Origin of the sequence: Pseudomonas sp. HOU2, from assembly GCF_040729435.1 — a bacterium.
In the GTDB taxonomy this organism is placed as follows: Bacteria; Pseudomonadota; Gammaproteobacteria; order Pseudomonadales; family Pseudomonadaceae; genus Aquipseudomonas.
Window position 1 is genome coordinate 1,265,634 of sequence record NZ_CP160398.1, and the last position, 56,093, is coordinate 1,321,726.

Below are 56,093 nucleotides of genomic sequence, written 5' to 3' on the forward strand. Positions count from 1 at the left end.
TGCTGGTGGATGTGGCGCAGAAACCCGAGCTGCTCAATCAGCCATCGCGCTTCACCCCGGCCGACGAGCCGATGTCCGACGTGGTCAGCCTCGGCCTGCGCCGCCTCGCCCGTCAGGACCCGGACAAGGCCATGGCCCTGCTCGACGGTTATGCCAGCAGCATGCATTTCTCCCGTGACGAGAAAGTCGCGATTGCCCGGGAAATCGGCCTGACCCTGGCCCGGCGTTTCGACAGCCGCGCGCTGGACGTGATGACCAAATACGATCCGGAACTGCGTGACAACACCGTGTCCGAATGGCGCCTGCGTCTGCTGCTGCGCCTGGCACGCTGGGACGATGCCTATCAGCTGACTCGTCGCCTGCCACAGGATCTGGCGACCACCAACCGCTGGCGCTACTGGCAGGCCCGCAGCCTGGAACTGGCGCAACCGCAGAACCCGGAAGCGCAAAGCCTGTACAAGAACCTGGCGAAGGAACGCGATTTCTACGGTTTCCTCGCCGCCGACCGCTCGCAGCTACCCTACTCGCTGATGAACAAGCCGCTGGTGCTTAGCCAGGCGACCATCAACAAGGTGCGTAACACTCCCGGCGTGCGGCGTGCGCTGGAATTTCATGCGCGCGGGCAGATCGTCGACGGTCGCCGCGAGTGGTATCACGTCAGCCGTCATTTCAATCGGGACGAAATGGTCGCCCAGGCCAAACTGGCCTACGACCTGAAATGGTATTTCCCGGCGATCCGCACCATCAGTCAGGCGCAATACTGGGACGATCTGGATATCCGCTTCCCGATGGCCCACCGCGACACTCTGGTGCGTGAGGCCAAGGTTCGTGGCCTGCATTCGAGCTGGGTGTTTGCCATCACCCGTCAGGAAAGTGCGTTCATGGACGACGCCCGCTCCGGGGTCGGTGCCAGCGGCCTGATGCAATTGATGCCCGGCACCGCCAAGGAAACCGCACGCAAGTTCAGCATTCCGCTGGCCTCGCCGCAGCAAGTGCTCGATCCGGACAAGAACATCCAGCTCGGCGCCGCCTACCTGAGCCAGGTGCACAGCCAGTTCAACGGCAACCGCGTGCTCGCCTCCGCCGCCTACAACGCCGGCCCCGGCCGTGTGCGCCAGTGGCTGCGCGGTGCCGATCACCTGAGCTTCGATGTCTGGGTGGAAAGCATCCCGTTCGACGAAACCCGCCAGTACGTGCAGAACGTGCTGTCGTACTCGGTGATCTACGGCCAGAAGCTCAACTCGCCGCAGCCGCTGGTGGATTGGCATGAGCGGTATTTCGACGACCAATGACAGGTGCTGATTGCCTGATATGAAAAATGCCCGCATCAATCGATGCGGGCATTTTTTTGTCTTCAGCAAAGGCCTGAGGCAGTTCTACACCGCCACCGCATGCCCATCATTGAACTGCAGCGCCGCCAGCCGCGCATACAGCGGATTGCTTACGATCAGCTCCTGATGGGTACCGATGGCCACCAGGCTGCCCTGATCCATCACCGCGATCCGGTCGGCGTTTTTCACCGTGGCCAAGCGATGCGCGATCACCAGTGTGGTGCGGTTTTGCATCAGGCTTGGCAGCGCTTCCTGAATCAAGTGCTCGCTCTGGGCATCGAGGGCACTGGTGGCTTCGTCCAGCAGCAGAATCGGCGCATCCACCAGCAAAGCGCGAGCGATCGCCAGGCGTTGACGCTGGCCGCCGGAAAGTCCAAGGCCGGCGTCACCCAAGTGGGTCTGATAGCCGTTGGGCATCTTCTCGATGAAGTCATGGGCGTGAGCAATTCTTGCCGCTTCCTTAACCTGTTCCAGCGTCGCGCCCGCGTTGCCGTAACGAATATTCTCTTCGACGCTGCCGAAAAACAGTGCAGGCGATTGCGAGACCAGGGCGAAATTGCGCCGCAGGTCCAGCGGGTCGAGGCTGGTCAGCGGCACACCGTCGATCAGGATCCGCCCTTCAATCGGGTCGTAGAAGCGCAACAGCAAGTCATACACCGTGGATTTACCGGCCCCGGATGGCCCGACAAGGGCCAGGGTCTCGCCAGCCCTGATGGTCAGGCTCAGGCCGTTGACGGCGTAGCTGTCCGGACGCGACGGATAGGAAAAACGTACATTCTGCAACTGCAGTTCGCCCTTGATCCGCTCAGGCAACGTCACCAGCCCGAGGGTCGGCGGCTGGATGATGTTCTGCGAACTGAGGAGTTCGGCGATGCGTTCAGCGGCACCCGCAGCACGCTGCAACTCGCCGATGACTTCGCTCAACGTGCCGATCGCACTGCCGACAATCAGGCTGTAGAAGACGAAAGCCGCCAGTTCACCACCGGTGATGCGTCCGGCAATCACGTCCATGCCGCCGACCCACAACATCACCGCAACCGCACCGAGCACCAGCACGATCACCACGGTGATCATCCACGAGCGCTGAAAGATGCGCTTGCGTGCAGTGTCGAACGCGTCCTCGACGGTCGTGGCGAAACGTCGCTCGTCCTGCACCTGATGGTTGTACGCCTGCACGGTCTTGATCTGGCCAAGCGTTTCGGAAACATAGCTGCCGATATCGGCGACCCGATCCTGACTCAACCGCGACAGATTGCGCACGCGCCGACCGAAAATCAGAATCGGCGCGACCACGAACGGCAAGGCAATCACCACGATGCTGGTGAGTTTCGGGTTGGTGATAAACAGCAGAACCACCCCGCCGATCACCATCAACAGGTTGCGCAAAAACATCGACAGTGAAGAGCCGATCACCGATTGCAGCAACGTGGTGTCGGCGGTCAACCGTGACTGGATCTCCGAACTGCGGTTGTTCTCGTAAAACCCGGGGTGCAGATAGACCAGATGGTTGAACACTTCGCGCCGGATATCCGCCACACAACGCTCGCCGATCCACGACACCCAGTAAAAACGCGCGAACGTGCCGACTGCCAGGCCCAGCACCATCAGCATGAAGATGCCGATGCTCTGGTTCAGTTGGTGCGGCGATTGAGTCATGAAGCCCCGATCGACCAGCAATTTGATCCCCTGCCCCATCGACAAAGTGACGGCCGCGGTGACGATCAACGCCAGCAGCGCAGCAGCAACTTGCCAGCGATAAGGCGCCAGAAATCGGCTGGTCAGACTCAGCGCTCGACGGTGCCGGGAAGAAAGCTTCGAGATCATTCAGGTACACATCCGTGTTGATGAAAGGGCTAGCCTAAACCTTCTATGGGGCGGAACTCTGTAAATCACAATGAGTCAGGTTAAATATGCCCCCAAAGACTAGGCCATAGTTGCTATTGGTCTAATGTCCCGGTTGAGACGAGCGGTCATTTCTGTTGGACTGGAGGTGCCGCTTTTGACAGACCCAAGGGTGTTGTCACAGCCTGGTCACGTGGCGGTTTTAATCTACGTGCACAACCTGATGAGGAGACAGGCCATGTCCTTGCAACACAGCAGCGAAGACAAGATTCAAGTGATCCGCACCAAGCCCGGCCAACCTCTGGGTTGCTCGATTATTGATAAGGATGGGCGTGAAGTACCGATCACTGAAGACATGATCCAGGACGCATGCCGCGAACTGGACAAGCGATTGGTCAAGCCTGCCGAACAAAAGTGATATAGCCACCGTCTTCCTGACCCGGCCCCTTTTTGGCCGGGTTTTTTCTGCCCACAAATTGACGATTGTGGTGCAACCATCGCGGGCAAGCCCGCTCCCACAGGTCCAGTGGTCAGCTCGGATCTTGCGTAACACGGAGAACCTGTGGGAGCTGGCTTGCCAGCGATAAAGCCAATTTTATTTCTAGACAGCCACCGCCCCCAGCGCCGCCACAATCTGCTGCAACTGCGGCGAGTCGCCTTCAACCCGCACCTTCAGTCCTTCGATTTCACGCCGCACCGGATACTGCTTGCGCAGTACATCAAACGCCGCGCGCTGTTCGGCGACATTGCCAACGAGACTGCGGCGAAAATCCGCATCATCGCGGCGCGGGTCGTACACCCCACGGCACAACATCGCCAGCGCCCAGGCCGGATCGCTATCGGCGTGCAGGGTCACTTCTGACAGCCAGGGTGCCGGCAGCAGGTCACAGAGCTGGATGCTCGCAGGCTGACCGATAAATTCGCAATAGGCCTGATAAATCTGCGCCGTCCCGCGTTGCTTGCCATCGAGGCTGTAGCCGGCAATGTGTGGTGTGGCCAGCACGCAGAGTTCGGCAAGGGCAACATCGACCTCAGGCTCGGCTTCCCAAACATCGAGCACCGCTTGCAGGTCTTCGCGCTCCAGCAGCACTTCGCGCAACGCGGCGTTATCCACCACCGGACCACGGGCAGCGTTGATCAGCCAGGTGCCGGGTTTGAGCTGGAGCAAACGCTGCTCATCGAACAGGTGCCAGGTCGCGCCTTCCCCGGTACGGGTCAGCGGTGTGTGCAGGCTGATCACGTCGCACTGCTCGATGATCTGCTCGAGGCTGACGTAATCGCCGCCCTCGGCTGCCTGACGCGGCGGATCGCAGACTTTGACATTCCAGCCCAGGCCCTTGAGGACCTTGATCAACCGCCCGCCGACTTCACCGGCACCGATGACGCCGTACGTACGTTGCGGCAAATCAACGCCTTCGATTTCCGCCAGAGTCATCAGGCTACCAAGCACGTAATCGACCACGCCCCGCGCATTGCACCCGGGGGCGCTGGACCAGGTGATGCCGGCCTCATTGAAATAATCGAGATCGAGGTGATCGGTTCCGATGGTGCAAGTGCCGACGAAACGCACCGTGCTGCCTTCGAGCAACGCGCGATTGACGTTGGTCACCGAGCGCACCAGCAACACATCGGCCTGCTCGACCTTCGCACGGTCGATGGAACGGCCCGGCACCCGGCGGATCTCGCCGAAACCGGCAAAAAAAGCATCGAGCAGCGGGATATTTTCGTCGGCAACAATCAGCATGGCGGGCTCCTAGAGGGGATCGGCAGTTTAGGTGCAGATCCACCGTTGAGCCAGCGCAGACTGCACTTTGGCGAGGGAGCTTGCTCCCGCTCGATTGCGCAGCAGGCGGAAAGTCTGCAATCGGGATTTTCCTGATACACCACGCCGGATGGTTTGGGGTCGCTTCGCACCCCAGCGGGAGCCAGCTCCCTCGTCACAGTGGATGGCATTGATGATTACAAATGCGCAACAGAGGATTTTTCCTGACTGTCACGTCAGCGGCGTAGAATGCGGCGCCTTGCGCATCAACACCTGTGGACGCTTTGCCTGTGAATTCTGTTACTGATCAACCTCTCGCTGCCTCACTCACCCGCCCCGCGCGAATTCGCCTGGAGTTCAGGAACCTGCTCGCCCTGGCGTTGCCGATCATCATCGCGCAACTGGCGACCACCGCCATGGGCTTCGTCGATGCCGTGATGGCCGGCCGCGTCGGGCCGCGCGATCTGGCGGCGGTAGCGCTGGGCAACTCGATCTGGGTTCCGGTGTTTCTGCTGATGACCGGCACCCTGCTGGCCACCACGCCGAAAGTCGCCCAGCGTTTCGGCGCCGGCACCCACAGCGAGATCGGCCCGATCGTGCGTCAGGCGCTGTGGCTGGCGCTGGTGGTCGGCCTGATCGCGACTTGCATGCTGGTCGCCGCCGAACCGGTACTGCACCTGATGAAGGTCGATCCCGAGCTGATCGGCCCGTGCATGCAATACCTGCACGGCATTGCCAGCGGCCTGCCGGCGGTGGCGTTCTATCACGTGCTGCGCTGCACCAGTGACGGCATCGGCCGCACCCGCCCGGCGATGGTGCTGGGTCTATGCGGTCTGGCGCTGAACATTCCGCTGAACTACATCTTCATCTATGGCCACTTCGGCGTGCCGGCCATGGGCGGCGTGGGTTGCGGTTGGGCCACGGCCATTGTGATGTGGGTCATGGCGCTGGGGCTGGCCGGTTACGAGCGCTGGGCGCCGGCCTATCGTTCGAGCGAGATCTTCAGCCGTTTCGACTGGCCACAATGGGCGGTGATCAAGCGTCTGCTGGCAATCGGTCTGCCGATTGGCATCGCGGTGTTTGCCGAGTCGAGCATCTTCGCCGTGATCGCCCTGCTGATCGGCAGCCTCGGCGCCACCGTGGTCGCCGGGCATCAGATCGCGCTGAACGTCAGCTCGCTGGTGTTCATGATTCCGTATTCGCTCGGCATGGCGGTGACCGTACGTGTCGGGCAGGCGCTGGGACGAGAAGAGCCGCGTGAAGCACGTTTTGCCGCCGGTGTCGGCATGGGTACCGCACTGGCCTACGCCTGTATTTCGGCGAGCATGATGCTGTTGCTGCGCGAACCGATTGCCTCGATCTATACCGCCGATCCGACGGTGATCCACATCGCGGCGATGCTGATTGTGTACTCGGCACTGTTTCAGTTCTCCGACGCGATCCAGGTCACCGCCGCCGGCGCGCTGCGCGGTTATCAGGACACCCGGGTGACGATGATCCTGACCCTGTTCGCCTATTGGGGCATCGGCTTGCCAGTGGGTTACGCCCTCGGCCTGACCGACTGGCTCGGCGAACCGCGTGGCCCGAGCGGCTTGTGGCAGGGTTTGATCGTCGGTTTGAGCTGCGCGGCATTCATGCTCTCGATCCGCCTGACCCGCAGTGCGCGCAAGCGTATCCGGATCAGTCGTTCGGTGGGCTGATCAGCCATAAAAAAAGACCTGCACATGCAGGTCTTTTTTTTGCCCGAATTCAATTGGACTTCTTGCGGATCCAGTACAGATAAGTACCGGCCTCTTCGTGCTGGCCCACCAGTTCGTGGTCGAGAAACACGCAGAACTTGGGAATGTCGCGACGGGTCGAGGGATCGGTGGCGATCACCTTGAGCAGGCCGCCAGGCACCAGGTCACGAATGTGCTGGTGCAGCATCATCACCGGCTCCGGGCAATTGAGACCGGTGGCGTCGAGGGTGCCGTCGACCGGGGTATCGATCATTTCACTCATGATTCACTCCTGAAACTGGCCGGCATTGTCGCGCATTGCCGGGGGCTCAGTCATCTGTAGCGAGGGGATTTACCCCCGATGGGTCGCGAAGCGGCCCCAAAGACTGGGGATGCGCTAAATCCCATCGGGGAGAAATCCCCTCACCACAGAGATCATTCCCACAGGGTTTAGTGGTGACTTAGCGGGATTTGGCTTTCTTGATGTCATGCCGACGCAGATGGCAGGTCACTTCCTCGCGGTCGTGATACAGCTGCTTGCAACCAATATCGACCTTGATCCCGCGCGCCTTGAAGCCATCGGCGATGCGTTCGAGCAAGCGCTTCACTTCGGCGTAACGCTGCTTCATCGGCAGCTTGAGGTTGACCACCGCTTCGCGGCAATGGCCCTCGCCGATCCACTCTTCCAGCATCGCCGCGTTGCGCGCGGGTTTCTCGACGATGTCGCAGACCATCCAGTCCACCGGCTGCTTGGGCTTGAAGGTGAAGCCGTCAGCCATCAAGTGCTGCACCAGGCCGGTGTCCATCAGGCTTTCGGCCATCGGGCCGTTGTCGATGGCGGTCACCAGCATGCCGCGGTTAACCAGCTGCCAGGTCCAGCCGCCCGGTGCCGCGCCGAGATCGACGCCGGTCATGTCGCTGTGCAGGCGTTCGTCCCACTGGTCACGCGGGATGAAATGGTGCCAGGCCTCTTCCAGTTTCAACGTTGAACGGCTTGGCGCCTCGCGCGGAAACTTCAGACGCGGAATGCCCATCGGCCACATCGCCGAGTTGCCGGCATCGGCCATACCGAGGAACACTTCACGACCACTTTTGAAGGTCAGCAGCAGGCGCGGTTTGCTGGCGTCGTCCACCAGCTTCCCGGCGCCGGTCAGCGCCTTGCGCAGCGGGCCTTCGAATTTTTTGCAGAAGTTCGACAGTTCTTTGCCGTCGTTGGTGTCGACCACTTCCAGCCACAGGCTGCCGCAGACCGGGAAGTCCGCCATGTGCTCGAGGATCACGCTGATACGGTCGGTTTCCGGCAGATTGATGAAAACGCCCCGCGCCCATTGCCGCGGGAAAATCAGCTCGGCGAAGCGCTGGCCGCGCATCAGGCGTTCGGCGCCGTCTGCTTCGGTGCAGACAAACTCGGCGTACGCGGTGGCCGGTTTGGCCTTGGCGTAGCCGGCCACGTTGAGTTGGGCGGCGAGGTCGGAAATCTCCGAACAGACTTCGCCTTCGAAGCCTGGCCGGCAATGCATGAATAGGGTGTTCATTCTTACTCCTGGGCAGAGGGCGGACATTCGGCCCCTGCACGCTGCTCAAGCCTTGCGGTGAAGCAAAGCCTGTCACGAAAACCGGCGCATGATAGCCGATGTCGGAACCTTGGACTTGCCCATAGAGTCCAGTTATTAGCCAGCTACTGAAAACAGGGCTACGTTGATAGCTCTGCCCGTCCCCTCAGTCCGTAGCCGTGCGGACTCAAAGGAGTGATCGTAATGCCGTCCCTCGATAGTCTGAAGACCCTCAAAACTCTACTAATCGACGATAAGACCTACCACTATTTCAGCCTGCCCGATGCCGCCAAGAGCCTTGGCAATATCGACCAGCTACCGATGTCGCTGAAAGTCCTGCTGGAAAACCTGCTGCGCTGGGAAGATGAAAAAACTGTCACCGGCGCCGACCTCAAAGCCATCGCTGCCTGGCTCAAGGAGCGTCGCTCCGACCGGGAAATCCAGTACCGCCCGGCTCGGGTATTGATGCAAGATTTTACCGGTGTCCCTGCCGTGGTCGACCTCGCCGCGATGCGCGCCGCCATGGCCAAGGCCGGCGGTGATCCGCAGCGAATCAACCCGCTGTCGCCGGTGGATCTGGTGATCGACCACTCGGTGATGGTCGACAAATTCGCCACCCCGAGCGCCTTCGAACAGAACGTCGACATCGAAATGCAGCGCAACGGCGAGCGCTACGCGTTCCTGCGCTGGGGTCAGAGCGCCTTCGACAACTTCAGCGTGGTGCCGCCGGGCACCGGGATCTGCCACCAGGTCAACCTCGAATACCTCGGGCGCACGGTGTGGACCAAGGATGAGGACGGCCGCACCTACGCCTTCCCCGACACCCTGGTCGGCACCGACTCCCACACCACCATGATCAACGGCCTCGGCGTACTCGGCTGGGGCGTCGGCGGGATCGAGGCGGAAGCGGCGATGCTCGGCCAACCGGTGTCGATGCTGATTCCGGAAGTGATCGGTTTCAAACTCACCGGCAAGCTCAAGGAAGGCATCACCGCCACCGACCTGGTGCTGACAGTCACGCAGATGCTGCGCAAGAAAGGTGTGGTCGGCAAATTCGTCGAATTCTACGGCGACGGGCTAGCCGATCTGCCGCTGGCCGACCGCGCGACCATCGCCAACATGGCCCCGGAATACGGCGCGACCTGCGGCTTCTTTCCGGTCGATGACGTAACCCTCGAATACCTGCGCCTGTCCGGTCGCCCGGCCGAAGTGGTGAAACTGGTGGAGGCCTACTCCAAGGCACAGGGCCTGTGGCGCCTGCCCGGTCAGGAACCGGTGTTTACCGACAGCCTGGCGCTGGACATGGGCAGCGTCGAAGCCAGCCTGGCCGGGCCAAAGCGCCCGCAGGATCGGGTTTCGCTGCCGAACGTGGCACAGGCTTTCAGTGATTTCATGGACCTGCAATTCAAGCCCACCAGCAAGGAAGAAGGCCGTCTGGAAAGCGAGGGCGGCGGTGGCGTGGCCGTGGGTAACGCCGATCTGGTCGGCGAAACCGAGTACGAATACGAAGGCCACACCTATCGCCTGAAAAACGGTGCGGTGGTGATCGCCGCGATCACCTCCTGTACCAACACCTCCAACCCGAGCGTGATGATGGCGGCCGGTCTGCTGGCGAAAAAAGCCGTGGAGAAAGGCCTGACCCGCAAGCCATGGGTCAAGAGTTCGCTGGCGCCCGGCTCGAAAGTGGTCACCGACTACTACAAGGCGGCGGGGCTTACGCAATACCTCGATCAACTGGGCTTTTCGTTGGTCGGCTATGGCTGCACCACGTGCATCGGCAACTCCGGGCCATTGCCGGAGCCGATCGAAAAAGCCATTCAGAAAGCTGACCTCACGGTCGCCTCGGTGCTGTCCGGCAACCGCAACTTCGAAGGCCGGGTGCATCCGCTGGTCAAGACCAACTGGCTGGCCTCGCCACCGCTGGTGGTCGCCTACGCCTTGGCCGGCAGCGTGCGCACCGACATCAGCACTGAGCCACTGGGCAATGACCAACAAGGCCATCCGGTGTACCTGCGCGATATCTGGCCGAGCAGCAGGGAAATCGCCGACGCGGTGAATCAGGTCAACACTGCGATGTTCCACAAGGAATACGCCGAGGTGTTTGCCGGTGACGAACAATGGCAAGCGATCCAAGTACCGCAAGCCGCCACCTATGTGTGGCAGGACGACTCGACCTATATCCAGCATCCACCGTTCTTCGACGATATTTCCGGCCCGTTGCCTGTGATCACCGACGTCAAAGGGGCGCGGGTTCTGGCGCTGTTGGGCGATTCGGTAACCACTGACCACATCTCCCCCGCTGGCAACATCAAGGCTGACAGCCCGGCCGGGCGCTATCTGCGCGAAAAAGGCGTGGAGCCGCGGGACTTCAACTCCTACGGCTCACGGCGTGGCAACCACGAAGTGATGATGCGCGGCACATTCGCCAACATCCGCATTCGTAACGAGATGCTCGGCGGCGAAGAAGGTGGCAACACGATCTACATCCCGAGCGGCGAGAAAATGCCGATTTACGATGCCGCCATGCTGTACCAGGCCTCGGGCACGCCGCTGGTGGTGATCGCCGGTCAGGAATACGGCACCGGCTCCAGCCGTGACTGGGCGGCCAAAGGCACCAACCTGCTGGGCGTCAAAGCGGTGATCGCCGAAAGCTTCGAGCGTATTCACCGTTCCAACCTGGTAGGCATGGGCGTGTTGCCGCTGCAGTTCAAGCTCGATCAGAACCGCAAGAGCCTGAACCTCACCGGCAAGGAAACCCTGGATATTCAGGGCCTGACCGGTGTCGAGCTGACGCCGCGCATGAACCTGACGCTGGTGATCACCCGTGAAGACGGGCGCCAGGAAAAAATCGAGGTGCTGTGCCGCATCGATACGTTGAATGAGGTGGAGTACTTCAAGTCCGGCGGGATTCTGCATTACGTCCTGCGCCAACTGATTGCTTCCTGAAAACACGTTTCCCTGTAGGAGCTGCCGCAGGCTGCGATCTTTTGATTTTGGCTTTCATGAAGCAAGATCAAAAGATCGCAGCCTGCGGCAGCTCCTACAGGGTGGTGCACTTTTCTACAGGCGAAAAAAAAACCCGCCGAAGCGGGTTTTTCCCAAGACCATTATCGACTCCCTGTCGGCAGCGATCCTTGCTATGGTCGATCATCCGTGATCCTGAAACACTCCCTGTGTCTCAGTTGATGGGTGTAGATTACGCCGTGGATCCAATCGGCAATAGTCGAAAAAGCTAGCACCGCGTGTAAGACATTCGCTATACCAGCCCTTCCGAAAACCCTTAGCCCTCTCAGTTATCCAGCAGGCAAGCGGCGATTTGCGCGACCTGCAGCTGTTCGGCAGCCTGTTGCTGCGCATCGTCCTCCAGGAACCAGGCGGCCGACAATCCGGCAAACGCCAACACCCATTGCAGCAAGCGTCGGCGATCAAGCCCGGACGCCTCGACGATCACCTCGACCTGCCGGCGCAATCGCTGTGAATCGCCAGCCGTCGGCAAGTCCGGGTTGCAGATCAGGTTGGCGTAGTCATAACCGCGCTCGCCGCGTACTCGTTTGGGATCAATAGCGAGCCAGCCGTGTGCAGAGAAATCGAGAACATTGTCGTGGTGCATGTCACCGTGCAGCACCACCACGTCCTGCGGATCTGCGAGCAAGGCTTCAGCCGTTTGCAGGCTCAAGGCATAGGTCCCACCATGTTCGGCCGCGGCCACGCGCAGCGAGACGAACCACGGTGCCAGCTCCACCAGCGGCGGTGGCGGCGTCGGGCGCGGCGCATGCAAGCGCGCTAGTGTCGTGCACATGATCTGCGTGGCTTCGTCGTCTTCACCGTTGAGCGCCATGTGCATCAAAGAACGCCGGCCCATGGCCCGTTCCAGCAACAAACCTTCCTCGTGATGGGCAAGCACCCGCGCTGCGCCCTCACCGTCCCACCAAGTCATCAGTCGATTGCCGAATTGCTCGTCGGTATCCAGCGCAACCTTGAGCATGGCCGGCGTGTCGCCAAAACGCACCGGCAACAGGCGGCTGCCGGGGGTGATGATCGGCTCACCGTCCGGCACCAGCGCCCAGCGTTGCAACCAGGATTCGAAGATTGCGCAGTCAGTCACCGTCACGCTCGCGGGTCTTGGCGCTTTCGGCGAGAAACTGTTCAAGTCGACTCAGCTGTTCCTCCCAGCCACGGCTGTCCATGTAATACGCCTCCTTCTGCCGCACGTCGGGAATGTGCGCGAAGCCGGACTCGGACACTTTGAGCAAAGTGCCGCCCTCGTAATCCTGCAGTTCGAACTTGACCAGCGTCGTTGGCTCCTGGGAATAATCGATCGTCGGATTGACCGCGTACGGGTGCCAGCGAAACGAAAACAATTGCTGCGGTTCGACCCGCTCGACCAGCACGTTCCACAACACGTGTTCATAACCGGGATAGGTGACCTGCCCCTGCGTCCATTCTCCGGCGATGAATCGCCTGCCCTCCAGCGCCACACCAAACCACTGGCCAAACGCCTCGGCATCGACCAATGCGCGCCAGACATAAGAACGCGGCGCCTTCAGCGTGATTTTGCGTTCGAAACTATTGGGTACCGGTTTCATAAGTCACCTCCTGTTCTGAACAGTAGGCTTGTATGACCACATGTCCAACCTGAAGTTGTATCAAAGCCGTTCACCTGCGCAGCACCAGGGAAACATTCGGCGGCATTTCCGATCGTTGAATCGAGCGCCCTCATCCGATGAACCTGTTACCTTTTCCTGCGAAATGGACACGGACAAGGACGAAGCATGCAGCCATCTCTATCCGAACGTTATCGCGGCGCCCTGCTCGGCCTCGCCTGTGGTGATGCTGTGGGCACCACGGTGGAGTTCAAGCCACGGGGCTCATTCCAGCCACTGACCGACATGGTCGGTGGCGGCCCCTTCCACTTGAAGCCAGGGCAATGGACGGATGACACCTCGATGGCGCTTTGCCTGGCGGAAAGTCTGCTGAGCAAAAACAGATTTGATGCGGCAGACCAGATGGGGCGCTATCTCAACTGGTGGAAATGGGGCTATCTCAGTTCCACGGGTGAGTGTTTCGATATCGGCATGACGGTCAGCCAGGCGCTGTCGCAGTATCAGCAAACCGGCCAGCCCTTCGCGGGGTCCACCGACGCGTTCACCGCCGGCAACGGCTCGCTGATGCGTCTGGCACCCGTGGTGCTGTTTTACTTCCCTGATGCCCGTCAGATCCACCAGTTCGCCAGCGACAGTTCGCGGACAACCCACGCAGCGCCCGAGGCCATCGAATGCTGTCAGTTGCTTGCCGAGGTGATCAACAAAGCCTTGCTTGGCGCGTCCAAGTCAGAATTGCGCAAACTGTCAGACTCAACCTTCGTTCAAGCAAAAGTCGCAGCCATCGCCCGGGGTGATTACCTCACAAAGTCGGCGGACGAAATCCGTGGTAGCGGCTACTGCGTCGAGTCTCTGGAAGCGGCACTGTGGTGTTTTCATCACACCGACAGTTTCGCCGCAGCGATTCTGCAAGCGGCCAACCTGGGCGATGACGCCGACACCACGGCCGCTATCGTGGGACAAGTGGCCGGCGCCTATTACGGCGTTCGGGCGATTCCTGCCCACTGGCTGGAAATGCTCCATGACGGCGAGGAGATAGCAGCCACTGCGGATCGCCTGCTCGAAGCCTCCCGACTGCGCGTTCCTGAATAGAAACACCATATAGCCGGTAAACTGCTCTGCACCTTCATCCGACACAGTGAGATTAACCATGCTCCCACGCCTGCTCCTGGCCCTGACACCCGTCCTGTTCACGCCTCTCGCCCACGCCGCCGTCGACTGTGCCAACGCCAGCGATCAGGCCACCATGAATCAGTGTGCCGGGCAGGAATTCAAGGCAGCGGACAAGGAATTGAACGCGGTGTATCAACAGATCACCGGTCGTTTGAAGGACAACCCTGACAGCAAGAAGCTGCTAATGGGTGCGCAGCGAGCATGGATCGGGTTTCGCGATGCCGAGTGCAAGTTTTCCGCATCCGGGGTCGAAGGCGGAAGTGTTTATCCGTTGATCTACAGCAATTGCCTGACCGGTGTGACCAAGGTGCGGGTCGAGGCGCTGAAGCAATATTTGAAGTGTCAGGAGGGTGACATGAGTTGCCCGGTACCCGGGGCCTGATTTTGTAGTGGTTTCGGTCTTGCCGATAGTTTGTTGATTTCACACTTGGAGCACCTTCGGCGCGCTCGCCAGCAAGCCGACTCCCCGCACCATTACGAGTAATTGCTCGGAGCCGCAGCAGAGGAGGATGCCGCAGCAAGCGAATCAAAATTAATTATTGTAATCAGATAATTTTTAATCGAGAATTCGCTACCAAATTGCAACAACCAGGAATTTTCATGAGTACTCACATCAACGGATTGGCGCCGCAGCGCATGCATTGGATCGGGCTGCTGGCAGCAATTCTCGTCTGGGTTCTGGGTGTGACGGAGGTCGGCGGCAACGCGACGGTCTGGTTCTTCAAAAAGGATGAAATGCTGGCGGGCCTGCTCTATGCCTTTGCAGAAGGCTCGCCACAACTGCTCGACCCGTTTGTCGAAGGCGCGCTGCTTGATCCCGACACCTGGCTGTCGTCAATGGTCACTGCGCTGATCGTTTTTCTGGATTTTCTGCCCGTTGTCCTGTCGGCTTACGCGTTATGGCTGACCGGGTTGTTTTTCTTGCGCTTGTCACGCGGCGAAACCTGGACCGATCGCAATATCGGCGTCCTGTGGCGAGTGGGGGTGCTGTGCATCGTTTCTCCGGCGGCTTACCCGCTGGTAGAGACTTTGCAAGGTCTGGCTTTATCGATCGATCTGCCGCCGGGGGATCGCATTTTTCAGTTCACGATCGGCCTGTCTTCCTCTTCTGCCTACGAGATAATCAAAGGCGTATTGCTCTGTTCGTTTTCAATTATCATGCGCGATGCAAAAGTACTCAGCGATGAGCAAAGTCAATACATATAGAACAACATAATGACCATTATCGTCCGCCTTGACGTTGTCATGGCCACGCAAAAAATTCGCTCGAAAGAGTTGGCCGCCCTGCTCGGGATCACCGAGGCCAATCTGTCATTGCTGAAAAACGGCAAAGTCAAAGGTGTGAAGATGGCAACTCTGGACAAGCTCTGCGCTGCGCTCGATTGCCAACCGGGCGATCTGCTGGAATACCAGAAAGACTGAGACTTCCCCCCTGACGGCGAGTTGTTTATCGCAAGTCCCAATCGTTTAACTCTTATTCAATCCTTAGTTTCAAGGCGGCTTTGTCATGTCCCGTTATTTGTTATGCGCGCTGTTATTGCTGACAGCATCACTCAGCGGCTGCGCCACACAATTTGACGTAGCGCTCAATGCAATACCTGATCCGGACTATCAGTTCGACCGAAAGGCAACCGTGCTGGTGACCTCGACCAACAGCGCCGATGAGAACGCACTGAATGCCCGCTATTATCTTCGCGACATGGTCAACGCACTGAAAGACAGAGGCTTTCAGGAGGTTTATACCGACGCCAGCCTGCCCAGGAATCATGCACCGATCAAAATGACCATCAGTCTCGATATCGGCAGCCGGCAAGTGTCTTACCGCTACACCGCCACCGACTATGGGCAAGTTCCAACCAGCACTACCACCGTGTGCAAAAACGCCAAGAAGAAAGATGACCGACTGACCTGCACCAGTAAGCCCAATACGACCTATGGCCCGGTGGGTACTTCAGAGCGGATCGGCTATACCACCCTGAGTACTTTCATTGCCACCGCCCGGGATGAGGCGAGTAAGCGCACGGTATATCTGCTGCGGGCATCGTCTTATAACGAGGACTGTCAGGCCGCCAAAGTCGAAGCGTTTCTGGTCGAGCAAGGCCTGCAGAACCTGAACTTCCAGGACCGCATGCAACGCAACTACAGCGTCACGATGCCCGAGGGTTACAGCTGCAAATAGTCAGTTGCCCAAACGTCTGTCTCGACCGCTTCACAGCGCAGCCAGCGTGAGCCGGCGCTGTGAAGCTGATCCAGGTTACACGTGCGGATCACCCGGCGGCTTGGCCGGCGCCGCGTATTGCGGCTTGAGGTGGCCGTCCTGATCCAGTAGCCAGGCGTCCATGATCTGCCGCACCACGGGACCGGCAACCCGACCACCGGCCTCGCCATTTTCGATCATCACCGAGATGGCGATCTTCGGGTGCTCCGCCGGAGCGAAACCGACAAACAAGGCGTTGTCGCGATGGCGTTCCAGGGTTTTTTCACGGTTGTAGCGCTCGCCCTGCTTGATCGCCACCACCTGCGCCGTACCACTCTTGCCGGCGATGCGGTACTGCGCACCGGCCGCTGCGGCGCGCGCGATACCTCGGGCATCGTGCATCACCATCTGCATCCCGTGGTTGACCTGATCCCAGTCACGCGGATTCTTCAGCAGAATGTTCGGCATCGGATGCTCGTCGACCGGCGCCACGCCATCCACCGTCTTCGCCAGGTGCGGACGGTTCCATACGCCCTTGTTGGCGATCAGTGCGGTGGCCTGAGCCAGTTGTAACGGCGTAACCTGCATGTAGCCCTGCCCAATCCCGAGGATCACCGTTTCCCCTGGGAACCAGGCCTGACGGCGCGTGGCGCGTTTCCAGGCTTGAGATGGCATCAAACCGGGCGACTCTTCGAACATGTCCAGCGAAACTTTTTCGCCGAGGCCGAACATCGCCATGTAATCGTGCAGGCGATCGATGCCGAGCTTGTGTGCCAGGTCGTAGAAGTAGGTGTCGTTGGAGCGCATGATTGCCGCGTCCATGTCCACCCAGCCATCGCCACTGTGGTTCCAGTTGCGGTACTTGTGATCGAAATCCGGGAGTTGGTAGTAGCCTGGGTCAAAGACGCGGGTCTGCGGCGTCACGACACCCGCATCGAGGCCGGCAATCGCCACTTCTGGCTTGATGGTCGAGCCCGGCGCGTACAGGCCGCGCAGCACACGGTTGAACAGCGGCCGGTCGATGGAATCGCGTAGCGCCGAGTATTCCTTGGAGCTGATGCCAGTGACGAACAGGTTCGGGTCGAAACTCGGATTGCTGACCATGGCCAGCACTTCGCCGGTGGACGGGTCGAGAGCCACCACCGAGCCACGACGGTCGCCCAGTGCGGCTTCCGCAGCCTCCTGCAGTTTGACGTCGAGACTTAGAACGATGTTTTTGCCAGGCACCGGATCGGTGTGCTTGAGCACCCGTAATACTCGGCCCTGAGCGTTGGTCTCAACTTCTTCATAGCCAACATGACCGTGCAGTTGCGCTTCGTAGAAGCGTTCGATACCGGTTTTACCGATGGACTGCGTGCCACGGTACTCCACCGAATCGAGGGTCTTGGACTCTTTTTCATTAATCCGGCCAACGTAGCCGATCGAATGCGCGAAATGCGTACCCAGCGGGTAGTGACGAACGAATTGTGGCTCCACATCCAGGCCCGGCAAACGGAATTCGTTGACCGCTAAAACGGCGATCTGTTCTTCGGTCAGTTCATAGAACAGCGTCACTGGAGTAAATGGATGACGAGACTGCTTCATGGCCTTGTCGAAAACCGTGCGATCTTCGACGGGCAAATGCAGCAGATTGATCACCTCGTCCAGCTCCTGATTGACATCAGTGGCGCGTTCACGAGTGATGATCAGATTGTAACTGGGACGGTTATCGGCGAGCAGCACGCCATTGCGGTCATAAATCAGGCCTCTTGTCGGCGGGATCGGCAAGACGTGGACGCGGTTATTTTCAGAAATGGTCGAGTGGTAGTCGTATTCAACTACTTGCAGGATGTACAGACGTACCACCAGCGCGCAGCTGATAGCAAAGACGAACAGAGCACAGGCGATCAACCGCTTGTTGACCAGGCGCGTCTCTTTTTCGTGATCCTTGATCGGGATGGGTTCAGGCATTTCTACAGCAACTCTTTGGCATAATTTGAGTGCCGATCCGTGGGCATGACATCAGTCCGTTAAAAACGAGCTGCACCATACCAAAAACCGAGTGGTCACTTCAGAAGGATTTTCCCCAATGGCAGTCCCTGCGACGGTTGGAACTCTCGTGTCGTCTGATTCTGACGAGAGAAGCACTTTCCTGCGGGCAAAACAAAACCCCAACTGCTTTCGCAATTGGGGTTTCGGAATTTAATCTTGACGATGACCTACTCTCACATGGGGAAACCCCACACTACCATCGGCGATGCATCGTTTCACTTCTGAGTTCGGGATGGGATCAGGTGGTTCCAACGCTCTATGGTCGTCAAGAAATTCGGGGACTGACTCGCGGCCGGTTGGCCTCGCTTCAGTAAATCGGGTATGTGATACAGGTGTTTGTGAGCAGCGCGAACTTTCGGTTCATTGCGTCTTCACACACCGCAATCTGGTCTCTTTCGAGCATGCAGATTGCTTGGGTGTTATATGGTCAAGCCTCACGGGCAATTAGTATTGGTTAGCTCAACGCCTCACAGCGCTTACACACCCAACCTATCAACGTCGTAGTCTTCGACGGCCCTTCAGGGAACTCAAGGTTCCAGTGAGATCTCATCTTGAGGCAAGTTTCCCGCTTAGATGCTTTCAGCGGTTATCTTTCCCGAACATAGCTACCCGGCAATGCCACTGGCGTGACAACCGGAACACCAGAGGTTCGTCCACTCCGGTCCTCTCGTACTAGGAGCAGCCCCTCTCAAATCTCAAACGTCCACGGCAGATAGGGACCGAACTGTCTCACGACGTTCTAAACCCAGCTCGCGTACCACTTTAAATGGCGAACAGCCATACCCTTGGGACCGGCTTCAGCCCCAGGATGTGATGAGCCGACATCGAGGTGCCAAACACCGCCGTCGATATGAACTCTTGGGCGGTATCAGCCTGTTATCCCCGGAGTACCTTTTATCCGTTGAGCGATGGCCCTTCCATACAGAACCACCGGATCACTAAGACCTACTTTCGTACCTGCTCGACGTGTCTGTCTCGCAGTCAAGCGCGCTTTTGCCTTTATACTCTACGACCGATTTCCGACCGGTCTGAGCGCACCTTCGTACTCCTCCGTTACTCTTTAGGAGGAGACCGCCCCAGTCAAACTACCCACCATACACTGTCCTCGATCCGGATAACGGACCTGAGTTAGAACCTCAAAGTTGCCAGGGTGGTATTTCAAGGATGGCTCCACGCGAACTGGCGTCCACGCTTCAAAGCCTCCCACCTATCCTACACAAGCAAATTCAAAGTCCAGTGCAAAGCTATAGTAAAGGTTCACGGGGTCTTTCCGTCTAGCCGCGGATACACTGCATCTTCACAGCGATTTCAATTTCACTGAGTCTCGGGTGGAGACAGCGCCGCCATCGTTACGCCATTCGTGCAGGTCGGAACTTACCCGACAAGGAATTTCGCTACCTTAGGACCGTTATAGTTACGGCCGCCGTTTACCGGGGCTTCGATCAAGAGCTTCGCGTTAGCTAACCCCATCAATTAACCTTCCGGCACCGGGCAGGCGTCACACCCTATACGTCCACTTTCGTGTTTGCAGAGTGCTGTGTTTTTAATAAACAGTCGCAGCGGCCTGGTATCTTCGACCGGCATGAGCTTACGGAGCAAGTCCTTCACCCTCACCGGCGCACCTTCTCCCGAAGTTACGGTGCCATTTTGCCTAGTTCCTTCACCCGAGTTCTCTCAAGCGCCTTGGTATTCTCTACCCAACCACCTGTGTCGGTTTGGGGTACGGTTCCTGGTTATCTGAAGCTTAGAAGCTTTTCTTGGAAGCATGGCATCAACCACTTCGTCACCCAAAGGGTAACTCGTCATCAGCTCTCGGCCTTAAGATCCCGGATTTACCTAAGATCTCAGCCTACCACCTTAAACTTGGACAACCAACGCCAAGCTGGCCTAGCCTTCTCCGTCCCTCCATCGCAATAACCAGAAGTACAGGAATATTAACCTGTTTTCCATCGACTACGCTTTTCAGCCTCGCCTTAGGGACCGACTAACCCTGCGTCGATTAACGTTGCGCAGGAAACCTTGGTCTTTCGGCGTGGGTGTTTTTCACACCCATTGTCGTTACTCATGTCAGCATTCGCACTTCTGATACCTCCAGCAAGCTTCTCAACTCACCTTCACAGGCTTACAGAACGCTCCTCTACCGCATCACTTGCGTGATACCCGTAGCTTCGGTGTATGGTTTGAGCCCCGTTACATCTTCCGCGCAGGCCGACTCGACTAGTGAGCTATTACGCTTTCTTTAAAGGGTGGCTGCTTCTAAGCCAACCTCCTAGCTGTCTAAGCCTTCCCACATCGTTTCCCACTTAACCATAACTTTGGGACCTTAGCTGACGGTCTGGGTTGTTTCCCTTTTCACGACGGACGTTAGCACCCGCCGTGTGTCTCCCATGCTCGGCACTTGTAGGTATTCGGAGTTTGCATCGGTTTGGTAAGTCGGGATGACCCCCTAGCCGAAACAGTGCTCTACCCCCTACAGTGATACATGAGGCGCTACCTAAATAGCTTTCGAGGAGAACCAGCTATCTCCGAGCTTGATTAGCCTTTCACTCCGATCCACAGGTCATCCGCTAACTTTTCAACGGTAGTCGGTTCGGTCCTCCAGTCAGTGTTACCTAACCTTCAACCTGCCCATGGATAGATCGCCCGGTTTCGGGTCTATTCCCAGCGACTAGACGCCCTATTAAGACTCGCTTTCGCTACGCCTCCCCTATTCGGTTAAGCTCGCCACTGAAAATAAGTCGCTGACCCATTATACAAAAGGTACGCAGTCACCCAACAAAGTGGGCTCCCACTGCTTGTACGCATACGGTTTCAGGATCTATTTCACTCCCCTCTCCGGGGTTCTTTTCGCCTTTCCCTCACGGTACTAGTTCACTATCGGTCAGTCAGTAGTATTTAGCCTTGGAGGATGGTCCCCCCATATTCAGACAAAGTTTCTCGTGCTCCGTCCTACTCGATTTCATGACTAAGAGACTTTCGCGTACAGGGCTATCACCCACTATGGCCGCACTTTCCAGAGCGTTCCGCTAATCTCAAAGCCACTTAAGGGCTAGTCCCCGTTCGCTCGCCACTACTAAGGGAATCTCGGTTGATTTCTTTTCCTCAGGGTACTTAGATGTTTCAGTTCCCCTGGTTCGCCTCTTGCACCTATGTATTCAGTACAAGATAACCATCTTATGATGGCTGGGTTCCCCCATTCAGACATCTCCGGATCAAAGTCTGTTTGCCGACTCCCCGAAGCTTTTCGCAGGCTACCACGTCTTTCATCGCCTCTGACTGCCAAGGCATCCACCGTATGCGCTTCTTCACTTGACCATATAACCCCAAGCAATCTGGTTATACTGTGAAGACGACATTCGCCGAAAATTCGCAAAACTCTTAAGAGTCACTCACAAATTTTACCTTAGCCTGATCCGTTACCAGTGAAAGTAACGTTCAGTCTATCTTTCTATCACATACCCAAATTTTTAAAGAACGATCTAATCAAAAGACTAGAAATCAGCATTCACCATCACAGCGATGGAATGCTCATTTCTAAGCTTTCAAACTTCAGAAGCAGTGGTGGTGGAGCCAAGCGGGATCGAACCGCTGACCTCCTGCGTGCAAGGCAGGCGCTCTCCCAGCTGAGCTATGGCCCCGTATTTCTACAGGTTTCCCACACAAAAATTGGTGGGTCTGGGCAGATTCGAACTGCCGACCTCACCCTTATCAGGGGTGCGCTCTAACCAACTGAGCTACAGACCCAATTTCGGGCTGCTTCTATCGTCTTCTTCAATGAATCAAGCAATTCGTGTGGGAACTTATGGAGCAGCTGATGTCGTCGATTAAGGAGGTGATCCAGCCGCAGGTTCCCCTACGGCTACCTTGTTACGACTTCACCCCAGTCATGAATCACACCGTGGTAACCGTCCTCCCGAAGGTTAGACTAGCTACTTCTGGTGCAACCCACTCCCATGGTGTGACGGGCGGTGTGTACAAGGCCCGGGAACGTATTCACCGCGACATTCTGATTCGCGATTACTAGCGATTCCGACTTCACGCAGTCGAGTTGCAGACTGCGATCCGGACTACGATCGGTTTTGTGGGATTAGCTCCACCTCGCGGCTTGGCAACCCTCTGTACCGACCATTGTAGCACGTGTGTAGCCCAGGCCGTAAGGGCCATGATGACTTGACGTCATCCCCACCTTCCTCCGGTTTGTCACCGGCAGTCTCCTTAGAGTGCCCACCATAACGTGCTGGTAACTAAGGACAAGGGTTGCGCTCGTTACGGGACTTAACCCAACATCTCACGACACGAGCTGACGACAGCCATGCAGCACCTGTCTCAATGTTCCCGAAGGCACCAATCCATCTCTGGAAAGTTCATTGGATGTCAAGGCCTGGTAAGGTTCTTCGCGTTGCTTCGAATTAAACCACATGCTCCACCGCTTGTGCGGGCCCCCGTCAATTCATTTGAGTTTTAACCTTGCGGCCGTACTCCCCAGGCGGTCAACTTAATGCGTTAGCTGCGCCACTAAGAGCTCAAGGCTCCCAACGGCTAGTTGACATCGTTTACGGCGTGGACTACCAGGGTATCTAATCCTGTTTGCTCCCCACGCTTTCGCACCTCAGTGTCAGTATCAGTCCAGGTGGTCGCCTTCGCCACTGGTGTTCCTTCCTATATCTACGCATTTCACCGCTACACAGGAAATTCCACCACCCTCTACCATACTCTAGCTTGCCAGTTTTGGATGCAGTTCCCAGGTTGAGCCCGGGGATTTCACATCCAACTTAACAAACCACCTACGCGCGCTTTACGCCCAGTAATTCCGATTAACGCTTGCACCCTCTGTATTACCGCGGCTGCTGGCACAGAGTTAGCCGGTGCTTATTCTGTCGGTAACGTCAAAATTGCAGAGTATTAATCTACAACCCTTCCTCCCAACTTAAAGTGCTTTACAATCCGAAGACCTTCTTCACACACGCGGCATGGCTGGATCAGGCTTTCGCCCATTGTCCAATATTCCCCACTGCTGCCTCCCGTAGGAGTCTGGACCGTGTCTCAGTTCCAGTGTGACTGATCATCCTCTCAGACCAGTTACGGATCGTCGCCTTGGTGAGCCATTACCTCACCAACTAGCTAATCCGACCTAGGCTCATCTGATAGCGCAAGGCCCGAAGGTCCCCTGCTTTCTCCCGTAGGACGTATGCGGTATTAGCGTTCCTTTCGAAACGTTGTCCCCCACTACCAGGCAGATTCCTAGGCATTACTCACCCGTCCGCCGCTGAATCCAGGAGCAAGCTCCCTTCATCCGCTCGACTTGCATGTGTTAGGCCTGCCGCCAGCGTTCAATCTGAGCCATGATCAAACTCTTCAGTTCAAACATCTTTGGGTTTTTAAGAAACCCTAAACTTGGCTCAGCAATCGTTGGTTACATCTTTGATTTCTCGCGGAGTAACTTGTGATGCTGATAATCTTGTTGACTATCAGCCTGACTCCACAAGCACCCACACGAATTGCTTGATTCAGTTGTTAAAGAGCGGTTGGTTAAGATCTTTCGTCTCAACCGAGGCGCGCATTCTACAGCAGCCTCATTTGCTGTCAAGTGATTATTTTCAGAAGTTTTCGAAGATTTCTTCAACAACTTCAACCACTTGCGCTTCCGATCTCTCGTTAGCGGGAGGCGAATTCTACAGCGTTAAACGCTGCTGTCAACACCTCTTTTTCTCCGCTTTCGACCGAGAAGATCGAACCGTCAAAAGAGCCAAACATCACTGCCCTTTCAACTCCTTCCAGGCTTCGATGAACTGAAGCAAACCGCTGCCGAAAACTGCGCAACTCATTGAATCTCAAGGAGTTTTCCGTTTCGACTGCGCCGGAAGTGGGGCGAATTATAGACCTCCTGAATCTGCCGTCAACCGTTAATTTCAGTTTTCTATCAATGCACCGAAAAAGCCCGCTTCTATATAGACGCAACGGCAGCGAATGCGCAGTATATTGCCCAATAGGTAAAACATTACCCTGATCTCACCTTCGGATGATGCCTCGCAATGACAGACCAACCTCGCTCTCTGGCCTCAACGCTGTTCCCGGTTGGCCTTTTGTTAATAGCCATGGCATCCATCCAGTCTGGTGCCTCTCTGGCCAAGAGCATGTTCCCGGTGGTTGGCGCTCAAGGGACGACCACCCTTCGCCTGATTTTCGCCAGTGTGATCATGCTGCTGTTGTTGCGCCCATGGCGAGCCAGGCTGACCGCGCAGTCTCTGCGCACGGTGATCGTTTACGGCATGGCGCTGGGCGGGATGAACTTCCTCTTCTATATGTCATTGCGCACCGTGCCGCTTGGCATTGCAGTTGCGTTGGAGTTCACGGGCCCGCTGGCCGTCGCCATCTACGCCTCTCGCCGCGCAATCGACTTTCTCTGGATTGCCTTGGCGGCAGTTGGCCTGCTGCTGTTGATCCCGACCGGAGCGACATCTGCGGGAATTGATCTGGTCGGTGCCGGTTATGCCTTGGGTGCCGGCGTATGCTGGGCGTTGTACATTCTGTTCGGCCAAAAAGCCGGTGCCGACAACGGCGTAACGACTGCGGCCCTGGGCGTGATGATTGCCGCACTGTTTGTCGCTCCGATCGGCATCGTGCATGCCGGCGCGGCATTACTCACCCCGTCGCTGATCCCGGTCGCCATCGGCGTCGCCATCCTCTCAACCGCTTTGCCCTATACGCTGGAGATGGTCGCTCTCACCCGCATACCGGCCCGCACCTTCGGGACTTTGATGAGTATCGAACCGGCCTTTGGCGCGTTGTCCGGGCTGCTGTTCCTGCAGGAGTACCTCACGCTGTCACAATGGATGGCGATCCTGTGCATTATTCTGGCCTCTGTCGGAGCAACCATGACCATGGGCAGTAACGCCAAACCCGTTGTTGCGGCAGATTGAAACAGGATTTGACGAAGGTCTGGCAATTGGCGTTCATTTAGGCCATGTTTAGGCCCCTTAACTCAGTGCCAGGCATGGATTTTTTCGGACAGGGATATCAAACCGCTTAAAGCGCAGGCGAATACAGGCAGACCCGAGCGCCAGACTCGTGGCTACCATAAGGACGGTAATGAAACGAATTTTGATACTGATCGCTGTATTGGCAGTAGCGGGGTGCGCAGCCACCTCCAAGACTCAAGTGAAGCACGGTAAAAAAGGGCTGCACATCAACTGTTCCGGGCTGTCGTCCTCTTGGGACAAGTGCTACACCAGCGCCGCCAATGCTTGCGCCCCAAAGGGCTACAAAGTTATCGCCAAATCAGGGGACGCCGTGGAAGAGCCCGGCGACTACCCATTCGGGCTCAATCCAGCCGGTTATACCAGCCGCAGCATGATCGTCATTTGCAAATGAATCACTCTGGCTGCTCGCCTTGTCGAGCAGCCAACTGACGTCCGATTTCCGCATGACTGGATTTCAATACCGTCCGTTGAATGTCCGGTGTCAACAGCATCCGCGCCACCACCAATGCGCCGACGCATTGCGACAGAATGGCCCACGCCAGGCTGTCGCTCTCCAGAATGTGTGCCCAACTGGCATGCAGCCGACAAATCCACAACTCCGCCTGCTCACGAACCTGATCATCTGAACGGGCGATTTCCGCACCCAGTGTCGGCAAAGCACAGCCCGATTCAGGCTGCTCCACGTGAGCCATGCTCAGGTACTGTTTAAGACAGCGTTCCAGCCGTTCACGGTCCTGCGCTCCCTGCCCTCCCAGTCGCTCAAGGCTCTGACACAGTTCGCGCTCGACGATGGCGGTGAACAGCTCGTTTTTCGACGAGAAGTGACTATAGAACGCCGCGCCACTCAGGCCGATAGCCTTCATCAAACCATCGACACCGACTGTGGAAAAGCCTGAGCGCTTGGCTGACAGTGCGCTGCTGTTCAGCAGTTTTTCTCGGGTTTCCAGCTTGTGACCGGCGGAATACCGCATGTGCTTACCCTCTTGATCGACCGCCTTGACGTTGTCCGGATCCTAGCATAACGTTCGTTCACTTAACGATCGTTTACTAAAGGGATCTACCCATGAATAACAAGAAGGTCGTGTTGGTGGTGGGTGCTGGCGATGCCACCGGTGGAGCGATTGCCAAGCGCTTTGCCAGAGAAGGTTTTATCGCTTGCGTCACCCGGCGCAGTGCCGACAAATTGCAGCCGCTGGTCGAGGCGATTCAGGCCGAGGGTGGCGAAGCTCACGGCTTTGCCTGCGATGCGCGCAAGGAGGAAGACGTCATTGCATTGATTGAAGAGATCGAAACCCGCCTCGGCCCGATCGAGGCGTTTGTCTTCAACATCGGCGCCAACGTGCCTTGCAGCATTCTTGAAGAAACTGCGCGCAAGTATTTCAAGATCTGGGAAATGGCCTGTTTCTCGGGTTTTCTCAATGCCCGCGAAGTGGCCAAGCGCATGGTCACGCGCCAGCGCGGCACCATTCTGTTCACTGGCGCCACCGCCGGGCTGCGCGGTGCTTCCGGATTTGCCGCGTTTGCCGGCGCCAAACACGGTATCCGTGCACTGGCACAAAGCATGGCGCGCGAGTTGGGCCCGATGAATATCCACGTCGCCCATGTAGTGGTCGATGGCGCGATCGATACCGACTTCATCCGCAACAGTTTCCCCGAGAAGTACGCGACCAAGAATCAGGACGGTATTCTCAATCCCGAACACATCGCCGAAAACTATTGGTATCTGCACAGCCAGCCACGGGACGCCTGGACCTTCGAACTGGATCTGCGCCCGTGGAACGAACGCTGGTAAGACCCACTCCTCCATAACAATAAAGAGAGCGCAGCGAAGATGACGAAAACCGTGGAGTTCTATTTCGACCTCGGCAGCCCTGCCACCTACCTGGCCTACACCCAGTTGCCGAAGATCTGTGCCGACACCGGCACCCAGTTGATCTACATCCCGATGCTGCTGGGCGGCGTGTTCAAGGCGACCGGCAACGCATCACCGGCAATGATTCCGGCGAAGGGCCGCTACATGTTTCAGGATCTCGATCGCTACGCCAAGCGCTATGGCGTTCCGCTGAAATTCAATCCGCACTTCCCGATCAACACGCTGATGCTGATGCGCGCGGTCACCGGCATCCAACTGCGCCAGCCGGAACGCTTTCATGCGTTTATCGATTGTCTGTTCAAGGCATTGTGGGTGGAGGGGCGCCCTCTCGATGAGCCGGACACCGTTGCGGCGGTATTGAGCGAACACGGCTTCGTCCCCGATGAGGTCCTGGCCCTGACTAACGACGAGTCGGTCAAGGCTGTACTCAAAGAGAATACCGAGACGGCGATTAAACGCGGTGTGTTTGGTGCGCCGAGCATGTTTATCGACAATCAGATGTTCTTCGGTCAGGACCGCCTCGATTTCGTCGAAGAAGCCCTGCGTCAGGCTTAGAAACACCACAGAACCCGGACGCTGCCAGCAGCGCCCGGGTTTCAGCCACTCAGATCGCCGCTGTGCGCGTGTTCAGCCACTCCAGCGCAGCGCCTTCCAGCAACGGGCTCAGACGCTCACGCACTTCGGCGTGATAGGCGTTGAACCACTGTTTCTCTTCCTGCGTCAGCAAGGACGGCTCCAGGCAGCGCGTGTCGATCGGGCACAGGGTCAAGGTTTCAAACTTGAGGAACTCACCGAACTCGCTGCTCCCCGCCTCGCGGTTCATTGCCAGGTTCTCGATGCGCACGCCCCAACGCCCCGGACGATAGGTGCCCGGTTCGATCGAGGTGATCATCCCCGGTTGCATCGCCGTTTGCGGTGCTGGTGCTGCCTGATAGGCGATCACCTGCGGGCCTTCGTGGACGTTGAGGAAATAGCCGACCCCATGACCGGTGCCATGACCGTAATCCACGCTTTCCGCCCAGATCGGTGCACGGGCGATAGCATCGAGTAGCGGCGACAGAATGCCTTTGGGAAACTGCGCCCGCGATAGGGCAATCACGCCTTTGAGCACACGGGTGCAGTCACGCTTCTGCTCAGCCGTCGGCGTACCCACCGGCACCATTCGAGTGATGTCGGTTGTGCCGCCCAGGTACTGGCCGCCCGAGTCGATCAGCAGCAAACCGTCGCCCTCGATCACCGCGTGCTCTTCTTCGGTGGCGTGATAGTGCGGCATCGCGCCATTGGCGTTAAACGCGGCAATGGTGTTGAAGCTCAGCGACACGTAGTCAGGACGGCGTTCGCGGGCAGCAGTGAGTTTTTCGTCGATGGTCAGCTCGGTGATACGTTCACGGCCCCAGGCCGATTCCAGCCAGGCGAAGAATTCGCACAATGCCGCACCATCCTGTTCCATGGCCTGGCGAATGTGCTGTGCATCGGCCTCGCTCTTCTGCGACTTGGCAAGGGTGGTCGGGTTCAGGCCTTCGACCAGTTTTACCGCGCTGTCGAGGTTATCCAGCAAACCCGTGGTTACCCGTGCCGGATCCACCAGCAGGCTCGCCCCGCTCGGCACGGCACGAAGGGCGTCGTCCACTTCGCGGTAATCGCGCAGCGTCACGCCGTCCTGCTCCAGCACCGCACGCAACCCGGCATCGACTTTGCTCAAGGCCACAAACAACGTTGCTTGCTGTTGATTGATCAACGCAAAAGAAACAAACACCGGGTTGAACGATACGTCGCCGCCACGCAGGTTGAACAGCCAGGCGATGTCATCGAGGGTAGCGATGAAATGCCAGTCGGCACCGCGCTCGCGCAAGGTCTCACGCAGTTTGGAGAGTTTCTCGCCACGGCTGACCGTCGCTTGCGGCGGCAGATGGGGATAGATCGGCGCGTTTGGCAGGCGTGGGCGATCAGACCAGACTTCATTCAACAGGTCGATGTCGGTACGCAGACGCGCGCCGCGAGCCTCAAGCTTGCTGCTCAACGTACGCGCCGAAGCGACGGCCATCACCGCGCCATCGACTGCCACCAATCCACCTTCCGGTGTCTGCTCGGCCAACCAGTCCAGCGGGCTCGGCTGACCCGGTTGCAGCTTGACCAGTTCGATGCCGCTGCCCTTGAGTTCCTTGGTCGCCTGCTCCCAGTAACGACTGTCGGCCCAGACCCCGGCGAAATCAGCGGTGACAATCAAGGTACCGACCGAACCATGAAAGCCCGACAACCATTGCCGCCCTTGCCAGTAACCCGGCAGGTATTCCGACAGATGCGGGTCGGCAGATGGCACCAGCAACGCATGAATGCCTTCGCGGCGCATCAGTTCACGGGTGTGCGCCAGGCGCTGGGGAACCGTTCCTTCGGTCAAAGTCTGGGTACTCATCATGTCTCCTGCCAATCACTTCATCGTTATTGTTCGTAGCCGTGCAAACGGCTGGTTAAAGCCCTGTGGCCCAGAATGCCGGGGCACTGGCGCAGGCGCCTTTGATCAGTGCTGCCGCCTGATCGACATCGTCGGCGGTGGTGAAACGGCCGAGGCTCAGGCGAATGGTGCGACCGGCCAGCCGGGCGTCGTGCCCCAGTGCCAGCAACACGTGAGAAGGTGTGTTGCTCGCCGAGTTGCAGGCCGAAGTCGCGGAAAAGGCGATCGACTGGCTCAAGGCCGCACTGTTGAATTCACCTTCGCTGAAGGTCAGGCTCAACGTGTGTGCGATGCGCTGGCTGGCGCTGCCGTTGAGGCGTACGCCCGGCAGACTCAGCAACTGTTCGAGCAGCCGTTCACGCAGCGCCACGATGGACTTTTTCTCGGCATCGAATTCAGCTGCGGCCAGGGCGAATGCCGCACCCATGCCGGCGATCTGATGCGTCGCCAGAGTCCCGGAGCGCAGCCCGCCCTCGTGACCGCCGCCATGAATCTGCGCCTGCAAGCGCTGTTGCGCGCGGGGGCCGACATACAGCGCGCCGATCCCCTTGGGGCCGTAGAGCTTGTGCGCCGAAAACGACATCAAGTCCACTGGCCACTGCTGCAGATCAATCGCCACTTTGCCCGCACCCTGCGCGGCATCGACATGGAACAACGCGCCACGGCCGCGCACGACTTCACCGATGGCCGGGATATCGTTGAGCGTGCCGAGTTCGTTGTTGACCAGCATCAGCGACACCAGAAAGGTGTCGTCGCGCATGGCTTCGCTGACCGCCTGCGGGGTGATCAGGCCATCGGCGTCCGGTACCAGATAAGTCACCGCGACGCCGGCATCCTGCAATTGCCGGGCGGTATCGAGAATGGCTTTGTGTTCGATCTGACTGGTAATGATGTGGCCGCCGGCAACGCCGCGGGCCTGGGCCACGCCCTTGAGGGCAAGGTTGTTGGACTCGGTGGCGCCGGAGGTCCAGACGATCTGCGCGGCCTCCGCACCGACCAGTTCGGCGACTTGCCGACGGGCGTGCTCGACCGTGTGCCGGGCCTGCTGGCCGAAGGCATGGGAGCTGGACGCCGGGTTGCCGAAGTTACCGTGAAAACCCAGACAATCAATCATCACCTGGATGACCCGCTCGTCCACCGGGGTGGTGGCGGCGTAATCGAAATACAACGGACGTTTATTCATAAAAGACTCGCAGAGCGTGTTCCGGGATCAGGAGGCTCGTGTCTGCAAACGGCACAGCGCAGCCTTGTGAGCTGCGCCTGGGTTCGAGACCGTCATCAATACCTGATCGGATGCCGTTAAAGAAGAACAACTTCATTTAAAAGTGCGTAGGAACGCTCCTGAAGCCGAGCTTAACAGGCATCGGGCCGGCGATTGAAGCAATGCGTCAGTGAAAGCTTTCGAGAAGTAACGGGTACAGCGAAATCACCAATAGCGCCGCCATGCCCCAGTTGAACACGCGCAACCAGCGCGGGTCCTTCAGCACATTACGCAGCAGCGTGCCGCACGCTGCCCAGACGCCGACGCTGGGCAGGTTGATGATGGCGAACACGGCAGCGATCACCACCACATTGGTGAAATAACCCTGCATCGGCGTGTAGGTGCTGATGGCACCGATGGCCATGATCCAGGCTTTGGGATTGACCCACTGAAACGCGGCGGCACCGAGATAACTGATCGGCTTGGCCTCGCCATCCACGCCATCGCCCACCGGGCCCGAATGAGCAATTTTCCACGCCAGATACAAAAGATACGCGGCGCCGAGATAGCGCAACACCGTGTAGAGAATCGGGTAAGTCTGGAACACCGCGCCCAGGCCAAAGCCCACCGCGACCACCAATACGAAGAAACCGCAGGTGATGCCGAGCATGTGAGGAATGGTGCGGTTGAAGCCGAAGTTCACGCCCGACGCCAGCAACATGGTGTTGTTCGGCCCCGGTGTAATCGAGGTGACAAGGGCAAACAGGGCAAAGCCCAACAGCAGGTCAAGCGAGAGGGTCATGGGAGCAATCCGTCAGGGGTCATTCAGGTGTTGACCCTATCGCACGGCGGCCCGCGAACCCACGGACAGTTACGCGAAAATTCGAGCAGTACAGTTTTCGATTAACTTGGACGACCGTGCAGCTGTATTGCACGCCCGGCGCTCATTTCAGCTTTCTTGTCGAATTGCGATTCGCCCAGCAGTGCAGCTTTCTTCGCGTGATATTCGTCGAAGGACAAGCCGCTGCGGTTCAGCGCTTCCATCGCCAGTTCGCGGGATTCTTCGGCGGTGTACGGCCGTTGTTCGGGGGAAACGTGGGTCGCGCAACCGGCGAGTACGGAGACAGCGAGCAGCAACGAAACAGTCAGTAAACGATTCATGGGGAGCGTCCTGGCGGGCGGTGGTAGTCGATGAACAAAGGCTACGCCCGCGCCCGTCCGGGCAAAAATCAACGCTCTCAATAGTGGCTATCAGGATTTCAGCTTGATCGGCGCTATATCTCCTAACGATCTATAAATATCGATTAACGTTCTTTTACGGAATAACCAGCAGCCGCTATAAATCCCTGCACACGGCAAACAACTGTTGCTCCAGCAACTGTTGCCCAGGCAACAGCAGATCAACAAACCCGCCTGATATCCGCACCACCGGCTCACGGCACAATGCTCAAGCCCAGGTAAACCGGGCCTCTCAGGAATTGGTACAGCGCTTGCTCAAGCCTTGGCACTGACCCACTGCTCGCTGAGCAACTGTTGATAAAAAGGAACTGATCATGTCGCGTCCCCTGAAAGTCGTCGCCCTCTCCGGCGGCACCTGGCGTCCATCGCGCACCCTGGTGCTGACCCAAGCGCTGTTGGCCGAACTGGCCGGGCACTTGCCGGTCGAGAGTCATCTGATTGAACTGGGTGACATTGCCCGCCCACTGGGCGCCGCTTTGTCGCGTCAGGAACTGAGCGCCGAGGTCGAGGCTGAACTTCAAGCCATCGAACAAGCCGATCTGCTGATCGTCGCCGCGCCGGTGTATCGCGGTTCCTATCCGGGCCTGCTCAAGCATCTGTTCGACCTGATCGACCTCAACGCACTGATCGACACCCCGGTGCTGCTCGCCGCCACCGGCGGCAGCGAGCGCCATGCGCTGGTGCTCGATCATCAATTGCGGCCCCTGTTCAGTTTCTTCCAGGCGGTGACCCTGCCCATTGGCGTGTACGCCACCGAGGCCGATTTCGCCGACTACCAGATCACCAGCGAACCGCTGAAAGCGCGGATCCGCCTGGCCGCCGAACGTGCCGCGCCGCTGTTCGGCACGCAAATCAAACCGTTGCTGAAAATCGCTTAAGGAGCTGTTCATGGATGTTTTCTGGTTCCTGCCGACCCACGGCGACGGCCATTACCTGGGCACCACCCAAGGCGCGCGCCCGGTCACCCTGAATTATCTGAAACAAGTGGCGCAAGCCGCCGACAGCCTCGGCTACCACGGCGTGCTGATTCCCACCGGGCGCTCCTGCGAAGACTCGTGGGTGATCGCTTCGGCGCTGGTGCCGCTGACCGAACGCCTGCGTTATCTGGTAGCGATTCGCCCGGGGATCATTTCGCCCACCGTTTCGGCGCGCATGGCGGCGACGCTCGATCGACTGTCCAACGGCCGTCTGCTGATCAACGTGGTGACCGGCGGTGATCCCGACGAAAACCGTGGCGACGGCAGCTTCCTGAGCCACAGCGAACGCTACGAAGTCACCGACGAATTCCTCAGGATCTGGCGCCGCGTGCTGCAAGGCGAATCGGTGGATTTCGAAGGCAAACACCTGAAAGTACAGAACGCCAAGGCCCTCTATCCGCCAGTGCAGAAACCGTATCCGCCGCTGTATTTCGGTGGCTCGTCCGACGCCGCGCATGACCTCGCTGCCGAGCAAGTCGACGTGTACCTGACTTGGGGCGAACCGCCCGCCGCTGTCGCCGAAAAACTCGCCGATGTGCGTGAACGCGCCGCACGCCATGGACGCAAGGTGAAGTTCGGCATTCGTCTGCACGTCATCGTCCGCGATACCGCCGAAGAAGCGTGGAAAGCCGCGGACAAACTGATCGAACACATCAGCGACGAGACCATCGAGGCCGCGCAGAAATCCTTCTCGCGCTTCGACTCCGAAGGCCAGCGGCGCATGGCAGCGTTGCACGACGGGCGGCGCGACAACCTGGAAATCGCTCCCAACCTGTGGGCCGGCGTCGGTCTGGTACGTGGCGGTGCCGGTACCGCGCTGGTGGGCGATCCGCAGCAAGTGGCCGCGCGGATCAAGGAGTACGCCGACCTCGGTATCGAGAGTTTTATCTTCTCCGGCTATCCGCATCTGGAAGAGGCTTACCGCTTTGCCGAACTGGTGTTCCCGTTGCTGCCCGAGCCGTATGCAAGCCTGGCCGGACGCGGCGTGACCAACCTGACCGGGCCGTTTGGCGAAATGATTGCCAACGATGTGTTGCCCACCAAGTCCTGACCCGACACAAACTCTGTAGGAGCTGCCGCAGGCTGCGATCTGTTGATCTTGCTTGTAAAAAACAAAGTCAAAAGATCGCAGCCTGCGGCAGCTCCTACACGGAAGTTGTAGAACATAGGAGATTTGGTGTGACCGCCAAACCACAAAGCACCCTGCTCTCCCCGCTGCAGACCGCGCGTCAACTTGCAGCCGAATTCGCCCTCACCGCCGTCGAGCGTGACGAGCGCGGCGGCACACCGAAGGCCGAGCGCGATGCCCTGCGCGACAGCGGCCTGCTGGCCCTGAGCATTCCCACCCGCTACGGCGGCCTCGGCGCGACATGGAGCGAAACCCTGCAAGTCGTGCGCGAGTTCGCCAAGGTCGACAGTTCCATCGCCCACGTCTTCGGCTTTCATCACCTGATGCTCGCCACCGTGCGCCTGTTCTCGCGACCCGAACAATGGCAGCCGTGGTTCGAACAGACCGCGCGGCAGAACTGGTTCTGGGGCAACGCGCTCAACCCACTCGACACCCGCACCGTGGTCAAGGACTTCGGCGGTTGGCGCGAATTTTCCGGGAAGAAAAGCTTCTGCTCCGGCGCCAGCGATTCGCAGATGCTGATCGCCTCGGCGGTGGACGAAAGTGCCGGCGGCAAATTGCTGATCGCGGCGATCCCCAGCGGACGCAGCGGCATCACTCTGCACGACGACTGGAACAACATTGGCCAGCGCCAGACCGACAGTGGCAGCGCCACGTTCGAGCGGGTGCGGGTCGAAGAATCCGAGCTGCTGCTTGATCCCGGTCCGTTGAGCACACCGTTCGCCTGCCTGCGTCCGCTGATCGCGCAACTGACCTTCACTCACATGTTCCTCGGCATCGCCGAAGGCGCCTTTGCAGAAGCCCGGCAATACACGCTGAGCGAAACCCGGCTGTGGCACAAATCCGCCGCCCGCAATGTGCGTGAAGATCCGTACGTACTCGCGCATTACGGCGAGTTCTGGGTGGCGCTGGAAGGCATCCGCCTGCTGGTCGAACGGTCTGCCGCATTGCTCGACGAGGCCTGGGCCAAAGGCCCGAACCTGACGGCAGAAGAGCGCGGACATCTGGCCACGGCGATTGCCACCGCCAAGGTCGCCGCCAGTCGTCAGGGGCTGAAGATTTGCAGCCGCTTGTTCGAAGTCACTGGCGCGCGTTCGACCCACGCCTCGCTGCGCCTCGACCGGCACTGGCGCAACCTGCGCACGCAGACCCTGCACGACCCGCTCGACTACAAACTCCACGAGCTGGGCGACTGGGCGCTGAACCAGGCGCTGCCGGTGCCGACGTTCTATTCCTGATCTTGCCTTTAATGGAGCGAGCCCATGCAACTGCTGACCCTTCCGCCCTCACCCGCTCTGGCGACGTCGATCCGCGCCACCGCGCAGGTCTTCGAAGACCCCAAGTCCCAAGCCCTGCTGGCGCATCTGCAACAAGTCGCGCCGAGCGAAGCCAGCGTGCTGATCATCGGCGAGACCGGCACCGGCAAGGAACTGGTGGCGCGGCACATCCACAACCTGAGCCACCGCCGGCATCGGCCATTTGTCGCGGTGAACTGCGGCGCGTTCTCCGAATCACTGGTGGAGGCCGAGCTGTTCGGCCATGAGAAAGGTGCGTTCACCGGCGCGCTCAGCGCCAAGGCCGGCTGGTTCGAAGAGGCGGACGGCGGCACCTTGTTCCTAGACGAAATCGGCGATTTGCCGATGGCGATTCAGGTCAAGTTGCTGCGCGTGTTGCAGGAACGCGAAGTGGTGCGCCTCGGCTCGCGCAAGAGCATTCCGATCGATGTGCGGGTGCTGGCGGCGACCAACGTGCAACTGGAAAAGGCGATCAATGCCGGCAACTTTCGCGAAGACCTGTTCTATCGGTTGAACGTGGTCAATCTGGAACTCAGTCCGTTGCGCGACCGCCCCGGCGATATCCTGCCGCTGACCCGGCATTTCATCGAGGCCTACAGCCAGCGCCTCGGTTACGGACGGGTCAGCATCAGCTCCGGTGCCGAACAGAAACTGCGCAGCTACAGTTGGCCGGGCAACATCCGCGAACTGGAAAACGTCATCCATCACACCCTGTTGATCTGCCGCAACGGCGTGATCGAGCGCGACGATCTGCGCCTGTCGAACCTGCGCATCGAGCGCCCGGATGATCAGCAGTCGAACACCGACGATTCACCGGAAGCGTTGCTGGAGCAAGCCTTCCAGAAGCTCTTCGAACAACAGGCCGGCGCCCTCCACGAAAAGGTCGAAGACGCCCTGCTGCGCGCCGCCTATCGCTTCTGCCATTACAACCAGGTGCACACCGCCGCGCTGCTCGGCCTGAGCCGCAACGTCACGCGCACGCGGCTGATCAAGATCGGCGAACTGGCGGTGAACAAGCGGCGACTCACGGAGAACCTGCACGGTGAACGCCTGATCCAGTTGTCGATCTAGCCGACCAGGTTGCAGTGCAGCGCATCGTCATGACTGCGGGCGATGCTGCTCAACACCTGGAATGAATTGAAGGTCACGGTTTTCGCCTGATGGGCGCGGATCAGTTGCCAGAAATCCTGCTCGCCGCTTTCATAGCGACCGAACGCCGCCTCCCCGGCCTCGCGGCTCTGCCACTGCAGCAAGCTCAGCACCCGCCGACCGTCGTCGCTGACCTGGACGCTGGCGCTGACAAAGCCTGCGTAGCGCTGCGCCAGATGTTCGCTCTGCTGCGCCAGCGCCGAAACCAATGCCGGTTGCTGGCGTGGTTCGATCTCAAATTCGATCAATTGGGTAAAGCTGCGATTTTTCGCTGAGGTTTGCATGAGAAGTCCCCACTCATCGTAAGCCGAGTCTTGCGACTCGAAGGCCTGCAGGGTAAAACCTCTAGTTAAGTCAAGGTCAAGAGCCCTTTTGCAAAATGATCACCCCGGAAAACCTGCACAAACAGCTCACCGTCGGTGAAGTCGCCGCGCGCAGCGGTGTGGCGGTCACTGCCCTGCACTTTTATGAATCGAAAGGCCTGATCACCAGCCAGCGCAATGCCGGCAATCAGCGCCGTTACCCACGGGCGGTCTTGCGCCGTGTGGCGTTGATCAAGGTCGCGCAGCGTCTGGGCATTCCGCTGGCGGAAATCGGTGAGGCGCTGAAAACCCTCCCGGACGACCGCGCGCCAACAGCGGCAGACTGGAAAATCCTGTCCGAGCAGTGGCGACGGGAGCTGGATGAGCGGATCAACCAATTGACCCTGTTGCGCGACCGGCTCACCGGTTGCATCGGTTGTGGGTGTCTGTCGATGGAAGCCTGCCCGCTGCGCAACCAGGGCGATGTGCTCGGTGAGCAGGGGCCGGGGGCGCATTTCCTCGGCTGACTGCTCGTCGGGGAAAAATCCTGGCCGCGCAGACAGTTCTATAGTGAATCTTCCACAAATCCGGTGGAGCCATACCTCGCAAAACAAAAACAGGGAGAACGTCATGAGCGTCAAACCCATTCCCGAGGGGTATCACAGCATTACCCCGTACCTCGGCATCCTCAAGGCTGCCGAAGCCATCGAGTTCTACAAGAAAGCCTTCGGCGCCACGCAGGTCATGCGCCTGGACATGCCCGACGGGCGCGTCGGCCACGCCGAACTGCGCATTGGCGACAGCGCGATCATGCTCGGCACGCCGTGCGATCAAGGGCCGTTGAGCGATCCGGACAACGCCGTGGCCGTTGGTCTGCATCTGTACGTCACCGATGTCGACAAGTCCTTTCAACGAGCCCTGGATGCCGGGGCGAAAGCGGTGTCGGAGGTCAAGGACCAGTTTTATGGCGATCGCAGCGGGACGCTGAAGGATCCGTATGGTCATGTGTGGTTTCTGGCGACGCGCAAGGAGGATCTGACGGAAGAGCAGATCAAGCAGCGGGCGATGGAGATGTTCAGTCAGGGTTGAGATCTTCAGGGTTTGGGCTGGCCTCTTCGCGGGCAAGCCCGCTCCCACAGGGATCTCTGGTGTTTATACGATGGGTGTCACACAGAAAAACACTGTGGGAGCGGGCTTGCCCGCGAAGGGGCCAGCCCTGACGACACACATCACACTTCATGAACCACCACACCACGCTTCGACCCTTGCCCCGAATGTCGAACACTTTCAGGATGCATCCCACCCGCACCTGAACAAGGATCAGCCCGATGTTTGCCGGATTCGTCAAAGACCAGCGCCACGTCAACGGCGTCGACATCGCCTATCGCCTTGGCGGCAGCGGCCCGGGATTGTTGCTGTTGCACGGGCACCCGCAGACCCACGTGATCTGGCACAAGATTGCCGAACAACTGGCCGAGCACTTCACTGTGGTCGCCGCCGACTTGCGCGGGTATGGCGACAGCGCCCGCCCCGCCGCCGATGAGCAGCACCGCAGCTATTCAAAACGCGAAATGGCCAGGGACAACGTCGAGTTGATGCAGTCGCTGGGCTTTGCGCAGTTCTCGATCCTGGCCCACGACCGTGGCGCCCGGGTCGCCCATCGTCTGGCCCTCGACCATCCATCCACCGTACAGCGGATGATGCTGCTGGACATCGCCCCGACCCTGGCGATGTACACCCAGACCAACGAAGCCTTCGCCCGCGCCTATTGGCACTGGTTCTTCCTGATCCGCCCGGCACCGTTGCCGGAAACCCTGATCGAGGCGAATCCCGAAGCCTACCTGCGCAGCGTAATGGGCAGCCGCAGTGCCGGACTAGCGCCTTTCACCGAGCAAGCGATCGGCGAATACCTGCGCTGCCTGCAACGTCCCGGCAGTGCCCGGGGCATTTGCGAAGATTACCGCGCCAGCGCCAGCATCGATCTGGAACATGACAGTGCCGACCTCGCTGCCGGCAATCATCTTGATCTGCCGCTGCGGGTGTTGTGGGGCGCCGAAGGCACGGTCGGCCGTTGCTTCGATCCGCTCAAGGAATGGCAGCACGTGGCAACCGACGTCAGCGGCAAGGCGCTGCCGGCCGGGCATTATCTGGCCGAGGAAGTGCCCGAACTGTTGCTCGCCGAGGCGCTGGATTTCCTGCGCTGAATCGAGCGTTCCCCGCCGATGCTATGCTGGCGGCTTGTGCCGCCAGTGCCCGTTCCGCCATGTCCCAGAACCAAGACCCCGTGCCCCTGCCCGAAGACCTGCGCGTGCTGCTGACCGTGATCCGCAAGAACGGTTTCGCCGCCGCTGCCGATGAGCTGGGCCTGTCCCCGGCCTACGTCAGCAAACGCATTCAGATTCTCGAATCGACCCTCGGCACTCGCCTGCTGCACCGCACCAGTCGTCGCGTGTCGCTGACCGAGGACGGCGAGCGGGTGCAGCGCTGGGCCTTACGTATTCTCGATGTCTTCCAGCAGTTGCGCGACGACCTCGCCGACGCCCACGACAGCCCGCGCGGGCGCCTGCACATTTGCAGCAGTTTCGGTTTCGGCCGTAACCATGTGGCGCCTGCGGTTTCGCGGCTGGCCGAGCTTCACCCGCAGTTGCAGATTCGCCTGGACCTGTTCGACCGTGCAGTGGACATCGTCAACGAGGGCTTCGATCTGGAAATCCGCGTCGGCGACGACCTGCCCGGCCAGCACATCGGCCGGCAACTGGTGAGTAACCGCCGGGTGCTGTGCGCTGCGCCCGAATACCTTGAGCGCCGAGGTACACCGCAGACTCTGGACGATCTACAGCAACATGACTGCCTGGTGATCAAGGAGCGCGACAACGCCTTCGGCGTCTGGCATCTGGATCGCGACGGTACGCCGGAAAGCGTGCGGGTCAATGGGCCGTTATCCTCCAACAACGGCGAGATCGTCCTGCAATGGGCGCTCGACGGACGCGGCGTGTTGCTGCGTTCGTTGTGGGATGTGAAACCGTTGCTGGATCAGGGCCGACTGCTGCCGGTGCTGGCCGATTACAGCCAGAGCGCCAATGTCTGGGCGGTGTACCCGACACGGCTGGCCAACTCCGGGAAGCTGCGGGCGTGTGTGGAGTTTTTGCAGGGGCATTTCAAGGATCTTTCTCTGTAACCCAAACACCACAAAACCTTGTGGGAGCTGGCTTGCCAGCGAAGGCGTCAGCCCAGCCGATATAAATGCTGGATGTGCTGGCCTCATCGCTGGCAAGCCAGCTCCCACAGGGTCAAAGGTGTGTCAGGTCAGCCATGGGTTGGCGGCCAGGTGTTCGCGCTCGAACGCCTCGATCTGCTCACGCCGCTGCAAGGTACTGCCAATCGCATCCAGCCCCAGCAACAGTGCGGTCTTGCGCAAGCCATCAATCTGGAAATCGATGACTTCACCGTCCGCCAGTCGGATCTGCTGCGCCTCCAGATCCACATTGATCCGGGCCGTTTCAGGCTGACTCACCAACCGGCCGATACGCTGCACGTGCGCTTCATCCAGCGTGATCAGCAATACCCCGTTACGCTGGCAGTTGTCGTAGAAGATTCCGGCAAAACGGCTGCCGATCAGCGCGCGAATGCCCATTTGCTGCAACCCCCACACCGCGTGTTCGCGGCTGGAACCGCAGCCGAAATTCGTCCCGACCACCAAGAAACTCGCGCCCTGCCAGGCCGGTTGGTTCAGCACGAATTCCGGGTTGGGCGTACCGTCGGCGAGAAAGCGCAGATCGAAAAACAGCCCACGATCCAGCCCCTGACGGTCGATACCCTTGAGAAACTGCTTGGGCATGATCACGTCGGTATCAACGTTGGCCGCGAGCAGCGGCGCGGCCTGGCCGCTGACTTGCGTGAAGGGTTGCAGACTCATGGGCGTTCTCCAAAGTGGCGGATGTCGGTGAGGTGGCCACTGATCGCGGCAGCGGCAACCATCGCCGGACTCATCAGATGGGTGCGCGCCCCGGCACCCTGGCGGCCTTCGAAATTGCGGTTGGTGCTGGAGGCGCAACGGTCGCCGGGCGCGAGCACGTCATCGTTCATCGCCAGGCACATCGAGCAGCCGGACTGACGCCATTCAAACCCGGCGTCGATGAAGATCTGCGCCAGCCCCTCAGCCTCGGCCTGAGCGCGCACTTCGCTGGAACCGGGCACGATCATCGCCCGCACATGCCCGGCCACCTGCCGTCCCCGCACCACGCTAGCGGCGTCACGCAGATCCTCGATCCGCGCGTTGGTGCAGGAGCCGATAAAAGCGTGACTGATGACGATATCGCGCAGTGCCATTCCCGCCTCCAGGCCCATGTATTGAAGGGCGCGGCGCATGTCCTGACGCAGGATCGGATCATCGATGCGTTGCGGGTCCGGCACCTGCGCGCCGATCGGCGCCGCATGATCCGGGCTGGTGCCCCAGGTGACCATCGGCTCCAGCAGGCTGGCGTCCAGGTGTACTTCACGGTCAAACACGGCGCCGGGATCGCTGCGCAGTTCACGCCATTTTTCCACGCCGCGCTCCCACAACTCACCTTGCGGCGCCCGGGGTTTGCCCTTGAGATAGGCGAAGACTTTTTCGTCCGGCGCCATGAACGCGCCGCGTGCGCCGGCCTCCACCGCCATGTTGCAAATGGTCATCCGCGCTTCAACGCTCAGCGCATCGATGGTCGAACCGCAGAACTCGATCGCATAGCCAGTGGCGCCCGACGCACCGATGCGGCCGATCAGCGCCATGATCACGTCCTTCGACGTCAGCCCCGGCGCCAGCTCGCCATCCACCGTCACGCGCAGGCTTTTCAGGCGTTTGTAGACCAGCGTTTGCGAGGCCAGCAGGTGCTCGATTTCCGAGGTACCGATGCCAAATCCGAACGCCCCCAGCGCGCCGTACGTGGTGGTGTGGCTGTCGCCGGCGGCGATGACCATGCCCGGCAGAATGAAGCCCTGCTCCGGGGCGATCACATGTTCAATGCCCTGACGCTTGTCGAGGATATCCAGCAGTTCGATGCCGAAGTCCCGGCAGTTTTCCGCCAGATACGACACCTGCCGCGCACCGCCGGCATCAGGCATCGCCGCCACCCGTTTGGGGGTGGTCGGGTTGACGTGATCGACCACCGCCAGCGCCGTGCCGGGCCGCCATACCTTGCGCCCGGCGGCGCGCAGACCGCTGAACGCCTGCGGGCTGGTGTATTCGTTGATCACCTGGCGATCGATATACAGCAGCGCATGACCCTGATCGTCGAGGCGGCACACGGTGTGCGAATCGATGTGTTTGTCGTAGAGGGTTCTGGGGCTCATCAGGGTGCTCGCTCGGGGAATCCAGTGATTTCCATCATAAGGAGCGCGAACCGGCCATCAATTGCCTGACAGTGAGTGCCACATTCATGAATCGTGTTTGATCTGACGACCCGCAAAATCCTGTAGGAGCTGTCGAGTGCAACGAGGCTGCGATCTTTTGATCCTGTTTTTACAGACCAGGATCAAAAGATCGCAGCGTGCCGCAGCTCCTACAGAGGGATCTCGTCGCTCCCTGCGAAGTGCGAAACATTTGCTTTCATATCACCTTTCGGGATTTGTCCGGCTCATCCGTCCTATAGAGATGCAGGCCGTTCGCACAGGCAACAGCCACGACCGCGCCTTTTGCGGACACCCGCGCTGCGAAGCCCGTAGCCGCGTGCCCTTTCATCGAAATCAAGACGCGCAAACATGTCGAAGAAATCCCGTTCCAAACTGTGGTTCCTGGTGCATAGCTGGCTCGCGCTGCCGATCTGGTTTTTTGTCCTGATCGTCTGTGTCACCGGCACGCTGGCGGTGGTCAGCCAGGAAATCGTCTGGCTGGCCAACCCGCAAATGCGCGCCAGTCAGCCGTCGGATGACGCACCGCGGCTCAGTTACGATCAAGTGCTGGCCGCGATCAAACAGGCCGAACCGCAGACGCTGGTGGAAAGCATCAGCCGTCCCGACGAGTCGCACTTCGCCCTCGATGTCGAGGTCAGCTACCCCGACGGCCGCTCGCAGACGGTCTACGTCAACCCTTACACCGGAGTGATTCAGGGCCCGGCGCCGGACTTCAACTTCAAGGCGTTCACCCGCGCCCTGCACGGCTGGTGGCTGGTGCCGTTCACCAACGGTTTCAGTTGGGGCTGGTACCTGGTGTCGTTCCTCGGCCTGCCGATGCTCGCTTCGCTAGTGACCGGGCTGGTGGTGTACAAGCGCTTCTGGAAAGGCTTCTTCAAACCCACCCTGCGTTTTCGCCACGGCGCGCGGATCTTCTGGGGCGATTTCCATCGACTGAGCGGCATCTGGTCGATCTGGTTCATCGCGGTGATCTCGATCACCGGCACCTGGTTTCTGATTCAGGCCATTCTGGCCGACAACCAGGTGTCCATCAGCAGCGAGCCGATCATTCCCGCCATGTCCCGGGAAAGCGTACCGATGTCGAGCGACGCCAGTCCTCCCCCACGAATCAGCCTCGATCGCGCGGTACAGATCGCCGAACAGCACATACCCGGGCTGGAAGTCAGTTTCGTCAGCCTGCCGGGCAATGCCTACAGCCACTTGAGCCTTGGCGGGCGCGGCTGGTATCCACTGATGTTCCAGACCGCCACACTGAATCCGTACAACGGTGAGAAGGCCGCCACCCGACTGCTGACTGACCGTTCCTCGCTGGAGTTCGTCACCGAGTCGATGCGCCCGCTGCACACCGGTGATTTCGGCGGTCTGTGGATCAAACTGATCTGGTTCTTCTTCGGCCTGCTGCTGAGCATGATGGTCCTCAGCGGCCTGTTGATCTGGACCAAGCGCACCGCGCTGGCCACCGCCAACGCGCTCAAGCGCGAGAATAAAAAGGCCCGCAACCCCCGCGTCAGCCGTGAACCGGCGGAGGTCAGCCTGTGAGCCAGTCCAGCCGCACTGCCCCACCGTCCGCCCTGCGCCGCTTCTGGCACAAATGGCGCTTTCATCTGAACGCCCTGTTGCTGCTGATTCCGTTGGGCTTCATGCCCAAGTATTTCGCCGATGCCGCGCTGTTTCGCGGTGACGTCGGCCTTGGTGAGCATGAGGTCGGCGAGATCCAGGTCGGCCCGTGGAGCCTGCGCCTGGCCGAACTGCGCAACGAAGCACCGCGCCTGAGCGGCCCCGCCGGTTACATGAAGGACTTCAATGCCGCCCTCTGCGATGCCTGTGTCGAACAGGTCAAGGCCACCTACCTGCGCATTGGCAAACCGCGCAGCCTGCGCGCCGCCGGGGTGATTTTCTTTGGCACGCCGTATCGCATGGGCGCGCAATTGCCGGTGGCGGAAAAAACCAAAGCCGATGCCGAACTGTGGATCACCATGGAAGGCTGGGACGGCAGCATGCACCAAGCCTCGATTCCCCTGAGCCAGGCCTCCCCCGCGACCCTCGCCTGGCTGAACCAACAAGGAGCCAAACCATGAACCGCGTTCAACGCCCTTCCCGCCTGCGGTTGCGCGCCGCGTTGCTGATGCTGTGCGCAGGTTTCAGCGCCGGCGCCCTGGCCCATAACCCGATGTGCGAATGCAAAGCCGTCGATGCCGAGCAGATCAAATGCACCGGCGGCTTCTCCGACGGCAGCGGCGCGCCGGGGGTGACCCTCGACGTGATCGGTTACGACGAAACCATTCTGCTGCCGGGCAAGCTCGGCGCCGATTCGACCGTGACGTTCAAGAAACCGGCGGCCGAGTTTTACGTGCTGTTCGACGCCGGCCCCGGCCACGTCGTGGAAATCGACCAAGCGGACATCGAGGCCCCATGAGCACGCCCACCATCCAAGTTGTACGCCCGGCCGGTGCCGGGCATGAAACCCTTAACGTTCTGCTGTTGTGCTTGCTGATCCTCGCGGTCGCCGGCTCGGTGGTCGCCTGGCGCGGGGTGTCCCATGAACCGGAACCGGTCGCCAGCCATCAGCTCGATGCGCGGCGCGATCTCAGCGCCGCCGAGCAAGGCATCTATGCCGACCTGCGGGTGACCCTCGACGAGATCCGCCTGCTGCGTGAAGAGCAGCAAAGCCTGCCGACCCCGCAAAATCTGGCCGAGGAAGGTTTCGCCCCGTTCGCTCAGGACGCCAGCTCGGTCAGCCGTGGCGGGCATGCCTGGCAGTTACTGGCGGACAGCGCCTATTTCGGCCACAGCCAGGCGCCCGCCGTCGCCGGTTCGTTCGTGATGTTGCTGAGCGCCGACGCCAATGCCGCGCCGGACATCTGGCTTAACCGCGACGCCGATCTGAAAACGCCCGCCGAGCTGACCGATGCCGCGCTGTCCGCCGCTGGCTGGAAACAGATCGTCGCGCAGTTCGATGCCGGCGTGACCCGCGAGCATCGCCACTGAACCTTCGCCTTCACCCGAGAGAAGACCGCTTGCCCATGCTTATTTCACTGACTCGCCGTCCCCTCCTGCGCACCCTGCTGTTAAGCCTGTGCGCGTGCCTGCTGAGCCCGCTGGCCAGCGCCGATCCGGGCAAACGCCTGCGCATCGGCATCACCCTGCATCCGTATTACAGCTATGTGGCGAATATCGTCGGCGACAAGGCCGAGGTGGTGCCGCTGATTCCCGCCGGTTTCAACCCGCACGCCTACGAGCCACGCGCCGAAGACATCAAGCGCATCAGCGGCCTGGATGTGATCGTGCTCAACGGGGTCGGCCATGACGACTTCGCCGACCGCATGATCGCCGCCAGCGAAACGCCGAACATCAAGACCATCGAAGCCAACGAAAACGTGCCGCTGCTGGCCGCCACCGGTACCGCCGCGCGCGGCGCCGGCAAAGTGGTCAACCCGCACACCTTCCTGTCGATCAGCGCCTCGATTGCTCAGGTCAACAACATTGCCCGCGAGCTGGGCAAGCTCGACCCGGACAACGCCAAAACCTACACCCAGAACGCCCGCGCCTACGGCAAACGCCTGCGGCAGATGCGCGCCGATGCCTTGGCCAAACTGACCCAGGCACCGAACGCCGAACTGCGCGTGGCCACGGTGCATGCGGCTTATGACTACCTGCTGCGCGAATTTGGCCTGGAAGTGACGGCCGTGGTCGAGCCGGCCCACGGCATCGAACCGAGCCCGAGCCAGTTGAAAAAGACCATCGACCAACTGCGCGAACTCGACGTGAAGGTGATTTTCTCGGAGATGGATTTCCCTTCCACCTACGTCGAAACCATCCAGCGTGAGTCCGGCGTGAAGCTGTACCCGCTGTCGCACATTTCCTATGGCGAATACAGCGCCGACAAGTATGAAAAGGAAATGACCGGCAACCTCGACACCGTGGTGCGGGCGATTCAGGAGTCCGGGGCATGACCTCGAAAGAAACTATCCGGAACGAACTCGAATCCCCTGTAGGAGCGAGCCTGCTCGCGATAGCGCCCGGCCAGTCAACCACATCGCTGAATGACACTCCGCCATCGCGAGCAGGCTCACTCCTACAGAGGGTAGGCGGGCCTACCCTGGAATTTTCTGAGGTTTGTCTGACCCTCGGGCGCACCACGATCCTCGACAACGTCACCTTCCAGGTCCAGCCCGGCCACGTGCACGCCCTGGTCGGCCCCAACGGCGGCGGCAAGAGCTCGCTGATCAAGACCCTGCTCGGGCAGATGCCGCATCAGGGTCAACTGAGCCTGCACTGGCCCGGCCAACCCGGCACCATCGGCTACGTGCCGCAGGCGCTGGAGTTCGATCGCGGCCTGCCGATGACCGTCGACGATTTCATGGCCGCGATGTGCCAGCGTCGGCCGGCGTTCCTCGGCTTGAGCAAGCATTACGCCAACGCCATCGGTGAGGCGCTGGAACGGGTCGGCATGCAGGACAAACGCAAGCGGCGCATGGGCGCGTTGTCCGGTGGCGAACGGCAGCGCGTGTTGCTCGCCCAAGGGTTGATCCCGGCCCCGCAATTGCTGGTGCTGGATGAGCCGATGTCAGCCCTCGACGAAGCCGGGATCCAGGTGTTCGAACGCCTGCTCGGCGACTGGCGCGCGGCCGGCATCACCGTGCTGTGGATCGAGCACGATCTGGAAGCGGTCAAGCGTCTGGCCGACCGGGTCACCGGTCTCAACCGCCGCGTGCTGTTCGACGCCACGCCGCAACAAGCACTGACCCCGGAACGTCTGCTGAGTCTGTTTTCCACCCATCCTCGGAGCGCGGTCTGATGAGTTACGAAGCCTTTCGTTTGATGGTTCAGGGCTGGGCGTCGTCCGGTTACCTGCCCGAGGCGCTGGCCTACGGTTTTGTGGTCAACGCGCTGCTCGCCGGCCTGTTGATCGGCCCGGTGCTCGGCGGCCTCGGCACGCTGGTAGTGGTCAAGCGCTTTGCGTTTTTCTCCGAAGCGGTCGGGCACGCGGCGCTGACCGGCGTGGCCATCGGCATTCTGCTCGGCGAACCCTACACCGGGCCATACGGCAGCCTGTTCGGCTACTGCCTGCTGTTCGGCATTTTGCTCAATTACCTGCGCAATCGCACCGGTCTGGCGCCGGACACCCTGATCGGTGTGTTCCTCTCGGTGTCGCTGGCGCTCGGCGCGAGCCTGCTGCTGATTCTGGCCGGCAAGATCAACGTGCACATTCTGGAGAACGTGCTGTTCGGTTCGGTGCTCACCGTCAATGGCAACGACCTGCTGGTGCTGGCCATCGTCGGTTCGCTGGTCATGGCCCTGGCGCTGCCGCTGTACAACCGGATCATGCTCGCCAGTTTCAACCCGCAACTGGCGGCGGTGCGTGGCGTCGCGGTGAAGACTCTGGATTACCTGTTCGTGATTCTGGTGACGCTGATCACCGTCGCGGCGGTGAAGGTCATCGGCGCGATTCTGGTCGGCGCGTTGCTGGTGATTCCGGCGGCGGCCGCGCGTTTACTCAGCCAGTCGCTCAAGGGCTTCTTCTGGTGTTCGGTGCTGATTGCCACCGTCAGCACGCTGTGCGGGATTCTCGCGCCGATCGTCTTCGATCTGCCGATCCCCTCCGGCGCCGCGATCATCCTGGTCGCCGGCATTGCCTTCGCCCTCGCCGCCATTGCGCGCGGGGTTGTCCCGAGTCTGAAAGGGAACCTTGGATAAATGACTTTCTCACTGCGAAAACTGACCCTGGCCATGGCCCTGTGCGGCGTGGTCGGCAGCCCGTTGCTGGCGGCTGAAAACCCTCAACCACTGCGCGTACTGGCCTCGTTGCCCATCACCTACGGCCTCGGCGAAGTGCTGCTCAAAGGCACCGACGTCAGCCTGGAACGCGCAGCCCCGGCGAATCTGCCGGGCAGCCGTCAGACCGCGTACTTCACCGGTCGCGGCGCTCCGGCGCTGGGCAAACTGGCAACCGCTGCCGACGCGGTGATCGGCGTGCGCTCGCTGTGGGCCGATGATCCGCTGTACCCGATCGCGCGGCGCAGCAACATTCGCATTGTCGAAGTCGACGCGGCGCGCCCGGTGGATGGCGCCCTGCCAGGGATTGCCGTGCAACCGGGCTTGAAGGTCGATGGCTTGAACAGTCAGCCGTGGCTGGCGAGCAACAACATGGGGCGCATGGCCGACGTGATGGCGGCGGACCTAGTGCGCCTGGCGCCTTCGGCCAAACCGAAGATCGAGGCCAATCTGGCAGCGCTGAAACAGCGCCTGCTCAAACTCAGCGCCGACAGCGAAGCGCGCCTGGCCGAGGCCGACAACCTGAGTGTGATGAGCCTCAGCGATCACTTCGGTTACCTGATCGGCAGCCTGAATCTGGAGCTGATCGGCCAGGATCCACGGCCGGATGCCGAGTGGACTACCGAAGACTTGAAGAAGCTCACAGCGACGCTCAAGGACAACGACGTGGCGCTGGTGCTGCATCATCGTCAGCCGTCGGAAGCGGTGAAAGCGGCGATTGCCGAATCGGGGAGTCAACTGCTGGTGTTGAGCACCGATGCCGAAGATCCGGTGGCGGAGCTGGAGGGGAATGTGGATTTGCTGCTCAAGGGTTTGAGCGGCGGGCCTTCGGCCTAAGTCAAAAGATCGCAGCCTTCGGCAGCTCCTACAGTATCCCCATGTAGGAGCTGCCGAAGGCTGCGATCTTTTGAGGACCATGAAAAAACCCGCTGACTGTCACCAGTCCAGCGGGTTTGTTTTGCCTGGCAGATTACTGAGCAGCCGCCTGCCCTTCCATCTTCTGGCGCAGGCTCAGCGGACGCATGTCGGTCCAGACTTCTTCGATGTAGGCCAGGCATTCCTTCTTCAGGCCGCTCTTGCCCACGGTGCGCCAGCCTTCAGGCACGGCTTTGTAATCCGGCCAGATCGAGTATTGCTCTTCGTGGTTGACCACGACCTGAAAGAGGATGTCCTCGCGGTCGAATACTGACGTCATGCTGGTTCTCCATCACTGTAGGGGTGGGCTGCACACGGGGTGCAGCCGGGTATGTAGATAGAACGTTCGGCGCGGCGAAAAATTTACACAGCGGCGGTGGCAGCGGTCAGAGCCCGGCCGAAGATCTCGGCGACGCGGTCGATTTCGGCGGCGGTGATCACCAGCGGCGGCAGGAAGCGCACCACCGCGCCATGCCGGCCGCCCAATTCGAGAATCAGTCCGCGCTTGAGGCATTCACGCTGCACCAGCGGTGCCAGACGGGCGAACGCGGGTGGGTGACCAAGGGCGTCCGGTGCGCCGTTCGGGTCAACCAGTTCGACGCCGAGCATCAAGCCACGACCACGAATGTCGCCCAGTTGCGGGAAGTCGCGTTGCAGTATGCGCAGGTGTTCGCTCAGGCGTTCGCCCATCGCCGCAGCGTGTTCGCAGACCTTGTGTTCGAGCAGATAACGCATCACCGCGGAACCGGCGGCCATCGCCATCTGATTGCCACGGAACGTACCGGCATGGGCACCGGGTTGCCAGGTGTCGAGCCAGTCGCGATAGACCACCACCGCCAGTGGCAGGCTGCCGCCGATGGCTTTGGACAACACCACCACGTCCGGGACGATATCGGCGTGTTCGAAGGCAAACATCTTGCCGGTGCGGGCGAAACCGCTCTGGATCTCGTCGACGATCAGCGCCACACCGGCCTTTTCGGTGATCCGACGCAAGCCGCGCAGCCACTCGACGTCGGCCGGAATCACCCCGCCCTCGCCCTGCACCGCTTCGACAATCACCGCTGCCGGCAATTGCACGCCGGCTTCAGGATCGTTGAGCAGGTTTTCCAGATAACTCAGGTTGGCTTTGACACCGGCCGCGCCACCGAGGCCGAACGGGCAACGGTAGTCGTAAGGGAACGGCATGAATTGCACACCGTTGCTGAGCAAGGCGCCCAGCGGCTTTTTCGGCCCCAGGCTGCCCATCAGGCTCAAGGCACCCTGGCTCATGCCGTGATAACCGCCGGAGAACGACAGCACGGTGCTGCGCCCGGTGGCGGTGCGCACCAGTTTCAGCGCGGCTTCCACCGCGTCGGTGCCGGTCGGGCCACAGAACTGGATTTTCGCCTCGGCCGCCAGTGCTGGCGGGAGCAAACCGAACAGGTCCTGGACAAACTGATCCTTGACCGGCGTGGTCAGGTCGAGGGTGTGCAGCGGCAACTCATCCGTCAGCACTTGCTGAATCGCCTCGATCACCACCGGGTGGTTATGGCCCAAAGCCAACGTGCCGGCACCGGCCAGGCAATCGATGAAGGTCCGACCTTCGACATCTTCGACGTACAGGCCCTTGGCGCGCTTGAGTGCCAGCGGAATGCGTCGCGGGTAGCTGCGGGCATTGGATTCCTGCTGACTCTGGCGGGCCAGCAGCGGTGATTCGTTGAACTGATACAGGGTTTCCGCCGGCGCGGAGGTGATCCGGGCCGACGACTCTTCGATAAGGCTGGTGGCGACTGACATCTCTCGACCCCTCAATACGCTATGGATAGTGACCAAAACAGCACACCGCACAGGTGCGCGTTCCGGTCGCGGGGCGCACATGCAGGTTTTCCTGTTCTGGAAACGCTTAAGCGAGGCGAGGATTTAGACCCTTGATCGAGTTGTCAGTCGGGCACCACCAATGGCTTGTGCAGCGCAACACGGTGCAAGCCCTGATCGCTGGCGGATAGCGCCGAATTGCAGTAGCCCAGATGTCGATAAAAAGCCGCACCGGTGCGTGTGCTGGCGATGCACACCTGCGGCACACCACGAATCCGCAGCCAGCCTTCAAGGTCCATCATCAGTGCGCGGCCTGCGCCACGACGAAACCATTCGGGCTGCACATGGCAAAAGCCGATCTCACCGCTGGCCGTGGCCATGCCGACACCCACCGGCTTGTCCTGCATCAAGGCGATATTCAGGTAGCAATGCGCGTCGGCAAGGTGCGCGCTGATGACATCGGCAGATTGCCGGCCGATCCAGTGGCTGACCTGCTGCGGATCGTTGCGGTGATCGAGCACACATCCGACGCGAATCGAACGCTCGATGATGCGACTGATGAGGCCAGCGTCGGCGGGTTTCGCCGGGCAGATGCAGATCGATGCTTCCATGGCACGTTCCCTCAATCCATTGAGTCAGAGCAGCCCCGACCTTAACGCCGCAATTGCCAAAGCACCAACGCACAGACGTTACATTTGATGTGGACCCACACAAATCCCCTGTAAGAGCTGCCGCAGACTGCGATCTTTTGATTTTGTTTTTCAAGATCAAGATCAAAAGATCGCAGCCTTCGGCAGCTCCTACAGGGATGGTGGTGAGTTCAGACGGGTTGCAAGGGCATCGTCAATTCGACTCGCAAGCCATCCGGCCGGCTGTCGAAATGCAGGGTGCAAGCGCAGCGCTGGACGATGGCTTGCACAATCGCCAGGCCCAGTCCGCAGCCGGTGCTCTGGCCGTTGCGCCAGAAGCGTTGGGTCAGGTGTTGCAGATCTTCCGCCGCAATTCCGGGACCATGGTCGCGCACCACAAAGCGGGCGCGCTGGCCGACGGTTTCCAGACTCAGCTCCACCTCAGCGTCTGCCGGGGTATGGCGCAGGGCGTTGTCGAGCAGATTGCGCAACGCGGCAATCGACAGCACCGCCGGCATTTGCACGGGCGCATTGGAAAGCTGCTTGGGCAATTGCAACTTGATGCGCTGGCATTCACCACCGGCCGCATCCTGCATCGCCAGTTTCGCCACCTGCTCGGCGCTGCATTGCACGCCGTCGTCGAACGAAAGACTGCCCTCGACCCGCGCCAGCAACAGCAGTTGCTCCAGGGTGCGGTGCATGCGGTCGGCGCCCTCCTCGGCCCGGGCCAGCGACTGATCACGGGCACTGCCTTCGGTCATGCGCGCCACTTGCAGGTGGGTCTTGATCGCGGTCAGCGGGCTGCGCAGTTCGTGGGCGGCGTCACCGGTCAGGCGACGCTCGCGTTCGATGGTCTTGCCGATGCGCTGGAACAGCTGGTTCTGCGTATCGAGCAACGGTTTCAATTCACTGGGAAACGACTGCAACTGCAATGGCTCAAGCGAGTCGGCGTTACGCCGCATCAAGGCTTCGCGCAGGCGATTGAGCGGCGCCAGCCCCTGGCCAATGCCCAGCCACAACAGGCACAGGCAACCGAGCAACGCCACGCCGACCGGCACCGAAGCCGCCAGCAGGATTGACATGTTCAGCGCTTCGCGCTCGATCTGCCGGTCGGCAGTGGTGATCCGCACATCACCTCGCGCGAGCGTAAAACTGCGCCACGGCGCGCCATCGATCATCTGGTCATGGAAGCCCATTTTTTCCGCTTCCAGGGTTTGCTCGGGGCTGCTGTGGCTGCGGGCCAGGATTTCCCCGCGCAAAGAGCTGACCTGACAGGCCATGCCGCCGGGAATATTCAACTGTTCGGCACTGAAATGGGTGCCCTCGCCCTTGCTCGGCAACGCCGGCAGTTGCTCCAGCAGTCCGGCGACCATGCGCGCCGAAGCCACCAGCCGCTGGTCGAGGGAAAACATCATCTGATTGCGCAAGTCGCTGAGCATCCACGCCGCGGCCAGCGCCCAGATCAGGGCGAACGCGGCGCCGAGGGTCAGACTCAGGCGCAGACGCAGACTCATCACTTCTGTTGCTCTCCACCATCTGCCGGCCCGAGGCGATAGCCCAGACCGCGCACGGTTTCGACGATGCCCTTGCCGAGTTTGCTGCGCAGGTGATGGATATGCACGTTGAGTGCGTTGCTCTCCAACTCGTCGTTGAAGCCGTAGACGCTGTCCTTCAACTGCTCGGTGGACAGCACCCGGCCACGGTTGTGCAGCAGCGCCTGCAACAGCGATTGCTCGCGCCGCGACAAGTCCACCGGTTGCCCGGCCAGAGTCGTTTCACGGCTGCTCGGGTCGTAGGTCAGCGCGCCGTGTTCGATCAGGTTGACGCTGCGTCCGGCGACCCGGCGCAATAGAGTTTGCAGACGGGCGAACAGCTCACGCAGATCGAAGGGTTTAAGCAGATAGTCATCGGCCCCGGCCTGCAAGCCATCGACCCGGTCGGTCACCGAGTCGCGCGCGGTCAGGATCAGCACCGGAATTTCCAGGCCCTGCTGACGCAGTTGTTGCAGCAACTTGAGGCCATCTTCGTCAGGCAGGCCGAGATCGAGCACCATCACGTCGAATTCGGCAACTTTGAGCATCGCTCGCGCTTTCGAGGCGGTGTTGACGTGCTCGACCGTCAGGCCCTGCGCCGAGAGACCGGCAACGATACCGCTGGCGATCAGTTCATCGTCTTCGCAAACCAGTACGTGCATGATCCGTCCCGTAGAAAAAAGCCGATTAGGCCGTTGGCCGATTAAGCTGACATTATGGCGCCCAACGCCACAGCGACAAGGGCGTGACGGTTAATCATCGGTTAATCGCCATCCACCATTGTGCCCCCACTTGCACAGGGACAAGGCTCCTCCATGCGTCATTTTTTTCTTTTGTTTGCACTGCTGATCTCCGGCCTGGCCCAGGCGGGAAACAATCCATTCGAGACCAAACCGGAGTTTCTGCCGGTCGACAAAGCCTTCGTGCTCACCTCCGAACGCCTTGAGTCCGGGGAAACCCAGCTGTTCTGGCAAATCACCGACGGCTATTACCTGTACCAGAAACGCCTGAAATTCGACGGTTTGACGGCAGAGCAGCAGCCGGCGTTGCCCGAGGGCGAGTCGCACAGTGACGAATTCTTCGGTGAACAACCGGTGTATCGCCAGGGGCTGGAGGTAAAAATTCCGGCCTCGGCCAGCGGTCAGATCAAGGTCAGTTACCAGGGCTGCGCCGATGCCGGCCTGTGTTACCCGCCGCAGACCCGGGTCATCGATCTGGGCGGTCAAGCAACGCCAACATACAGTGCCGAAGCGCCGGACCAGGCCTTGGCCAGCAGCCTGCAGCAACGGGCGCTGGGCTGGAGCCTGCTGGTGTTCTTCGGCCTCGGCCTGTTGCTGGCGTTTACTCCGTGTTCGTTGCCGATGCTGCCGATTCTGGCGGGCATGATTGTCGGCAGTGGTGCCACCCCGCGCCGTGGGTTCGCCCTGGCCAGCAGCTATGTGATCTGCATGGCGCTGGTGTATGCGGCCATGGGAGTGATCGCCGCGCTGCTCGGCGCCAATCTGCAGGCATGGCTGCAAAATCCGTGGCTTCTGGGTGCCTTCGCTGCAGTGTTCGTGGTGCTGGCATTGCCGATGTTCGGCTTCTTCGAATTGCAACTGCCGGTGGCCTTGCGTGATCGCCTCGAACACGCTTCGCGCAGCCGCAATGGCGGCAGCCTGATCGGTGCCGGGGTGCTCGGCGCATTGTCCGGTCTGCTGGTCGGCCCGTGCATGACCGCGCCACTGGCCGGCGCTTTGCTGTACATCGCGCAGAGCGGCAATGCGCTGCACGGTGGATTGATTCTGTTTGCGTTGGGCATCGGTATCGGGGTGCCGCTGTTGCTGTTGGTGACCGTCGGCAATCGCTTCCTGCCAAAGCCTGGCGCGTGGATGAACCTGCTCAAGGGCATCTTCGGTTTCCTGTTCCTCGCGACCGCGCTGCTGATGTTGCGCCCGGTGCTGGACTCGTCGCTGTGGCTGGGCCTGTGCGGCGCGCTGCTGCTGATCGCCGCGTTCTGTGCGTGGAAGCAATCGGACGGCTTCGGCCGGGTTGCCCAGGTGTTCGGCGCCAGTTCGTTGTTGCTCGGTCTGTGGGGCAGCCTGTTGCTGATCGGCGCTGCCGGTGGCAGCGACGACCCGTATCAGCCGTTGCAGGTGTACAGCGCCGGTCGGGCCGCCAGCGCTACGCCGAGCGGGCATGACGCGTTCACCACGATCAAGGATCCGGCCGCCCTGCAGCGCGAACTGGATAGCGCCAAGGCTCAGGGCCAGTGGGTGCTGCTCGATTACTACGCCGACTGGTGCGTGTCGTGCAAAGTCATGGAAAAACAGGTGTTCGGCAAGGACAAGGTCATGCAGGCGCTGAGCGACGTGCGCCTGCTGCGCCTCGATGTCACTGCTGACAACGCCGCCAGCCGCGAGCTGCTCGGCCGCTACAAAGTCCCTGGGCCACCAAGTTTTGTCTGGATCGGCACCGACGGCGAAGAACGACGTAGCCAGCGCATCACCGGTGAGGTGGATGCCGAGACGTTCCTGCAACGCTGGACTACCACCCGAGACGCCAATTAATGCTGACGTTCACCCTCGGCACCTTTGCCATCGCGCTTAACCACCTGCTGCTGATCAGTGCCCTGGCGCTGGCGACCTTTGTCGGCTGGCGGGTGGCCAAGCGTGGTGGCGATAATCCCGAGTCAGCGCTGTTCAGCCTGTTTTTGCTGGGCATGCTCGCGGCACGCGTGGCGTTTGTCGCCCTGTATTGGGGTCACTATCGTAACGATCCGTGGCAGATCATCGACCTGCGCGACGGCGGTTTCCTCGCCTGGCCGGGGGTGATCGTGCTGCTGCTCGCCGCTCTCTATCGTGGCTGGCGCCGCCCCGGCCTGCGTCGGCCATTGGGTTTTGGCGTGGCCAGCGGTGTGCTGTTCTGGCTGTTGGCGACCCTGTCGCTGAACATCTACGAACAAGGCACGCGCCTGCCGGAAATCACCCTGCGCAACGCCGCCGGCGAGACCATCCAGCTCAGCGACTATCAGGGCGGTCCATTGGTGATCAACCTGTGGGCGACCTGGTGCCCGCCGTGCCGGCGCGAGATGCCGGTGCTGGAAAACGCTCAGCAACAACGCCCGGACCTGACCTTTCTGTTCGTCAATCAGGCCGAAAGCATGCAAAGCGTTGCCACCTTCCTGGAAACCCAGGGCCTGAGCCTGAACAACGTGCTGTTTGACCGCAGCGGTCGACTGGGTCAAGCCGTGGGTTCCATGGCGTTGCCGAC

Annotated in this window: 51 protein-coding genes, 2 tRNA genes and 3 rRNA genes (2 of these 56 cut by a window edge); 31 read left to right on the forward strand and 25 right to left on the reverse strand. The window is 60.1% G+C overall.

Going from position 1 to position 56,093, the window contains the following annotated elements; genetic code table 11:
* Positions 1-1,292 carry the 3' portion of a transglycosylase SLT domain-containing protein gene (locus ABV589_RS05600; protein WP_367085203.1) on the forward strand. 637 nt of this gene lie to the left of the window's left edge, so the window shows 1,292 of its 1,929 coding nt (coding positions 638-1,929); its start codon lies beyond the left edge, outside the window; the stop codon is at positions 1,290-1,292.
* An 84-nt stretch (positions 1,293-1,376) separates the two neighbouring features.
* Here the strand turns inward: ABV589_RS05600 and ABV589_RS05605 are convergent, their stop codons facing one another.
* Complete coding sequence (locus ABV589_RS05605) at positions 1,377-3,155, reverse strand: ABC transporter transmembrane domain-containing protein (protein ID WP_367085204.1); 1,779 nt, start codon at positions 3,153-3,155, stop codon at positions 1,377-1,379.
* 256 nt (positions 3,156-3,411) lie between these two features.
* Here ABV589_RS05605 and ABV589_RS05610 point away from each other — a divergent pair, with 256 nt between their 5' ends.
* A complete protein-coding gene (locus tag ABV589_RS05610) occupies positions 3,412-3,591 on the forward strand; it encodes a PA1571 family protein (RefSeq protein WP_007961805.1) in 180 nt (59 codons plus the stop codon).
* 183 nt (positions 3,592-3,774) lie between these two features.
* Here the strand turns inward: ABV589_RS05610 and pdxB are convergent, their stop codons facing one another.
* Positions 3,775-4,917, reverse strand: a complete 1,143-nt coding sequence (pdxB, locus tag ABV589_RS05615; RefSeq protein WP_367085205.1) for a 4-phosphoerythronate dehydrogenase PdxB — start codon at positions 4,915-4,917, stop codon at positions 3,775-3,777.
* A gap of 308 nt (positions 4,918-5,225) precedes the next feature.
* Between pdxB and ABV589_RS05620 the strand changes: the two genes are divergently transcribed.
* Positions 5,226-6,635, forward strand: a complete 1,410-nt coding sequence (locus ABV589_RS05620; RefSeq protein WP_007961803.1) for an MATE family efflux transporter — start codon at positions 5,226-5,228, stop codon at positions 6,633-6,635.
* Positions 6,636-6,684: 49 nt separating this feature from the next.
* On the opposite strand, the gene tusA is transcribed toward ABV589_RS05620, so the two are convergent.
* Together tusA and rlmM are read right to left on the reverse strand one after the other, a co-directional pair.
* Positions 6,685-6,936, reverse strand: coding sequence for a sulfurtransferase TusA (tusA, locus tag ABV589_RS05625; RefSeq protein ID WP_007961802.1), 252 nt, complete (start codon positions 6,934-6,936; stop codon positions 6,685-6,687).
* 178 nt (positions 6,937-7,114) lie between these two features.
* A complete protein-coding gene (gene rlmM, locus ABV589_RS05630) occupies positions 7,115-8,188 on the reverse strand; it encodes a 23S rRNA (cytidine(2498)-2'-O)-methyltransferase RlmM (protein ID WP_096797183.1) in 1,074 nt (357 codons plus the stop codon).
* Positions 8,189-8,410: 222 nt separating this feature from the next.
* On the opposite strand from rlmM, the gene acnA reads away from it, so the two are divergent.
* On the forward strand, positions 8,411-11,152 hold the full coding sequence (gene acnA, locus ABV589_RS05635) for an aconitate hydratase AcnA (RefSeq protein WP_367085206.1): 2,742 nt from the start codon (positions 8,411-8,413) through the stop codon (positions 11,150-11,152).
* Positions 11,153-11,495: 343 nt separating this feature from the next.
* Here the strand turns inward: acnA and ABV589_RS05640 are convergent, their stop codons facing one another.
* Together ABV589_RS05640 and ABV589_RS05645 are read right to left on the reverse strand one after the other, a co-directional pair.
* Positions 11,496-12,317 carry an aminoglycoside phosphotransferase family protein gene (locus ABV589_RS05640; RefSeq protein ID WP_367085207.1) on the reverse strand — a complete coding sequence of 274 codons (822 nt, stop codon included), beginning with the start codon at positions 12,315-12,317 and terminating at the stop codon, positions 11,496-11,498.
* On the reverse strand, positions 12,304-12,792 hold the full coding sequence (locus ABV589_RS05645; protein ID WP_367085208.1) for an SRPBCC family protein: 489 nt from the start codon (positions 12,790-12,792) through the stop codon (positions 12,304-12,306). Before ABV589_RS05645 ends, ABV589_RS05640 begins: the two co-directional genes overlap by 14 nt.
* A 186-nt stretch (positions 12,793-12,978) precedes the next feature.
* On the opposite strand from ABV589_RS05645, the gene ABV589_RS05650 reads away from it, so the two are divergent.
* From ABV589_RS05650 to ABV589_RS05670, 5 genes are all read left to right on the forward strand, one after another.
* Positions 12,979-13,899: an ADP-ribosylglycohydrolase family protein gene (locus ABV589_RS05650; RefSeq protein WP_367085209.1), complete on the forward strand. Its 921-nt coding sequence runs from the start codon at positions 12,979-12,981 to the stop codon at positions 13,897-13,899.
* Between the two features lie 58 nt (positions 13,900-13,957).
* Positions 13,958-14,362: a lysozyme inhibitor LprI family protein gene (locus ABV589_RS05655; protein ID WP_367085210.1), complete on the forward strand. Its 405-nt coding sequence runs from the start codon at positions 13,958-13,960 to the stop codon at positions 14,360-14,362.
* A 218-nt stretch (positions 14,363-14,580) separates the two neighbouring features.
* Complete coding sequence (locus tag ABV589_RS05660; RefSeq protein WP_367085211.1) at positions 14,581-15,186, forward strand: hypothetical protein; 606 nt, start codon at positions 14,581-14,583, stop codon at positions 15,184-15,186.
* 9 nt (positions 15,187-15,195) lie between these two features.
* Complete coding sequence (locus tag ABV589_RS05665; RefSeq protein WP_003226632.1) at positions 15,196-15,402, forward strand: helix-turn-helix transcriptional regulator; 207 nt, start codon at positions 15,196-15,198, stop codon at positions 15,400-15,402.
* Positions 15,403-15,487: 85 nt separating this feature from the next.
* Positions 15,488-16,159 carry a hypothetical protein gene (locus ABV589_RS05670; protein WP_367085212.1) on the forward strand — a complete coding sequence of 224 codons (672 nt, stop codon included), beginning with the start codon at positions 15,488-15,490 and terminating at the stop codon, positions 16,157-16,159.
* Positions 16,160-16,234: 75 nt separating this feature from the next.
* Here ABV589_RS05670 and mrdA read toward each other — a convergent pair whose 3' ends face one another.
* The 6 genes from mrdA to ABV589_RS05700 form a co-directional block, all read right to left on the reverse strand.
* The gene (mrdA, locus tag ABV589_RS05675) at positions 16,235-18,127 is read right to left on the reverse strand and encodes a penicillin-binding protein 2 (RefSeq protein WP_367085213.1); all 1,893 of its coding nucleotides are present in this window, start codon (positions 18,125-18,127) and stop codon (positions 16,235-16,237) included.
* A gap of 235 nt (positions 18,128-18,362) precedes the next feature.
* Positions 18,363-18,478, reverse strand: a 5S ribosomal RNA gene (gene rrf, locus ABV589_RS05680).
* 153 nt (positions 18,479-18,631) lie between these two features.
* Positions 18,632-21,523: ribosomal RNA gene (locus ABV589_RS05685) — 23S ribosomal RNA — on the reverse strand.
* A gap of 247 nt (positions 21,524-21,770) precedes the next feature.
* Positions 21,771-21,846: transfer RNA gene (locus ABV589_RS05690), tRNA-Ala, on the reverse strand.
* Positions 21,847-21,875: 29 nt separating this feature from the next.
* Positions 21,876-21,952: transfer RNA gene (locus ABV589_RS05695), tRNA-Ile, on the reverse strand.
* Between the two features lie 81 nt (positions 21,953-22,033).
* Positions 22,034-23,570, reverse strand: a 16S ribosomal RNA gene (locus ABV589_RS05700).
* Together the 16S, 23S and 5S rRNA genes with 2 tRNA genes alongside form the textbook arrangement of a ribosomal RNA operon.
* A gap of 670 nt (positions 23,571-24,240) precedes the next feature.
* Between ABV589_RS05700 and rhtA the strand changes: the two genes are divergently transcribed.
* Positions 24,241-25,128, forward strand: a complete 888-nt coding sequence (rhtA, locus tag ABV589_RS05705; protein WP_367085214.1) for a threonine/homoserine exporter RhtA — start codon at positions 24,241-24,243, stop codon at positions 25,126-25,128.
* 169 nt (positions 25,129-25,297) lie between these two features.
* Entirely contained in the window at positions 25,298-25,579 is a 282-nt protein-coding gene (locus tag ABV589_RS05710; RefSeq protein ID WP_007965435.1) for a hypothetical protein, read from the forward strand.
* A 1-nt stretch (position 25,580) separates the two neighbouring features.
* On the opposite strand, the gene ABV589_RS05715 is transcribed toward ABV589_RS05710, so the two are convergent.
* Positions 25,581-26,159, reverse strand: coding sequence for a TetR/AcrR family transcriptional regulator (locus tag ABV589_RS05715; RefSeq protein WP_367085215.1), 579 nt, complete (start codon positions 26,157-26,159; stop codon positions 25,581-25,583).
* A gap of 92 nt (positions 26,160-26,251) precedes the next feature.
* Here ABV589_RS05715 and ABV589_RS05720 point away from each other — a divergent pair, with 92 nt between their 5' ends.
* Together ABV589_RS05720 and ABV589_RS05725 are read left to right on the forward strand one after the other, a co-directional pair.
* Positions 26,252-26,980 carry an SDR family oxidoreductase gene (locus tag ABV589_RS05720; protein ID WP_367085216.1) on the forward strand — a complete coding sequence of 243 codons (729 nt, stop codon included), beginning with the start codon at positions 26,252-26,254 and terminating at the stop codon, positions 26,978-26,980.
* Between the two features lie 39 nt (positions 26,981-27,019).
* Positions 27,020-27,616 (forward strand): 2-hydroxychromene-2-carboxylate isomerase, encoded by a 597-nt coding sequence (locus tag ABV589_RS05725; protein ID WP_367085217.1) that lies wholly within the window; start codon positions 27,020-27,022, stop codon positions 27,614-27,616.
* A 49-nt stretch (positions 27,617-27,665) separates the two neighbouring features.
* On the opposite strand, the gene ABV589_RS05730 is transcribed toward ABV589_RS05725, so the two are convergent.
* The 4 genes from ABV589_RS05730 to ABV589_RS05745 form a co-directional block, all read right to left on the reverse strand.
* A complete protein-coding gene (locus ABV589_RS05730) occupies positions 27,666-29,474 on the reverse strand; it encodes an aminopeptidase P family protein (protein ID WP_367085218.1) in 1,809 nt (602 codons plus the stop codon).
* Between the two features lie 55 nt (positions 29,475-29,529).
* Positions 29,530-30,696 (reverse strand): aminotransferase class V-fold PLP-dependent enzyme, encoded by a 1,167-nt coding sequence (locus ABV589_RS05735; RefSeq protein WP_367085219.1) that lies wholly within the window; start codon positions 30,694-30,696, stop codon positions 29,530-29,532.
* 205 nt (positions 30,697-30,901) lie between these two features.
* Complete coding sequence (locus ABV589_RS05740; protein WP_367085220.1) at positions 30,902-31,516, reverse strand: LysE family translocator; 615 nt, start codon at positions 31,514-31,516, stop codon at positions 30,902-30,904.
* 101 nt (positions 31,517-31,617) lie between these two features.
* The gene (locus ABV589_RS05745) at positions 31,618-31,875 is read right to left on the reverse strand and encodes a hypothetical protein (protein ID WP_333989066.1); all 258 of its coding nucleotides are present in this window, start codon (positions 31,873-31,875) and stop codon (positions 31,618-31,620) included.
* Positions 31,876-32,267: 392 nt separating this feature from the next.
* Here ABV589_RS05745 and msuE point away from each other — a divergent pair, with 392 nt between their 5' ends.
* The 4 genes from msuE (at position 32,268) to ABV589_RS05765 (ending at position 36,425) form a co-directional block, all read left to right on the forward strand.
* Positions 32,268-32,831, forward strand: coding sequence for an FMN reductase (gene msuE, locus ABV589_RS05750; protein WP_095137368.1), 564 nt, complete (start codon positions 32,268-32,270; stop codon positions 32,829-32,831).
* Between the two features lie 10 nt (positions 32,832-32,841).
* Positions 32,842-33,981, forward strand: coding sequence for an FMNH2-dependent alkanesulfonate monooxygenase (gene ssuD, locus ABV589_RS05755; RefSeq protein ID WP_367085221.1), 1,140 nt, complete (start codon positions 32,842-32,844; stop codon positions 33,979-33,981).
* A gap of 128 nt (positions 33,982-34,109) precedes the next feature.
* On the forward strand, positions 34,110-35,297 hold the full coding sequence (locus ABV589_RS05760) for an acyl-CoA dehydrogenase family protein (RefSeq protein WP_367085222.1): 1,188 nt from the start codon (positions 34,110-34,112) through the stop codon (positions 35,295-35,297).
* A gap of 24 nt (positions 35,298-35,321) precedes the next feature.
* The gene (locus ABV589_RS05765; RefSeq protein WP_367085223.1) at positions 35,322-36,425 is read left to right on the forward strand and encodes a sigma-54 dependent transcriptional regulator; all 1,104 of its coding nucleotides are present in this window, start codon (positions 35,322-35,324) and stop codon (positions 36,423-36,425) included.
* Here ABV589_RS05765 and ABV589_RS05770 read toward each other — a convergent pair.
* Positions 36,422-36,787, reverse strand: a complete 366-nt coding sequence (locus tag ABV589_RS05770; RefSeq protein ID WP_367085224.1) for an antibiotic biosynthesis monooxygenase — start codon at positions 36,785-36,787, stop codon at positions 36,422-36,424. The two genes, ABV589_RS05765 and ABV589_RS05770, sit on opposite strands and share 4 nt — an antisense overlap.
* A 95-nt stretch (positions 36,788-36,882) precedes the next feature.
* On the opposite strand from ABV589_RS05770, the gene soxR reads away from it, so the two are divergent.
* The 4 genes from soxR (at position 36,883) to ABV589_RS05790 (ending at position 39,983) form a co-directional block, all read left to right on the forward strand.
* Positions 36,883-37,332, forward strand: a complete 450-nt coding sequence (gene soxR / locus ABV589_RS05775; protein ID WP_367085225.1) for a redox-sensitive transcriptional activator SoxR — start codon at positions 36,883-36,885, stop codon at positions 37,330-37,332.
* A gap of 103 nt (positions 37,333-37,435) precedes the next feature.
* Positions 37,436-37,894: a VOC family protein gene (locus ABV589_RS05780; RefSeq protein WP_367085226.1), complete on the forward strand. Its 459-nt coding sequence runs from the start codon at positions 37,436-37,438 to the stop codon at positions 37,892-37,894.
* A gap of 239 nt (positions 37,895-38,133) precedes the next feature.
* On the forward strand, positions 38,134-39,009 hold the full coding sequence (locus tag ABV589_RS05785; RefSeq protein WP_367085227.1) for an alpha/beta hydrolase: 876 nt from the start codon (positions 38,134-38,136) through the stop codon (positions 39,007-39,009).
* A gap of 23 nt (positions 39,010-39,032) precedes the next feature.
* Positions 39,033-39,983 carry a LysR substrate-binding domain-containing protein gene (locus tag ABV589_RS05790; RefSeq protein WP_367085228.1) on the forward strand — a complete coding sequence of 317 codons (951 nt, stop codon included), beginning with the start codon at positions 39,033-39,035 and terminating at the stop codon, positions 39,981-39,983.
* Positions 39,984-40,106: 123 nt separating this feature from the next.
* On the opposite strand, the gene leuD is transcribed toward ABV589_RS05790, so the two are convergent.
* Together leuD and leuC are read right to left on the reverse strand one after the other, a co-directional pair.
* A complete protein-coding gene (gene leuD, locus ABV589_RS05795) occupies positions 40,107-40,721 on the reverse strand; it encodes a 3-isopropylmalate dehydratase small subunit (RefSeq protein WP_367085229.1) in 615 nt (204 codons plus the stop codon).
* Positions 40,718-42,136 (reverse strand): 3-isopropylmalate dehydratase large subunit, encoded by a 1,419-nt coding sequence (leuC, locus tag ABV589_RS05800; RefSeq protein WP_367085230.1) that lies wholly within the window; start codon positions 42,134-42,136, stop codon positions 40,718-40,720. The genes leuD and leuC overlap by 4 nt, the downstream gene beginning before the upstream one ends.
* A 408-nt stretch (positions 42,137-42,544) precedes the next feature.
* On the opposite strand from leuC, the gene ABV589_RS05805 reads away from it, so the two are divergent.
* Genes ABV589_RS05805 through ABV589_RS05840 form a run of 8 tightly spaced genes read left to right on the forward strand, consistent with a single transcriptional unit; the run spans position 42,545 to position 48,808 of the window.
* Positions 42,545-43,735, forward strand: a complete 1,191-nt coding sequence (locus ABV589_RS05805; RefSeq protein WP_367085231.1) for a PepSY domain-containing protein — start codon at positions 42,545-42,547, stop codon at positions 43,733-43,735.
* Positions 43,732-44,274: a thiamine pyrophosphate-binding protein gene (locus tag ABV589_RS05810; RefSeq protein WP_367085232.1), complete on the forward strand. Its 543-nt coding sequence runs from the start codon at positions 43,732-43,734 to the stop codon at positions 44,272-44,274. Before ABV589_RS05805 ends, ABV589_RS05810 begins: the two co-directional genes overlap by 4 nt.
* Positions 44,271-44,612, forward strand: a complete 342-nt coding sequence (locus tag ABV589_RS05815) for a hypothetical protein (RefSeq protein ID WP_007965473.1) — start codon at positions 44,271-44,273, stop codon at positions 44,610-44,612. Before ABV589_RS05810 ends, ABV589_RS05815 begins: the two co-directional genes overlap by 4 nt.
* Complete coding sequence (locus ABV589_RS05820; RefSeq protein WP_367085233.1) at positions 44,609-45,184, forward strand: DUF6162 family protein; 576 nt, start codon at positions 44,609-44,611, stop codon at positions 45,182-45,184. Before ABV589_RS05815 ends, ABV589_RS05820 begins: the two co-directional genes overlap by 4 nt.
* 35 nt (positions 45,185-45,219) lie before the next feature.
* A complete protein-coding gene (locus ABV589_RS05825; RefSeq protein ID WP_367085234.1) occupies positions 45,220-46,149 on the forward strand; it encodes a metal ABC transporter substrate-binding protein in 930 nt (309 codons plus the stop codon).
* Positions 46,146-46,994 (forward strand): metal ABC transporter ATP-binding protein, encoded by an 849-nt coding sequence (locus ABV589_RS05830; RefSeq protein ID WP_367085235.1) that lies wholly within the window; start codon positions 46,146-46,148, stop codon positions 46,992-46,994. The genes ABV589_RS05825 and ABV589_RS05830 overlap by 4 nt, the downstream gene beginning before the upstream one ends.
* Complete coding sequence (locus ABV589_RS05835) at positions 46,994-47,893, forward strand: metal ABC transporter permease (RefSeq protein WP_003226663.1); 900 nt, start codon at positions 46,994-46,996, stop codon at positions 47,891-47,893. The genes ABV589_RS05830 and ABV589_RS05835 overlap by 1 nt, the downstream gene beginning before the upstream one ends.
* Positions 47,894-48,808, forward strand: a complete 915-nt coding sequence (locus tag ABV589_RS05840; RefSeq protein WP_367085236.1) for a zinc ABC transporter substrate-binding protein — start codon at positions 47,894-47,896, stop codon at positions 48,806-48,808. It abuts the gene before it with no gap.
* Positions 48,809-48,941: 133 nt separating this feature from the next.
* Here ABV589_RS05840 and ABV589_RS05845 read toward each other — a convergent pair whose 3' ends face one another.
* From ABV589_RS05845 to ABV589_RS05865, 5 genes are all read right to left on the reverse strand, one after another.
* Positions 48,942-49,166 (reverse strand): MbtH family protein, encoded by a 225-nt coding sequence (locus ABV589_RS05845; protein WP_003226665.1) that lies wholly within the window; start codon positions 49,164-49,166, stop codon positions 48,942-48,944.
* A gap of 83 nt (positions 49,167-49,249) precedes the next feature.
* The gene (locus ABV589_RS05850) at positions 49,250-50,662 is read right to left on the reverse strand and encodes an aspartate aminotransferase family protein (protein WP_367085237.1); all 1,413 of its coding nucleotides are present in this window, start codon (positions 50,660-50,662) and stop codon (positions 49,250-49,252) included.
* A 143-nt stretch (positions 50,663-50,805) separates the two neighbouring features.
* On the reverse strand, positions 50,806-51,291 hold the full coding sequence (locus tag ABV589_RS05855; protein ID WP_367085238.1) for a GNAT family N-acetyltransferase: 486 nt from the start codon (positions 51,289-51,291) through the stop codon (positions 50,806-50,808).
* 209 nt (positions 51,292-51,500) lie between these two features.
* Positions 51,501-52,823 (reverse strand): ATP-binding protein, encoded by a 1,323-nt coding sequence (locus tag ABV589_RS05860; RefSeq protein WP_367085239.1) that lies wholly within the window; start codon positions 52,821-52,823, stop codon positions 51,501-51,503.
* A complete protein-coding gene (locus ABV589_RS05865) occupies positions 52,823-53,503 on the reverse strand; it encodes a response regulator (protein ID WP_367085240.1) in 681 nt (226 codons plus the stop codon). The genes ABV589_RS05860 and ABV589_RS05865 overlap by 1 nt, the downstream gene beginning before the upstream one ends.
* A 153-nt stretch (positions 53,504-53,656) precedes the next feature.
* On the opposite strand from ABV589_RS05865, the gene dsbD reads away from it, so the two are divergent.
* Positions 53,657-55,390 carry a protein-disulfide reductase DsbD gene (gene dsbD / locus ABV589_RS05870; protein WP_367085241.1) on the forward strand — a complete coding sequence of 578 codons (1,734 nt, stop codon included), beginning with the start codon at positions 53,657-53,659 and terminating at the stop codon, positions 55,388-55,390.
* On the forward strand, positions 55,390-56,093 hold the 5' portion of the coding sequence (locus tag ABV589_RS05875; RefSeq protein ID WP_003226672.1) for a TlpA disulfide reductase family protein. It continues 166 nt past the right edge of the window; only the first 704 of its 870 coding nucleotides appear in the window; it begins with the start codon at positions 55,390-55,392; its stop codon lies off the right edge, out of view. Before dsbD ends, ABV589_RS05875 begins: the two co-directional genes overlap by 1 nt.

What these genes read in the sequence shown, in the direction of transcription:
- ABV589_RS05605 (WP_367085204.1), bottom strand. Translation starts at nt 3,155, where the DNA reads ATGATCTCGAAGCTTTCTTCCCGGCACCGTCGAGCGCTGAGTCTGACC.
- ABV589_RS05610 (WP_007961805.1), top strand. Translation starts at nt 3,412, where the DNA reads ATGTCCTTGCAACACAGCAGCGAAGACAAGATTCAAGTGATCCGCACC.
- pdxB (WP_367085205.1), bottom strand. Translation starts at nt 4,917, where the DNA reads ATGCTGATTGTTGCCGACGAAAATATCCCGCTGCTCGATGCTTTTTTT.
- tusA (WP_007961802.1), bottom strand. Translation starts at nt 6,936, where the DNA reads ATGAGTGAAATGATCGATACCCCGGTCGACGGCACCCTCGACGCCACC.
- rlmM (WP_096797183.1), bottom strand. Translation starts at nt 8,188, where the DNA reads ATGAACACCCTATTCATGCATTGCCGGCCAGGCTTCGAAGGCGAAGTC.
- acnA (WP_367085206.1), top strand. Translation starts at nt 8,411, where the DNA reads ATGCCGTCCCTCGATAGTCTGAAGACCCTCAAAACTCTACTAATCGAC.
- ABV589_RS05645 (WP_367085208.1), bottom strand. Translation starts at nt 12,792, where the DNA reads ATGAAACCGGTACCCAATAGTTTCGAACGCAAAATCACGCTGAAGGCG.
- ABV589_RS05650 (WP_367085209.1), top strand. Translation starts at nt 12,979, where the DNA reads ATGCAGCCATCTCTATCCGAACGTTATCGCGGCGCCCTGCTCGGCCTC.
- ABV589_RS05655 (WP_367085210.1), top strand. Translation starts at nt 13,958, where the DNA reads ATGCTCCCACGCCTGCTCCTGGCCCTGACACCCGTCCTGTTCACGCCT.
- ABV589_RS05660 (WP_367085211.1), top strand. Translation starts at nt 14,581, where the DNA reads ATGAGTACTCACATCAACGGATTGGCGCCGCAGCGCATGCATTGGATC.
- ABV589_RS05665 (WP_003226632.1), top strand. Translation starts at nt 15,196, where the DNA reads ATGACCATTATCGTCCGCCTTGACGTTGTCATGGCCACGCAAAAAATT.
- ABV589_RS05670 (WP_367085212.1), top strand. Translation starts at nt 15,488, where the DNA reads ATGTCCCGTTATTTGTTATGCGCGCTGTTATTGCTGACAGCATCACTC.
- mrdA (WP_367085213.1), bottom strand. Translation starts at nt 18,127, where the DNA reads ATGCCTGAACCCATCCCGATCAAGGATCACGAAAAAGAGACGCGCCTG.
- rhtA (WP_367085214.1), top strand. Translation starts at nt 24,241, where the DNA reads ATGACAGACCAACCTCGCTCTCTGGCCTCAACGCTGTTCCCGGTTGGC.
- ABV589_RS05710 (WP_007965435.1), top strand. Translation starts at nt 25,298, where the DNA reads ATGAAACGAATTTTGATACTGATCGCTGTATTGGCAGTAGCGGGGTGC.
- ABV589_RS05715 (WP_367085215.1), bottom strand. Translation starts at nt 26,159, where the DNA reads ATGCGGTATTCCGCCGGTCACAAGCTGGAAACCCGAGAAAAACTGCTG.
- ABV589_RS05720 (WP_367085216.1), top strand. Translation starts at nt 26,252, where the DNA reads ATGAATAACAAGAAGGTCGTGTTGGTGGTGGGTGCTGGCGATGCCACC.
- ABV589_RS05725 (WP_367085217.1), top strand. Translation starts at nt 27,020, where the DNA reads ATGACGAAAACCGTGGAGTTCTATTTCGACCTCGGCAGCCCTGCCACC.
- ABV589_RS05730 (WP_367085218.1), bottom strand. Translation starts at nt 29,474, where the DNA reads ATGAGTACCCAGACTTTGACCGAAGGAACGGTTCCCCAGCGCCTGGCG.
- ABV589_RS05735 (WP_367085219.1), bottom strand. Translation starts at nt 30,696, where the DNA reads ATGAATAAACGTCCGTTGTATTTCGATTACGCCGCCACCACCCCGGTG.
- ABV589_RS05740 (WP_367085220.1), bottom strand. Translation starts at nt 31,516, where the DNA reads ATGACCCTCTCGCTTGACCTGCTGTTGGGCTTTGCCCTGTTTGCCCTT.
- ABV589_RS05745 (WP_333989066.1), bottom strand. Translation starts at nt 31,875, where the DNA reads ATGAATCGTTTACTGACTGTTTCGTTGCTGCTCGCTGTCTCCGTACTC.
- msuE (WP_095137368.1), top strand. Translation starts at nt 32,268, where the DNA reads ATGTCGCGTCCCCTGAAAGTCGTCGCCCTCTCCGGCGGCACCTGGCGT.
- ssuD (WP_367085221.1), top strand. Translation starts at nt 32,842, where the DNA reads ATGGATGTTTTCTGGTTCCTGCCGACCCACGGCGACGGCCATTACCTG.
- ABV589_RS05765 (WP_367085223.1), top strand. Translation starts at nt 35,322, where the DNA reads ATGCAACTGCTGACCCTTCCGCCCTCACCCGCTCTGGCGACGTCGATC.
- ABV589_RS05770 (WP_367085224.1), bottom strand. Translation starts at nt 36,787, where the DNA reads ATGCAAACCTCAGCGAAAAATCGCAGCTTTACCCAATTGATCGAATTT.
- soxR (WP_367085225.1), top strand. Translation starts at nt 36,883, where the DNA reads ATGATCACCCCGGAAAACCTGCACAAACAGCTCACCGTCGGTGAAGTC.
- ABV589_RS05780 (WP_367085226.1), top strand. Translation starts at nt 37,436, where the DNA reads ATGAGCGTCAAACCCATTCCCGAGGGGTATCACAGCATTACCCCGTAC.
- ABV589_RS05785 (WP_367085227.1), top strand. Translation starts at nt 38,134, where the DNA reads ATGTTTGCCGGATTCGTCAAAGACCAGCGCCACGTCAACGGCGTCGAC.
- ABV589_RS05790 (WP_367085228.1), top strand. Translation starts at nt 39,033, where the DNA reads ATGCTGGCGGCTTGTGCCGCCAGTGCCCGTTCCGCCATGTCCCAGAAC.
- leuD (WP_367085229.1), bottom strand. Translation starts at nt 40,721, where the DNA reads ATGAGTCTGCAACCCTTCACGCAAGTCAGCGGCCAGGCCGCGCCGCTG.
- leuC (WP_367085230.1), bottom strand. Translation starts at nt 42,136, where the DNA reads ATGAGCCCCAGAACCCTCTACGACAAACACATCGATTCGCACACCGTG.
- ABV589_RS05805 (WP_367085231.1), top strand. Translation starts at nt 42,545, where the DNA reads ATGTCGAAGAAATCCCGTTCCAAACTGTGGTTCCTGGTGCATAGCTGG.
- ABV589_RS05815 (WP_007965473.1), top strand. Translation starts at nt 44,271, where the DNA reads ATGAACCGCGTTCAACGCCCTTCCCGCCTGCGGTTGCGCGCCGCGTTG.
- ABV589_RS05820 (WP_367085233.1), top strand. Translation starts at nt 44,609, where the DNA reads ATGAGCACGCCCACCATCCAAGTTGTACGCCCGGCCGGTGCCGGGCAT.
- ABV589_RS05825 (WP_367085234.1), top strand. Translation starts at nt 45,220, where the DNA reads ATGCTTATTTCACTGACTCGCCGTCCCCTCCTGCGCACCCTGCTGTTA.
- ABV589_RS05830 (WP_367085235.1), top strand. Translation starts at nt 46,146, where the DNA reads ATGACCTCGAAAGAAACTATCCGGAACGAACTCGAATCCCCTGTAGGA.
- ABV589_RS05835 (WP_003226663.1), top strand. Translation starts at nt 46,994, where the DNA reads ATGAGTTACGAAGCCTTTCGTTTGATGGTTCAGGGCTGGGCGTCGTCC.
- ABV589_RS05840 (WP_367085236.1), top strand. Translation starts at nt 47,894, where the DNA reads ATGACTTTCTCACTGCGAAAACTGACCCTGGCCATGGCCCTGTGCGGC.
- ABV589_RS05845 (WP_003226665.1), bottom strand. Translation starts at nt 49,166, where the DNA reads ATGACGTCAGTATTCGACCGCGAGGACATCCTCTTTCAGGTCGTGGTC.
- ABV589_RS05850 (WP_367085237.1), bottom strand. Translation starts at nt 50,662, where the DNA reads ATGTCAGTCGCCACCAGCCTTATCGAAGAGTCGTCGGCCCGGATCACC.
- ABV589_RS05855 (WP_367085238.1), bottom strand. Translation starts at nt 51,291, where the DNA reads ATGGAAGCATCGATCTGCATCTGCCCGGCGAAACCCGCCGACGCTGGC.
- ABV589_RS05860 (WP_367085239.1), bottom strand. Translation starts at nt 52,823, where the DNA reads ATGAGTCTGCGTCTGCGCCTGAGTCTGACCCTCGGCGCCGCGTTCGCC.
- ABV589_RS05865 (WP_367085240.1), bottom strand. Translation starts at nt 53,503, where the DNA reads ATGCACGTACTGGTTTGCGAAGACGATGAACTGATCGCCAGCGGTATC.
- dsbD (WP_367085241.1), top strand. Translation starts at nt 53,657, where the DNA reads ATGCGTCATTTTTTTCTTTTGTTTGCACTGCTGATCTCCGGCCTGGCC.